Raw genomic sequence first — 41548 nt, forward strand, 5'->3', positions numbered from 1 at the left:
CATTTCATCATAACGTACCAGGCTATGGGACTTGCTACCAGGATAGCTATCAGCACCGGTTTCAGGAACTCTTTTGACAGCAGCACCGTTACCTGCGCAATGCCGGCTCCCAGTACCTTGCGGATACCTATTTCCTTCTTTCTGCGGGCGGCAGCAAATACAGACAATCCTAACAGACCAAGACAACTGATGATAATAGCCAGCGTTGCAAATACGTTGATCAATGCTCCCAGTACCTGTTCGTAGGCGTATTTACGTTTGTATGTCTCGTCAACGAACGTATATTCAAATGGATAGTCTGGATTAAAAGAGTGGTATACCTTTTCTATCCGCTGCAGACATTCACTTACAGACAACTGCGGATTGAGCTTCATGGTGATACTACCTCTCCATGAGGGATTGAATGGAATAACAACAGGTGATGCCGGCATATAGGATTTCATCCATACAAAGTCTTTTACGATACCTACAATAGTTCTATCTTGTCCATTTATGCGTACCTGCTGTCCCAATACTGGCTCCTTAAGATGCATGGTCTTTACGGCGGTTTCATTCAGCATCAGCGACAGCGAATCGCCGGCAGAAAGGAAGTCGCGTCCTTCCTTTAAAGTAAGGCCAAACGTTGAGATGAAATGTTCTGTTGCTGTAACAACACCGAAATTGATATTCTCTTCACCAGCTAACTGACCTGGCCATTTCAGCGCCCACATACTGGCGCCGGCATTTGTGATGGGAGACATCAGCACACTCCCGTTCACAGCAGCACCAGACCTGATCGCTTCCTGCAGGAAGGCATCATAGTTTTCATAGACCTTTCCTTCCAGCTGTACATCTACCAGTCCTTTAGGATCATACCCTATCGGCTGGTTACGTATAAAGCTGATCTGCCTGTATATTACGATGGTTACAATGATTAATATAATAGCCAGGGTGAACTGGAACATCACCAACACCTGCCTTGGCCGGGAATTACCCCTGACCTCTACTAACCCTCCTTTCAATACCTTAATAGGTTTGAATGCAGACAATACAAAGGCGGGATAACTACCCGAGATGGCAGCGGTAAACAATGCCAGTATTATAATAGCCAGCCAGAAAGAGAGTGGCGCCTGTGATAACTTTAGCGAGCTTCCGGTAAGCGTATTAAATGTTGGCAGCATGCCCCACATCAGTAGCAACGCCAGTATGAGGGAGATCATTACGAGTAGCATCGACTCACTCATAAACTGCCCGATCAGCATTTTCCTGTTAGCCCCTACCGCCTTTCTCACACCTACTTCCCTGGCACGACGCTCACTCTGCGCTGTACTGAGATTCATAAAGTTCACACAGGCTATCAGCAGGATACCTAATCCCAGTAAAGCAAACAAACGTACAGATGCTATCTCTCCGCCGGTAATTTTACCTCCCTTTATCTCGCTATATAATCTCCATTTACTCATGCCATGCAGCAAAAGATAACTGGTAGCAGGAATAACTGCGCTCTGTTCGTGCAGTACATTCCTGATTTTGCGTTCAACTACTGCAGGATCGACCGCTGGCGGCAACTGTACAAATGTGTTAACACCAAAATTCCCCCATTCTTCGTTCCGCACCCATAACTCCATGCTTCTGAACAGGGCCCAGCTTGCTAAGTAGGAGAACTGAAAAGTAGAATTTCGGGGCGGGTCTTTTACCACTGCTGTAACAATCAACGGACGATGTATATCGACATTTACTATCTGGCCTACCGGCTCTGCATTGCCAAATAATTTCCGGGCGGTACTCTCCGTAAGAATAATGGAATTTTCTTCTGTCAGCTTTGCCTGTCCTTTTATAATCGGGAAGGTAAATACCTCCAGGAAGGTAGGATCGGCATAGAAACCTGACAGCTTTAAAGACTTGTCGCCCACTTTCAGCAAGTGAGGAGTCGGATAAGATGTGCGTATTACCTCTTTGATCTCCGGCGTACTCTTTTGCAGGAAAGGACCTAAAGGAACCGGCGTATTAGCGCCTCCATCATCCCCCACCTTCAGCTGATAGATATAGCGGTTATTTTTATGAAAGTCGTCATAACTGAACTGGAACAGAACGTACAGGATCAGCGTGAAACTTACGGCCATTCCAATGCCAAGGCCTGCCATATTAATGGAAGAGAACACGCGGTTCCTCCATAAATTCCTCCAGGCTATTTTCAGATAATTCTTTATCATAAAGTCGCTTTTTTTTAAGTAATTAAAAGCTATGGGCGGGTAGACACCTGCCCATGACACATTTCACTTGTCATATTTAAACGTAACTACTAAAGAAACTTTCTTACTCGGTGCGTAATGACTTCACCGGATTGGTCATTGCTGCCTTCATGGTTTGTATGCTGACCGTAGCCAGTGCGATAACCACCGCTACACAACCAGCTGCCAGGAATACCCACCACGGTACATCAATACGGTAGGCGAAATCCTTCAACCACTGGTACATCAGGTACCAGGCCAGTGGTGTGGCCACCAGCAGGGCAATGGCTATCAGCTTAATGAAATCAGTAGACAGCAACAACAGAATATTGTTAACGGAAGCCCCCAATACTTTCCGGATACCAATCTCTTTGGTGCGCTGTATTACGATATAAGAGATCAATCCCAACAATCCCAGTGTGGCAAGGAAAATAGCCAGGATGGCGAATGTCAGTACCAGCTGACCGAAACGGAAGTCGCCCCGGTACTGGCGGTCGAAATCATCATCCACAAAGAAATAATTAAACCGTCCTTCCGGTACATACCTGTTATATATAGCTTCTACACCGGCAATAACCTTTTTGGCATCTTTAGGACTAACAGTAATCGTCATGGGAACAAACGCTTCCGGCTCAATACGCAATGTCAGTGGAGACACAGCCTCTTTCAGGGAGCGGTAGTTAAAATTCTTAATCACGCCAATGATGGTTCCCTTTCTTCCCCACTGGTCGAATTTCTTTCCAATGATCTCTTCCGGTTTGCTATACCCCAGCGAGGATACAACCGCTTCATTTACAAGCATCGCCTGCGTACTGTCTGTCGCCATTTGAGGAGAGAATGCACGTCCGGCCAGCACTTTGATCTCGTATTGCTTGATGAAGTCATAGTCTATAAAGTACAGGTTAATGTTGCTGGCCTGCATTTCGCCATTCTTCATCTCGATATTACTATATGCAGAGTTCTGGAACCTGCCCGGTATGGCAGATGAGAACGTGGCGCCGGAGACACCCTGTACATTCAATACCTGTTGCCTGATATCAAACCATTTCTCTTTCATATTATCGACACCACCAAACTCCACTACCAGCTGTTGGTCTTTCTTAAATCCGAGATCGCGGCTCTGCAGGTATAATAACTGGTAATAAACGATCATTACGCCTGCTATCAATACAATCGTGATAACGAACTGGAACACCACCAATCCTCTTCTCAGGAACAGTCCTTTGTTACTGCTGCTGAAAGCGCCTTTCAGCACGACTACCGGTTTATAAGAAGACAATACGAGTGCAGGATAAATACCTGCCAGTAAGCCCACAGCTATCGCAATGAACAGAAACCATCCGATAGTGCCGGTAAGGAATATATTGTATGCTATTTCTTTTCCCGCCAGCAGGTTAAAAGGTGGCAGCAATAACTGGCTCAGGGCCACTGACAACACAAAAGCGAATAAGCTGAGCAACAAAGTCTCACACAGGAACTGGAAGGTGAGCTGTGACTCATAAGCCCCTACCGATTTCCGTACCCCTACTTCTCTTGCTCTCTCTGTTGCCCTGGCAGTAGCGAGGTTCACAAAGTTGATAACAGCTATCAGGAGGATGAAAACAGCCACGATGGAGAATATGTATATATTGGTAATACTTCCCTTTACAGCAGCAGGTCTTTTCGAAGTCATGTATACATCTTTCAGGCGTTCCAGGTGTAATGTGTAATACATGTTGTTCCTCTTCATCGTGCTTCCTATATGGCTTTCCATAAAGGCAGGCAGCTTCTTCTCCAGTTTGGCGGCATCAGCACCCGGTGCCAGCAGCAGGTATGTGAGCATACCAAAATTGCCCCATGATTCGGTAAGGTTCTGTCCCATTCTTTCGGCAGTAGCCATAGAGATCACCATGTCAAAAGGCAGATGGGAATTCTCAGGCACGTCCTTCATCAATCCTGTTACCTTGATGGTGACTTTTCCTCCATCCATCTGAAAAGTCTTACCCATAGGATCTGCTGATCCGAAATATTTCTTTGCCTTGCTTTCTGTCAATACAGCGGTAAAAGGCTCTGCCAATGCATTCTTTGCGGTGCCTCTTATCAGCTGGAATGAGAATATATCAAATAAGGTAGAATCAGCCATCGCCACTCTATCCTCATCGTACTTATTACTGCCGATGGTGACCAGTGCATTTTGCAGGTTTATCCTGACAGATGAAACTACTTCTGGGAAATCTGCCTTGATATTAGGTCCCATGGGCGCAGAGGTGATGTCTGCTTCTATCAGTTCAGTCGGTGTCTTTACATCTGTCACCACCCTGTAGATCCTGTCTTTATTCTTGTGGAACGAGTCATAGCTTAACTCAAAACGCACGTACATAAATATCAGGAAGCAGCAGGTCATACCTATTGTCAGCCCCAGTATATTGATGAAGGAGTAGAATTTCTGTTTTCGAATATTCCTCCAGGCAATCTTCAGATAATTCTTGATCATACAGTTCTTTTTACGGTTGGCTATTCAGTTCTTAAAGATCGTACGGGATTAGCCAATGCAGCTTTCACCGCCTGGAAAATTACTGTCAGCAGTGCTACCATGATAGCCAGGCCGCCGGCCATTATAAATACGCCCCAGTTGATAGTGATGCGGTATGCATAGTCTTCCAGCCACTTGTTCATGATATACCAGGCAAGCGGCACAGATAATGCTATTGATATCATGACGATCTTCAGGAAATCGCTGGTTAATAGTGTTATGATGTTGGTGACAGAAGCACCCAGTACTTTCCTTACACCTATTTCCTTCACCCTTTGTCCGGTGGCAAACGTAGCCAATCCGAAGAGACCCAGGCAGCTGATAAAGATGGCGATGCCTGCGAAATAGTTAAACAGTTTACCGGTACGTCTGTCCAGTTTGTATATCTTGTCCAGATTATCGTCGAGGAAGTTATACCTGAAAGGAAAGCCAGGATTGTAGCGTTTATAGAGCCGCTCTGCGGATGCCACTGCCTTGTCCATTTCTCCCGCTTTTGTCTTTACATATACCATAAAACTAACAGGACTGTAATGGATCACCAGCGGACCAATTTTCTCGTGGAGGGAGGCATAATGGAAGTCTTTGATGACACCAATGATAATACCGTCCTTATCCCATAGTTTGAATTTCTTTCCCACAGGGTCTTTCATTCTCATCATTTTTGCAGCCGTTTCATTGATGATGAAATGTGCAGAATCAGCCTTTGAATTGGTAAAGTTTTGTCCCCCGACAAATCTGAATTTCATCATTTGCACGAAGTTCTTATCTGCAGAGAATGCATGTACAATCAGCGATTCGTTCTTTTCTTTACCGTCCCAATAGGTATCGCCGGTACTGGCATCAATGCCGGTCATACTTTGATTGGCCGTTGCCGCTGCTGCAATACCGGGAGAGCCTGATAACTCTTGAGTAGCAGCTTCCAGGTGGTCGTACATCTGACCGGAATAAAAGGAAAAGATATTCTCCTTGTCGTAACCGAGCGCTTTTGATTTTATATACCGCAGCTGCTGGCCCACTACCAGTGTACTGACAATCAGCACGGTGGCAATGAGGAACTGCACGACTACCAGGACACGACGGAAGGACACGTTACCGCCGGAAAGGGTCAGTCCTCCCTTTAATGTTTTCAGGGGGTTAAACGAGGATAAAATAACTGCAGGATAAATACCCGCTACTATCAGGGTTACCAGCATGGACAGACCGATGGCAAATATCATTTGCAGGTTCTTCAGACCGAACGAAAGATGTTTGTCAGTAAGATTATTATAGAAAGGGATCAGTAAGAGGATCATAATCACAGCCAGTACCAATGCCAGTGCAAATACCAGCACAGATTCCCATATAAACTGGATAAACAGCTGTCTCCTGCTGGCGCCTACTATTTTACGAACGCCCACTTCAGCAGCTCTTTGCATAGCCCTGGCGGTAGACAGGTTTACATAGTTCACACAAGCAATCAATAGTATCACTATGGCAATGATCAGAAATATCCGCACTATTTTGATACTGCCTTCACTCAGATCGGGGTTATACAGGTGCACATCATACAGCGGCTGTACGTTATATTTTATGGCTGCCTCCTGCTGACCGTCCGGACGCAATCTGGCCAGTCCGGCAGACACTTTTTCGATGGATGTATGGGGCGCCAGTTGCAGATAGGTAGTGAAAAAGAAGTCGCCCCAGTCATCATCCAGTGTGGTCCAGGATCCATTCCCTCCAAATTTTGCCTGGAGTATACTGAACGGCAGCATGAACTCATACCGGATGCTGGACTGCTCCGGAAAATCTTCCATTAGTCCGGTTACAACATAATTCTTTCCATCTCCTGCGATGACCTTTCCCATTACATCCGTAGTGCCGAAGTATTTCAGGGCAGCGCTGCGTGTTACAACGAGAGAAGTGTTATCAAGGAAAGGATGTTGTACATCCCCTTTCAGCAGTGGGAATGTGAACAATGTGAAAAAGGACGGTTCAACAAAGCCTGTCTTAATATCAAAGAAGTCGTTATTGTTGTACGAGAACTTTGAGATATCCCCCCAGTTATCCCTGGTGCGTACAGCCTTCTGTACGCCGGGAATCTCTTTCACAGCGTGTACTGCTATAGGTCCCGGCATGCCTTCCCAGGTCTGTACGTCAGTACCGGAAGTAAAGCTGACGGTCAGCTTATAGAGATTGTCTCCCTTCTCATGGAATCTGTCATAACTTAACTCATCCTGCACCCATACAAGTATCAGGATACCTACTGCGAGGCCGATAGCCAGGCCGCCTATATTAATACTACTGTACATTTTATAGCGGCGCAGGTTCCGCCAGCCAATCCGCAGATAGTTGTTAAGCATATGGGTAAGTTTATATGATGATTGATGTATCTATACCAGGTGATCAGACATGGAATTGTTCTTTGATATTCTCTGTCACAACACGACCATCGAACAGGTTAACCACACGGTGAGCAAAACCCGCATCGTAAGGGCTATGTGTTACCATCACCATGGTGGTGCCGGCTTCATTCAGCTCCTGCAACAGCTTCATTACTTCTTCCCCATTGGTGGAGTCCAGGTTACCCGTAGGCTCATCCGCCAGGATCATTTTAGGGTTCGCTACTACAGCGCGGGCAATAGCCACACGTTGCTGCTGACCACCGGACAATTGTTGTGGGAAGTGGTTACGGCGGTGCATGATGTTCATACGTTCCAGTACTTTTTCCACTTTGTCTTTCCTTTCGCTGGCAGGTACTTTCAGGTATAACAGCGGCAGCTCCACATTTTCGAATACAGTCAGCTCGTCTATCAGGTTAAAACTCTGGAATACGAAACCAATAGAACCTTTTCTGAGCTGTGCACGCTGACGCTCACTCATTCTGGCCACTTCATGATCCCAGAAATGATATTCTCCACCGCTGGGATTATCCAGCAGCCCCAGGATATTCAGTAAGGTAGATTTACCGCAACCTGAAGGGCCCATAATGGCCACAAACTCTCCTTCTTTCACTTCCATATTGATCCCATTCAGGGCAGAAGTTTCTATTTCTTCTGTTGTAAAGATCTTTTGCAGATTGACTGTACGTATCATCGACTTCGGTTTAATAATTTTTAAATTGAACGTATATTATTCACTTCTCAACAGCCCTGTAGGGTTTGCACTGGCAGTTCGGAAGCATTGTAAAGCAATCAGAATATAGGTTAAACTGAAGGTAACGGCACCCGCAATGATGAATGGCGTTACACTCATGCTGGTGCGGTAAGCATAATCATCCAGCCAGTGATCGGCTATGATATAGGCTACTGGCCATGCAATGAGATTGGCGATTAATATGACTGATGTGTATTCTTTCAGGAACAGGTAAATAATATTACGGGTATTAGCCCCCAGCACTTTTCTTACACCGATCTCTTTGGTGCGGCGGGTGAGACTGAAGGCTACCACACCGGCAGCGCCCAGCAATATAATGATAAAGTTCAGTGCAGAGGCTACATTAGCCGCTTGTTTCAGACGGGTTTCAGTGGTGTACATTGACTGAAACTTATCATCCATAAAGAAGTATTCAAACGGAGCATCCGGGAAGCGGGCCTTCCACACAGATTCAATACCTGCTACGGCCTTCCTGGCATCAGCAGTTTGCAGTTTGATACTGAGGAAGCGATACTGAATGCCTGTATTCTGGGATAAGAACATCATAGGCGAAATCTTCTGCTGCATAGTGGTGAAGTGAAAATCCTTCACGATACCCTTTACCCTGAACGTTCCTCCCTGAGGTCCCTGAGTCACCAGCTGCTCTCCTACTCCTGTTTTCAGGTGTAAAGCCTTTACAGCAGATTCATTGAGCACCACATCCGCAGGATTATCCTGGTCTGTAAAGAAAGCGCCTGCCAACATCTTCAACCCGAAAGTAGCTGCGTAATTCCCATCGGTTATCAGGGTTCCCACATTCACGGGCGCATCGCTGGTACCACCCCGGGGCATGATGGAAACACCTCCGCCATTCATGCCATCAGGCACTTCATAGGAAATAGTCGCGCTCTTTACCCCGGCATTTCTCATCATTTCGTCCCTTACCTGCTCTATACGTTTCAACCCTTCAGCATCCCACTGGCGCGGCACAGAAGCGATGACCAACAGCTGTTCCTTGCTGTATCCCAGTTCTTTTTTGAAGAAGTAATCTATCTGCCGGGAGATGTACAAGGTGCATACGAATACCAGCACCGCCAGGGAGAACTGTATGACCAGTGAGCCCTTTCTGAACAATAGCTCCCCTTTACCTACGGAGATCTTTCCTTTCAGTACTTTCAGCAGATGGCTGGCCGTCAGCACGAAAGCAGGGTAAATACCAGCAATCAATCCTACGACAGCCACCAGCAATACATAAAACAACACCATCATTCCTGAGAATGACCATACATGAGGCAAGGTTTTGTTCAGCACCTGTCCGAACAGTGGGCGTAACAGCTCAAAGAAAGCAATGGAAAGAAAGGCCGCTATAGCAGTCAGTACAAGTGATTCTGCCAGAAATTGTGTGATCAGTTCCTGGCGTTTGCCACCAAAAACTTTCCGCAAACCGATCTCTTTTAACCTGTATACAGAGGTACCTATACTGATATTCACATAATTGATCACAGCCATCAGCAGGACGAAGAAAGCAATGACTGCCAGGATGTAACACATCTTTCTTACCAGGCCGTTATTTGTATCCAGGTAGAATGTATCCATCCCTACCAGCTGAATACTCATGTTATCTTTCAGCTGCTGGTTGCAGTTCATCGTCACGAGCTTTCTGATGGGCGCAGCCAGTTGTTCCGGCTTCACCCCTGGTTGCAGTGTTATATAGGAAGCCATGCTCACACTGTTCCAATCCTTGTCAGCGTCTGGTGTAAGGAAGTATGCAACGTTTTGCATAGGCAGGAAAACGTCAGTCTTAAATCCATTAATGGTCGTCACAGTATTGAGACGTGTTTCACGTTTCAGTACACCCGTCACAGCATAGTTCTTTTTGCCATCCCGGCGCGTATCAATAGTCAGCACTTCATCCAGTACATCTGTTCTGCCGAAAAATTTCATCGCCGTTTCTTCGGTGATCACAATAGAATTATTATCCCGGAAAGGATGGGCAGGGTCTCCCTGTAAGAGGGATAGTCCGAAAGCGCCTATCGCTGTCGTATCGCCAGGTTGTAATGACATCCGGAAATGGCGATCCTTATAAGACATGTTCGCACTACAGGGAAAAGTTCTGTAATAATTGGCCACCAGGGAAGGATATTGATCCTTCAATGTTTTGGCCAGCGGGGCTGGTGTAATGAGGGGCATGAACATATTGTCTTCCTTCCAGGCAGATTGCAGGTAATACTGCTGGGGCAGATCTTTCAGGTTATGGTTCACCTGTTTCTCTTCCCAGATGTATACAGCTATCAGCAATGAGAAAGTAATGCCAATGGCAAGCCCCGCGATGTTGATAAAGGAAAACAGCTTACGCTTGGCCAGGTGCCTCAATGCGATAGTGATGTACATGCCTGTCATGCTGTATATGATTTTCAGGTGAGCGTTCATGGCGCCTCCCCTGCCTGCTTGCAGAGGATGGCACCGGAACTAAAACAACTGTAACTGCCGGATTAAAATACTAAAACCTCTTTGTCTCCGAAATTCTCATACGATGAGGTAATCACCTGCTCGCCCTCCTGCAAACCCTCCAACACTTCGAAATACTGTGGGTTTTTCTGTCCGAGGGAAATATTACGTTTTACCGCCCTCTTACCACTCTTATCCACCACATACACCCAGTTACCACCGGTATCAGAGAAGAAGCCGCCTACGGGCAATAAGATAGCCGAAGAAGACTTACCCAGCTCCAGACGGATAGGAGAAGATTGTCCGCGACGTATACCTTCCGGTGTTTCTCCTTCAAACCGCATATCCACATTAAAACGCGAGTTCTTTATTTCGGGATATACTTTGATGATGGTCAAAGGGTAACTTTTATTATTGAAATCAAAAGTAGCTTTCAGTCCGGGGAATACCCTGGCAACATAGTGCTCATCTACTTCAGCGCGCATCTTAAAACCATTCAGGTCATCTATCTGACCGATGTTCTGACCGGCAGTGATACTACCTCCTACTTCTGCATCTACAGAAGACAGCTGTCCGTCAATAGGCGCTCTCAATACCAGGTTAGCAAGATTATCTTTCATCATCTGCAGGTTACGCTGGGTGCGTGAGATGGTAGATTCCAGGCGGTCTATCTGAATCAGGGCATTTTCTTCCTGGAAACGCTGGCTTTCTATCTCTATCTGGCGTTTTTTCACAAGACGCTCATAGTCAATCTTATTCTTATTGAATTCCTGGCGGGATACGATCTTGTCGTCTACCAGCTGTTTGGTACGGTCGTACAGGTCTTTGGCCTGTTCTATCTGGTAATCCAGGTCGGCCACCGTCTGCTGCATGGTGTAACGGTTCTGTTTCAGGGACTGACGGGTATTCTGTAACTCGTTGATCAGACGATAGATCTCTGTTTCATGGTTCACGAAGTCCATCATCAGGTTCTGGTTTTCCAGGCGCAGGATGCTGTCTCCTCTTTTGACCATACTACCTCCTTCGAGGTATTTCTGACTCACATATCCACCTACGATGGCATCCAGGCGGATGGTCTTCAGCGGTAATACAACAGCTGTTACAGCTATATATTGATCAAAGGTCCCTTTTGTAACGGTAGACACGGTGATTTTATCCTTCTCGACATTTAGTTTCGAGCGGTGATCAGCGAATATCAGATTATAAAGAAGCAACATCGCGACAACGGCTCCCCCGCTGATAAGGGTAATCCTCTTTTTTGACCAGTACTTCTTTTCTATTTTTCTGTCCATAGGTTATACTAAATTCCTGTTCCAGATAAGACAACCGGCATGCCAAAGCGGGAAACTCAATACCACAGAGGGATTCCGGCAGGGACATATATTTTTATCGTCCTGTAACGCACACGGGACGTCCATTTCCGGACAATTTCCCTGAAGTCCGCCCGGGGCCTCAGGAAAACCGAAATCTTTTTATAATATTGCCAGTGGCCACATCCGCCAGGGCTGTCATTTCACTCCTCCTGTCAGGAACACTGTTTGCGGATCATTTGCAGAAACTAATAGATAAGATCTTATTTATGACTACACCGTTGCCCGGTAAAATCCTTATTGTAGATGATGACATGGACGTGCTCAGAGCCGCCCGGCTATTATTGAAACGTCACTTCGAGCAGGTCGACTTTGAACGCAATCCACAGAAGATACCCTACCTGGTATCCAATTTCGAGTACGATGTGATCCTGCTGGACATGAACTTTACCCGCGACCTGAGTAGCGGCAAGGAAGGATTTGAGTGGCTTGATCGCATCCTGGATATCCGTCCGGATGTGGCGGTAGTGCTTTTCACGGCCTATGGCGATGTGGAAATGGCGGTAAGGGCTATCAAGGCAGGTGCGGTAGACTTTGTGCTGAAACCCTGGGAGAATGAGAAGCTGCTGGCCACCATGCAGGGCGCCTATAATAAGAAACATAGTAACAAGGATAAGATCAATGCAGCACCGGCAGCTCCGCAGTCGGACGTACATATTATCGGCAACAGCCCTGCTATGCTGCAGGTGCTGGATACCGTAAACAGGGTAGCGGCTACAGATGCCAACGTGCTGATACTTGGAGAGAACGGTACGGGAAAGGACCTGCTGGCCCGGCATATCCACCAGCTATCCCTGCGGAATAAAAAGCCCTTCGTGAGCGTGGATCTGGGCGCTATCAGCGAAACATTATTTGAGAGTGAGTTATTCGGTCATGTAAAAGGAGCTTTTACAGACGCCCGGGAAGACCGGAGCGGCCGTTTTGAAGAAGCAAACGGAGGTACTATTTTCCTGGATGAGCTGGGGAATATCTCCCTGCCCCTGCAGGCTAAACTGCTCACCGTATTGCAGAACAGGGCCGTTACCAAGGTAGGGAGCAACAAGACCATACCGATAGATGTACGTCTGATTACCGCCACCAACAGGAATATACAACGCATGGCGGCGGAGTATCAATTCCGACAGGACTTACTTTATCGTATCAATACTATTGAAATTCAACTACCTGCGTTAAGGGAACGTCAGGAAGATATTGTTCCGCTGGCGGAATACTTTCTTCAGTTATATGCCACGAAGTATAAACGCTCAGTAAACGCCCTGCATGAATCGCTGGTGCAGCAACTGCGCCAGTATGAGTGGCCGGGCAACATCCGTGAGTTGCAACATGCTATGGAAAGAGCCGTCATCCTTTCACAGGGTAAGACGCTCATGCCCAAAGATGTATTTGTGAAGAATCCGGTACAGGACCAATCCCTTAATACCGGCTACAACCTGGAGGAAATGGAACGCAATATCATCACTCAGGCCATGAGGAAATGTAATGGCAATATCACTGAAGCGGCCAGGGAATTAGGTTTAAGCAGGGCGGCCCTTTACAGGAGACTGGAAAAGTATAACATCTAATATTACAAATGAACAGGTTCAGTGTCAATATATTACTGCGTATCATTTTACTTACGCTCAGCACTATCACCAGTGTATGGGTATGGACTGCCCTTGGCGCCTTTCCGGGTGTAGCCATGGGCATCCTTATCAGTATGCAGATATATGGCATGTACTATTACATCAACCGCGTAAACAGGAAGCTGACCTTATTCCTGGAATCTATCCGGTATGAAGATTTTTCTATCCGCTTCAGCGCTGACAATAAGCTGGGGAAAAGCTTCCAGGCACTGAACCATCAGTTCAATGAAGTGCTGGAAGCCTTCCGACAAACCAGGGCTGAGAAGGAGGCGAACCTGAAGTACATAGACACCATCGTACAGCATATCAGTATCGGGGTACTGTCGTTTGATGCCGAAGGCCGCATAGAGCTGATCAATCCAGCTGCCTTCCGTTTGCTGGGCATCTACCGGCTACGCAATATATCTGAACTGAAAAATAGCCATCCGGCCCTGCCGGAATACCTGCTGGAAATACGGTCGGGCAATAAACTCTTATACCGTACCCGGCAGGAACAGCAGCTATCTATCCATGCCGCCAGCGTACGCCTGCAGGGGCGCCTGGTGAAGCTCATCTCCATCCAGAACATCCATGCAGAGCTGCAACAAAAAGAGCTGGAAGCCTGGCAGAATCTTACCAAGATACTCCGCCATGAGATCATGAACTCTGTTACGCCTATCGTGTCCCTGATCGGCACCATGCAGGATATCGTGGAACAGGACATCTCGCCGGAAGCTGCGCAGAAAGAAGCTATTGCCGATCTGCAGGAAGCCCTGGAAACTATCAAGAGCCGTAGTAAGGGAATCATGAATTTTGTGAACGCCTATCGCGACTATACCACCCTTCCCAAACCGCAGTTTACGCATGTGAACATCAAAGAACTGCTAACGGGGGTAAGCAGCCTGCTGCTACCGGAAATGAAACAGGCGGGTATTTATTATCACTATGAGATAGAATCCGTAAGTACAGAAATACATGCAGACGTGGCACAGCTGCAGATGGTACTGATCAATCTTATCAAGAACGCCATGGATGCACTGGAACAGACCCAGACGCCATCCATACAGGTAAAGGCCAGCATGAACACGCCCAACCAGGTACATATCGAGATCACTGATAATGGTCCGGGTATAGATGCTGATGCCATGAATAAGATCTTTATCCCATTCTATACCACCAAGAAAAAAGGCAGTGGCATCGGATTAAGTCTTTCGCAGCAGATTATACAATCCCATGGAGGTCAATTGAAAGTGAGCCGCTCCGGCCATAATGGTACGACCTTTTCTGTTTTATTGCCCGTAGCCTGAAACCATTCAGAGAAAGAAATCGTACTTTAAGTACATTAATGCAAGTATATGCGTAAAGCAAGTTCTTTTCATCTCTTGTATGCCATCACGTTATTAGTTCACCTGTGTGCCATCCTTTTCCATCTGGATATTCTCCGCTACGTTTCCAAGTTCCTGTTACCGTTCATCTTAGCCGCTTATTTCATTACCGGAACGGAGGGTATTCCTGCTATTTTCCGTGTATCATTGCTGGCAGCTTTATTCTTTTCCGGCTTTGGCGACATGTTCCTGTTGTTCTATGAACAAAGTCCGCTCTTCTTTACTTGTGGGCTGGTCACCTTTGTGTTTTCATTGCTCGCCTATATTGCGTTTTTCCTGAAGATCAGGTACACCAATTATCCCCTTCCTCTATGCAACTGGCCCTTCATACTGGGAATGGCAGCCGGCATCATTGCGTTCATTTTCTTCATGCTGCCTTATCTGGGGCGGATGACGCTGCTGGTACTTATTTTTGCTGTTATCGCCTACATCATGGTGCAGTCTGTGATGCATGCCTTCAGACTTAAAGATCAGCCGTCGGGCTGGTATTCACTGGCAGGTGCCTGTATCTATATCCTCTCCTGCGTGATCATCGCCATTCATTATTTCTACCACCACCTGGAGATGGGTGCTTTCTATCTCATGCTGACTTACGGGATTGCACAATGGGGAATGGTGACCGGCGGGCTCCGTTACCTGCAGATGCGCCGGGGCTATGCCACTCCTCAGCGAATGGGAACAAATTAAACCGTACATTTGGTGCTCGCTTATGAACTTATGCAACAGACAGATTTCTTAGTGATTGGTTCTGGTATTGCGGGACTTACTTATGCCCTTAAAGTGGCAGCAGCATGTCCTGATAAAAAAATTACCATCATCACGAAAACACGTGAAGACGAGACCAATACAAAATACGCACAGGGTGGAGTAGCCGTAGTGAATGATCTTGAGAATGACAGCTTTGAAAAGCATATTGAAGACACACTGATTGCCGGCGATGGCCTCTGCAATGAGCAGATCGTAGAGATTGTAGTGAAGGAAGGACCGGAACGTGTGAATGAGATCATAGAATGGGGCGCCAACTTTGACAAGAATGCCGCGGGCGACTTCTCCCTTGGTAAAGAAGGAGGCCATTCCGAGTTCAGGGTGATCCACTACAAAGACGTCACCGGTAAGGAAATAGAGCGCGCCCTGCTGGATGCCATACATAAAAACCCGAATATAGAGCTGGTCACCCACTGCTTCGTGGTAGACCTTATTACCCAACACCATTTAGGTTACCTTGTTACCAAGGCAATGCCTGATATAGAGTGTTACGGTGTATATGTACTGAACCTCATCACCAATAAGATCGAAAAGATCCTCAGCCGCATTACCGTACTGGCAACAGGCGGGAATGGCCAGGTATACCGCAGTACCACCAATCCGACCATTGCTACCGGCGATGGTGTGGCCATGGTGTACCGCGCCAAGGGAAGGATTGAGAATATGGAATTCATCCAGTTCCATCCTACGGCTTTGTATCAGCCAGGCGTGAACAATGCCTTCCTGATCACAGAAGCGGTACGTGGCGACGGAGGTATTCTCCGTAATATCCATGGAGAAGACTTCATGCATAAATATGACCCGCGTCTTTCTCTCGCTCCACGCGATATTGTGGCAAGGGCAATAGACAGTGAGATGAAGATCACCGGTACGGAGTATGTGTACCTCGACTGCCGGCATATGGACCAGGAGAAGTTTGTGCATCATTTTCCAAACATCTATGAGAAGTGCCTTTCCATTGGCATTGATGTGAAGAAAGATATGATACCGGTAGCGCCGGCTGCGCATTACAGCTGTGGTGGTATTAAGGTCAATGAATTTGGTCGTACTTCCATCAATAACCTGTACGCCTGCGGCGAATGCTCCAGCACTGGTCTGCATGGCGCCAACAGGCTTGCCTCTAACTCTCTGCTGGAAGCGATGGTATTTGCACACCGTTGCTACATTGATGGCGTAAACAAAATTGACATGACGTCCCATAAGCTCAATGTACCAGACTGGAATGCAGCAGGTACTACTGCGCCGAAAGAGATGATCCTCATTACCCAGAGCCTTAAGGAGCTGAAACAGATCATGAGTGATTACCTGGGCATTGTGCGTACCAATGAGCGTATGCAACGCGCCAGCCGCAGGCTGGACATCCTGCACGAAGAAACTGAATCATTATACGAAAGAACAGAGGTATCGCCGCAATTGTGTGAATTGAGAAACCTGATCACTGTTGGCTACCTTATAGTAAAAGGCGCTTCTTTCCGTAAGGAAAGCCGCGGCTTACATTTTAATACTGACTATCCTGAAAAGAGCACCCTGGTACAGAATATTGTGTTATAGAAATTGATGACATGTATTATTTGTTACTGGTATTTATGTACGGCATGTCGATACTGCCGTTATGGTTACTATATCGCGTAAGTGATGTTTTATACCTGATCATTTATCACATTGTTGGTTACCGCAAATCAGTAGTATTTGAGAACCTGCGCCAGGCGTTTCCGGAAAAGACACCTGAAGAGATCACCCGGCTGGCGAAGAAATACTATCTCAACCTGACAGATATGATGGTGGAAACCGTCAAACTGCTGACCATGCGCCCAAAAGAACTGCAGCGTCGTTTTACCTGCGACCTCACCGTACTGCATGAGCTATATGCTAAAGGCAAAAGTTGCCAGATGCACCTTGGTCATAACTTCAACTGGGAATGGGCGAACCTGTTTTGCATGCAAGGCGTTCAATATCCTTTTCTTGTAGTCTATATGCCGCTGACTAATAAAGCGGGCGACCGTATGTTCAGGCATTTTCGCGAGAAGTCTGGCAGTATACTGCTGCCAGCCAACGACATCAAGGAAAGCATGCAGCCCTGGATCAATAAGCAATATCTGATAGCATTGGTAGCAGATCAGAACCCCGGCAATCCACGTCGCAGCTACTGGTTTCCTTTTCTGAACAGGATGACGGCTTTTTATAAGGGGCCGGAAATGACAGCGAGAAGAAGTGATATACCTGTTGTATTTGTGGACATCCGGAAGACAAGGAGAGGATATTATCATGCTACGCTAAAACTGGCATTTGAGGAACCATCAGCGGTGCCGGAAGGAACTATTACTGAATCATTTGTAAAATACCTGGAGAATAACATACGTGAACAACCGGAAGTATGGGTATGGAGCCACAGAAGGTGGAAACATGTGTACAACGGGGAATAAATAAGGCTGAATTGATCAGAATCGCCTCAGCGGTTCACTGATCAATTCAGCCTGTTGAATCTATTTCATTGCAGCGCTGTCTTTCGGCATTGTAGTATCAGCAGCCGCTGGTGGGGGCGGTGGAGGTACTGCAGCCTGCACCATAATATTATTCGTAACGGCTTTTACGCCATTAACGCCTTTAACGGCATCTTCTGCAGCCATTTTAGCCGCTTCGTCAGGTACTTCACCACTCAGGGTCACAACTCCTTCTTTCACTTCAGCACTTACTCCGGGAGTGGCTGTCAGTTTTTCATTTACTGACTGCTGAACATTACTGTCGCTAGGCTGACAGGAAAATAAGCAAACGGCCAGGAACATTGTTCCAGCCATCAGGAATGTTTTACATTTCATGGTTAAAAGTTTAACAATTTAAAACAAATAACATGCTAAACTGCGGGATTGTTCTATCACAAACAACTGTTAATCAGCCATTATCTGCAAAACCGGGATATAGGGTCATTCCTCCATCCACAAAAAGGGTGGTTCCTGTTACATAATCACTCTCGTCACTGGCCAGCCACACCGCCGCTTTAGCTACATCTTCGGGTACTCCTACCCTGCCGTATGGGATCAGTTCCAGTAGTTTTTTCTCATCCTCGGGTGTATCCCAGGCATCTTCATTGATACGTGTTTTTATAGCACCCGGGGCAAGGCTGTTGACCCTTATCTTATACGGTGCCAGTTCCTGTGCCATCGACTGCATCAGGAGCTTTACCCCACCCTTGCTGGCAGCATAGTTTACATGTCCGGACCAGGGTATCACTTCATGAACACTGCTCATGCAGATAATCTTCCCTGCAGCTCTTGAGCGGCCTTCCACAACACCCCTGCGTTTAAATTCCCGGGCGGCCTCCCTTGCACAAAGAAACTGGCCGGTAAGGTTCGTGCTGATCACTTTATTCCATTGCTCCAATGTCATGTCAAGCAAGGACGCATCCTGCTGAATGCCGGCATTGGCAACTACGATATCTACTGTACCATAGCGGGAAAATATTTCCGCAAACATGGCCCTGACCTCTTCCTCTTTACTGATATCACATTGCCTGATAAAGCCGTCGCTACCCGCTGCTTTGATCTTTTCCAGCACTTCTTCAGCGCCATTCAGACTCTTGTCGCTATGATGATTCACTACCACTTTAGCCCCGGCTTCCCCCAGTGCTATGGCTATGGCAGCGCCTATACCACTGCTGCTGCCGGTAACAAGTGCAATTTGTCCGTCTAAAAGTTTTCCCATTGCAAGGTTTTCTTCTAAGGGGTCAAAAAGTATACCTGCAAAGAAAAAGGCCCCATGGTGTAACCACGGAGCCTTCATTTCATGTATCCTTAACCTTAGTTTAATACGTTCTTTTCCTTTACGACCTTGAGGCCTTTCTGTTCTTTCATGGCATTGTAACCGCCTTCCACGTTACGCAGGTTGTGAATACCTTCCCGCTTCATGATAGAACATGCGATGATGCTACGGTAACCGCCCTGACAGTGCACATACAGATTGTGGTTATCGTCAAAATCAGCCAGATTTCCGGGGTCTGTCATATCGCTGAGGGTAATGTTCATAGCCCCTTCGATATGACCGTCTGCATACTCCGCAGGCTTACGTACATCCACAATTACGAGGTTGTTATCGTGCGGCAGGTCCATTGCAAGTTCATCGGCTTCTACAGTGATGATGAGATCACGTTCTTCACCAGCGGCAACCCAGGCTTCATAACCACCTTCCAGGTAACCGGCTACATGGTCAAAGCCAACACGGGCAAGACGTACGATGGTTTCTTCTTCTTTTCCGGGACTGGTTACCAGTATGATCTCTTCGCCGAATGGCAGCAGACTGCCTGCCCATTCAGCAAAACGTCCTTCCAGGCCAATGCTGAGTGAACCGGGTACAAATCCTTCAGCAAATTCACTGGCAGGACGTGTATCCAGGATCAGGACTTCCTCTTTCATTTTCTGCTTGAACTCAGCTACAGATAAAGGGCGGTTGCTTTTTTCCATTACGGCCTGCAACGCATCATATCCTTCTTTGTTGATACGCGCATTGATAGGGAAGTAAGAGGGCGGTGTGTTAAGGCCGGAAGTAACTTCTTTGATAAACTCTTCTTTATTCTCAGCCTTCAGTGCATAGTTCGTGCTCTTCTCATCACCCAGTGTACTGTAGGTATGAGGTCCCAGGTTTTTACCACAGGATGAGCCGGGACCATGCGCCGGATATACGATCACATTATCAGGCAGTATCTTGATCTTGCTGTTGAGAGAATCATACAGATAGCCAGCCAGTTCTTCCTTGGTGAGGTTGCCGCTGAACAGATCAGGGCGTCCTACATCTCCTACAAAGAGGGTGTCGCCGGTGAAGAGACTATGCGGCTGTCCTGCTTCATCGCTCAACAGGTAACAGGTAGATTCCAATGTGTGACCAGGTGTATGTAATACTTCAAGTGTCAGTTTGCCGATAGTAAATTTCTCTCTGTCTTTAGCGAGATATATCGGGAAGTTGGTAACTGCTTCAGGACCGTATACAATCGGAGCGTTGGTGGCAGCAGCGAGGTCAAGATGACCAGACACAAAGTCTGCATGGAAGTGTGTCTCAAAAATATACTTAATGGTGGCGTTGCGTTCTTTAGCAAGGTCAAGGTAAGCGTCTATATCCCTCAGGGGATCTATCACAACAGCTTCTCCTCCGGACTCAATAAAGTAGGCAGCTTCTGATAAGCAATTGGTATAAAGTTGCTTGACGAACATGGTTTTTGATTTCTGCAAAATTACGGATTTATCCGCAGGAGGGAACGTCTGACAAATGGCCATATATATGCCATGTTAAAATATCTCTGTTACCCGTTATGTTGCATAACCAGCAGTCAGGTTGAAAAATTAAAGGAATAGGTTGCGTAGATGCATGTTTATATCCCCGAGGAATTAACCCGGAGTCAACGCGCGCAGATATCTATGTACGTTCGGTTAACGTGCACACCAATTACATCCTGAAAAATTAGAGCCTAACTAAAAGTTCCATTAGTATACTCTTAGTTAGGCCCGAATATTTTTTTTGTACTCTGTTTTTTGACCAGTACTCTAAAACCAGATTAGCCTACCAGCTCCTCTACGAATTTGGCAACTTCTGCTATACGCTGTTTGTTGATCGTATAGTGGATGAATTTACCATCTCTTTCTGTAATCACAATGCCGGCACGGCGCAGAATAGCCAGGTGCTGTGAGGCCACTGACTGCTCGAGACGCAGCTTAACGTAGATTTCAGTTACTGTCATTTTTTTGTGATCTTCCAGCAACTTAATCATTTGCTGGCGCAGCTTATGGTTTATTGCACGCAAAACCATAGCAGCCTTCTTAACGGCAATGTAATCCAATTTTATTTGGTCTTTTTCATTGGTACCTCTAGAAATAATAAGAGTATTAGAAGAGGTCGTTAATAATGTTTTTTCCATCGCATAATAGTTTTAAAAAATGATGAAATGAAAGGGATCAACGGACAGTAAACCCATAACTTGTTAGAAAACAATAACCGGGTATCGATTTATACAAAAATATAATATTAGTCGTAATAAAAAAAACTTCTATACCTTATTTTTTAATATATGCAGGGCGTTTACTTGCCAAATAAACATAATTTGACAGTTTCATGACACAAATTGACGTAAGTGTAGGGATTACGCTTCTTAATAAGACGTAAAAAGCCTGTTATCATGGTAATGAAGGTCATTTCCGGCCTTACAAACGACCTATTTTTTCATTGTAGAGTGGAAAGGCTTGAGGTAAAAAGGGCTGAAATAAGCTACATCTTCGAATGCTTTACGTTCATAAGCAGCTGTAGCCAGCGGCACCATATCCGCAGCGTTTAATATATATGGAACGAATAAGGCGTTGGAATTGGATGGCATCAATTGTTGCCACTTATCGCTGCCATTGCCGAAAAAGTAGGTTTTCTTCGTTGCTACCTGTTCGCTGAATGCTTCAGGCGTGAGTATTAATGCGTGCGGCGCTACGACGATATTCAGGGAAGCATCATATACTGCAGTATATACTTCCATTCTTCGTGCATCCAGCATAGGACAATATAAGGCATCTGTGTCTTGTAAGCGGGACTGTACGCCCTGCGCCATCATCTGTAAGGTAGATACACCTATCAATGGTTTCTCCCAGGTATAACACAGGCCCTTTGCAGTAGCCACGCCCACACGTAATCCTGTATAGGAACCTGGTCCTGCGCTAACAGCGATAGCATCGAGGTCCTGGGGCTTTACCTGTTGCTCGCGCATAATCTCCTGTACAAACAATACCATACTGGCGGCATGGTCCTGTTGTTTATCATTCACCAATGTCTGTAAAGGTTGTCCGTCTTTCGACAGACAAACAGATCCGATCGTGGTAGCAGTGTCGATATGCAATATCAGAGACAATATATACAGTTTAATTATTTCACACAGCGGTCATATTCATGCCTGCTTCCTGTGCAAGCAGCGCACTAATTTTATACCGTTCATTTCCAGTAGCCTTGTATACAGCGTCCAGCACGCTATATACCTGTCTTACACCAATTTCTTCACACCATTCAAATGGCCCCTTCGGATAGTTGGTACCCAGCCGCATCGCAATGTTAATATCTTCGCGTGATGCTGTTCCTTCTTCTGCGGCCATATATGCTTCGTTGATGATCATACACACAACTCTCGGTGTGACCAATCCCACGCTATCTTCTACTATTTCATACTCCCAGCCTAACTCCTGCATCAGCTGTGCCACAAGAGGCTTTTGTTCATCTTCCATCACGGATACCTCCGTAACAGGCATCGCCACAAATCCTGGTAGCCAGTTACAACCTATGAGGTTAAATCCCTGTTCAAACGCATAATTATTCATAACGTCTGCGAGAGAAGTCCTCACAATAGCTGCCAGTACGGGTACCTGCGGATACTTTGCATAAATGCGGGCCCTTTCTGTATGTTCATCAAAATCCAGGTCTATTACCAGCCCGTAATCTTCCAGCGACGCTATGCGTTCTGCTGTCGTAACCTGCTGCACCCGGTGCCCACTTAAACCACCCTTTTGAAGGAAAGCAGCATAATGTTGCTCTTCTCCTATAACGAGGATATTCATGTGCAAAATTTTCGCAAACCTATTAATTAATAACTAATAATAAGACCCTATTTTTACGGTCATGGAAAAACAAATCATCAATACAAAGAACGCACCTGCTCCTATCGGCCCGTACAACCAGGCCATATTTTCAGGTAACCTGCTGTTTGTATCCGGACAAATAGCGCTGAATCCGGACAACAACCAACTGGTGCTGGATGATATCAAAACCGAAACCCACCAGGTAATGAAGAACCTGAAAGGTATCCTTTCCGAGGCGGGTCTGGACTTCGACAATGTTCTGAAGACGACCATCTTCATTATGAATATGAATGACTTCGTACAGATCAACGAAGTATACGGTTCCTATTTCTCCGGCGACTATCCTGCCCGTGAAACCGTTCAGGTGGCTGCGCTGCCTAAGGGCGTGAATGTGGAGATCTCCGTGATTGCCAGCAAATAATTTAAAAACAGATGGCCGGTAACAGCCATCTGTTTTCTCATATCATATCAGGCGACTATTTGGCACCAAATAAAGTAGCCGCCAGTCTGGCGTCATGCCCATATACATCGTCCCGGAAATTCAGCCTACCATCACTGTCTACGAAGGCAGTGAAATAGCCAATATATACCGGCACCTTCTCTTTCAGTGTGATAAACTTCTCCTTATCCCCGTTCATCGCCGCCACGATCTTTTTTTCTGTCCAGGAGGAATCTTTCCGCAGAAGCCACTCGGCCAGATGCTGCGGTTCTGAGACACGTATACAGCCATGGCTGAAAGTACGTTTGTTCTCTCCGAATAGTCCCTTTGAGGGCGTATCATGCAGATAAATGTTGTACTCGTTCGGGAACAGGAACTTGACCTTACCCAATGCATTTTTCCCTCCAGGCTTCTGACGGATGATGTAAGGGAAGTTACCACCTGAATATTTAGCCCAGTTCAATGAACCGGGATTGACAGGACTCCCGCTGCCCGTCACCACTTCCATATTCTGGCGGGCAAGGTAACCGGCATTCCTTTTCATGGCCGGTAATACTTCGTGTACCAGGATGCCGGGAGGCACATTCCAGTAGGGACTGAACACTACATACTTCATTTCATTACTGAAGATAACCGTGTTCGTGCCCGGCTTCCCTACCACTACATTACAGCTCCAGTCCAGTTTATTATTGTCGTAAACATAGAGTTTAAATGCGGGAATATTTACCAGCAGGTATTCAGCCGGTGTCTCTGCCGGCATCCAGCGGATACGTTCCATATTGATCAGGATCTGTTGTATGCGCTTCCGGGGAGTCACATTCAATGCATTCAGCAGCGCGGGCTGAATAGTACCATCCGTTTTCAGGCCCATACGTTCCTGGAAGTTGCGTATAGCCGTATCGAGCACCGGTGTAAAGAGCTGGGAGGTATCTGCGGTTGCGAGGTCGCCCAGTATATGCAGGCGCTGTTTCACCACTGCAACGATGGTATCGCGTTCACCTCGTTTATACAATTTGCGGGATGCTTTCAGTGAATCCCAGGGAGCTTTCTCTAGTACCGCCAGTTTCTTCAGCTGGTCCCGCAGCAGTTTATATTGTTTGTTCACAGGCTCTTCAAAAGCGCTGGCCGGCCTGTTGACCATAGAGTCCAGCAGGCTTTGCATATTGATTTTCTTGCGGGGAATGAACCACTCGAGTGATTTAGCGCTGTCAGAGGTCAATCCGCTCCATACTTTATTGCCATAGGCAAAAAACTGTGCGGTGAGCAATAGCTCAGCCCTGGGCATGGCCTTATCGCCTTTGCGGAATTTATCTCCTTCCATAAGCAGCGTATCGTACAATTCACGCAGCGGTTTACTAATGATGGTGCTGTCGTTCAGACCATAATCAGCATCGGCTTTCATCATATTGATAAAGTTACCTGCCTGTTCTGTGAGCTGGCCGTCGTTACCAATCCAGGCATAGTGGAATTCCCTTTGCCGGTAGAAGTCACGGATATATTCTGCGTAGGCGGTATCATGTTGCAGGAAGCTGTTTACCTGGTTACTGTCCAGTTTACGATCAATATATTCCTGTTGGGTGTAATGGCTGGTATCCCTGTCGTGTCCTTTCCTTCTTTTGCGACCTTCGCCACAGGCAGCAAGCAGCACGGTAGTTAACAACAAAAAATGACACATGTAACGTAAAGACATAAACGCAACGGAGTTTTAGTAATAAGTCTGATTGTCCCTTGCGGGCAGCATGTTTTGTAGAACAACAGCTATCCCGGCAATAATGTTTGAAGGCACAAATGTAAAACGCTTAACACGATATTGTGTTAAGCGTTTTAGATAAAGCTTTAGGCTGGAATTATAATTTGATCTCTTCTTCGTTGGCGTCAAAGAAACGATATTCAGTGAGATGGTAGTTAGAGTCAGCTTTGACTTTGACCCATTTCTTATACTGGAAGTACCACTTCCACTGGCGGGAGGTCAGGAAGCCTTTGGCCAGGTAAGCATAAAATATCGGATGTACCCGGAGGGTAAGTCCCTTATGCTGGTGATTAATCAGGTATTGCAGGTTCTTTTCGACTTCGTCGATGATCAGAACGGAGGCGCCGATCTTGCCTGTACCGTGACAGGTAGGGCAATCTTCCGCCACTGAAATGGTCACTTCGGGTTTCACGCGCTGGCGGGTGATCTGCATCAGGCCGAATTTGGAGATAGGCAGGATGGTATGTTTGGCCCTGTCCTGTGCCATGAATTTCTCCATGGCTTCGTAGACTACCTTTTTATTCTCCGGCAACTTCATATCAATGAAGTCGATGATGATGATACCTCCCAGGTCGCGAAGCCTTAGTTGGCGGGCTATTTCTGCAGCAGCTTCCAGGTTGGATGCGAGGGCATTCTGTTCCTGGTTATTGCTGGAGCTTTTATAGCCGCTGTTGACGTCAATAACATGCAATGCTTCTGTGGCTTCTATGATCAGGTATACGCCGCTGTCCAGGTTGACGGTCTTCCCAAAGGAAGCTTTTACCTGGCGGGTCACGCCATAGTGATCAAAGATAGGAGCGCCGTTATGATAATGCTGAACAATGTCCTGCTTTTCGGGGGCTATCTTCTGGATATAGGCCCTCGTATCAGTGAACATGTTCCTGTCATTGATAACGATCTTGTTGAAGCTCTCGTTAAGAAGGTCACGCAGAATGCTGGTTGTTTTAGCCTGTTCACTCAGTATTTTCTGCGGGGGTTGTGCCGCGCGCAGGTTAGCCTGTATATTTTTCCAGGTTTCCACGAGTGTGGTCAGGTCCTCATGCAGTTCTGCCGTTTTCTTTCCTTCAGCCGCCGTACGGACAATCACACCGAAATTGGGTGTTTTGATGGCCTCTACGATTTTTTGCAACCTCTTTCTCTCTTCGGAAGAATGTATCTTTTTAGATACAGCAACAATGTCATTAAAGGGTGTTAACACGATAAATCTTCCGGGTAGAGAAATTTCGCAACTAAGACGGGGACCTTTAGAAGAAATAGGCTCTTTTAGTATCTGCACCAGGATGTTGGGCTTACCGCCCAGCACATCTGTGATCTTGCCGGTTTTTACGATTTCCGGCTCATTCTTAAACTTTGTAAAATCAAACCCCTCGGGGGTTTTATCTGAAATAGCCTGCTGGGTAAATTTTAGTATAGAACGTATATATGGGCTAAGATCAGTGTAATGTAAGAAGGCATCTTTTTCAAATCCTACATCGACAAAAGCCGCATTAAGGCCCGGGATCAACTTTTTCACCCGCCCCAGGTATAAATCCCCTACAGAAAAGTTGGGATTGCCGCTTTCGTGATGCAATTCCACCAATTTCTTATCTTCCAGCAACGCTATTTCCACACCAGTAGGTGCCGCATTTATAATAAGTTCCTTGTTCAAGCGTCCAAAATTTTAACCATTATAACTTCACCTTGAGTTATGCACGGCTATTTAACAACAGCTTACTGCATACCAGATTATAGCCGGCGAAACGCCAGCATACGTAGATGATGGATTGCTTAAGGGTTTAGCGATCAGCAGGTAATATCCGGAATTCTAAGCGGGATTTGTGGAAAAACCTGCATGACTTTAGCAATTTAACAATAATCGCCAAAATCATGCAGGATATATAAAAATTTTTGTCCGATCACCGCGCCGCAAATAAAACCTGATTAGTATAAATGGCGGGAAACAGGAGAAAATTATTTCTTATTCTTCTTATGCCGGTTCTTTCTCAGTCTTTTTTTACGTTTGTGAGTAGCAATCTTATGTCTTTTTCTTTTCTTACCGCAAGGCATACGCTAATAAGTTTTTAAATGTTTAAAAAATGAATATTATTTAATACTCTTGATATAATCATCCAATTGGGCTTTCAGTGAAGGATCCTTCACCAGCGCCTTACATTTCTCCGCCAGTTCAATTGCTTTTTTGAAATCGCCTTTGCCTTTATAGGCTTCTGCCAATACAAATAGTGCTTTAGCCTCTTCAGGATGTTTCTGAGTGAACGACTCCATCCTCTCTATGGCTTTATCAAACTGGTTTGACTGAATAGCAAGACTTGCCAATGTGATCTGAGCTTCTGCATTGTCAGGATTGGCTGCAACCACATCTCTGAGTTTCTGGACACCTACCATAGGCTCTGTATTCATATACAGAAGCGCCTGTTTTATTTTAAGGGAATCATTACCCGGATTAAGCGCTAACGCTTTATCCATCAGGCCAATGGCCTGTTTGGTCTCCCAGTTCATTACAGCAGGGTCCTCTGCGTGTTCCAGATGTTCTAAAAATAAATTGGCTGCAAAGGTGAGGCTTTTTTCGGAATTTTCCAACTTGGCGGATTCGCCAAGGTAATACGCAGCTATGGGAAGTTGGTTAAGGCTATCCCAGGAGGCATATAATTGTTTGTAAGCGGCTATCTGCTGGTTCTTAACATCACCCCGGACAATGTTCTCCAGGCGGGCAATAGAAATTAATTTGTCAGCTGGGACCTTTTGCTTGGCGGAAGCAAGCAAATCGTCGATGGCAATAGATTTCACCTCCTGACCCTCATGTAAATGAGCGGCAGTTGGCATCGCTTTTTTATCCGAATGAGGTACGGTGCGGCCAAACGCTACCAATACGACAAGTACTGTAGCTGCGGCACCGACCAGGAGAATTTGTGATTTTTGCACGCCTTAATTATTAGGCTGCAAAATTACGAACTTTTAAGCTTCTTTACTTCTGCAACGAATTCTTTAGAAGGCTTAAAGGCTGGAATGAAATGCTCCGGAATCTCAACGGCAACGTTTTTCTTAATGTTGCGGCCAATTTTAGCAGCTCTCTTTTTTGTAATGAAGCTACCAAAGCCCCTTATATAGATATGCTCGCCATTAGCCAACGCTTCCTTGACCTCCTTAAACATGGCCTCTAGTGTTACTAACACATCTACTTTAGGTATGCCGGTTTTTTCAGCAATATTGTTAATTAAGTCAGCTTTTCTCATAATTGAAGCGAAGGATTACTTGTCCCAAAATTATTTATTTTTTTTAATTGCTGAATTTTAAGCAAATAAATTTAATCTTTTTTTCTTATACCAAGGTTTTGTATAATATATCTAACTGTAAATCACCTAGTAAGATCTCTAACTCTGATAACGGGTAACCGGAAAAAGCGGGGAAGTCCATGCTCTAAACCAGTACAAGTACACTTCCATTAGGGTAATCACAATATTTCACTAAACCACTCATTAACGAATATACAAAAAATAATATTCATTTAGTCTTTTTTTTCTTCACTTAACGAAAAAAGAGTCGTCGGGATCAGGCACTAACAAATAAAAGGTCTTTGCCTATTATAACGCATTTTCCGGCATATTCGTCTATCGATCAACAAGTTCTGCTAAACATCGCTGCAAAATTATTACAGCTGAATATTATCAAAAATAAATCTAATGCAATCCCGCATTTTTTCCAATAGTGTTGTTACCACAATTTTCCCCTCCCGGATACTCATAAAAATGTATTACAACTGCGCATTTCATTGATCCCTTTATATTTGCAGAAATGAAGCAGTTTTTTACGAACACCTTGCTGGAGTGGAACAAACATGAGAACACCCGCTCTATGCCATGGAAAGGTGAGAAAGACCCCTACCGGATATGGCTGTCTGAAATTATTCTCCAACAAACGCGTGTAGAACAGGGATGGGCTTATTATGAGCGGTTCATACTGAACTACCCGACAGTACAGGAACTGGCGGCCGCGCCGGAAGAAGCGGTATTCCGCCTGTGGCAGGGACTCGGTTACTATGCCCGCTGTAAAAATATGCTGGCTGCTGCCAGACAGATCGTATCGGCGTACCACGGTCACTTTCCCAATACATATGAAAGCATACAATCGCTCAAAGGTATTGGCCCTTATACGGCTGCGGCCATTGCTTCCTTTGCGTATAATCTGCCCCATGCTGTTCTGGACGGTAACGTATTCCGTGTACTGTCCCGCTTCTTTGATATAGATACACCAATAGACAGTACCGCAGGTAAAAAACAATTCGCCGAACTGGCTCAGGAGTTACTGCCTCACGGACAGTCGGCTTCGTATAACCAGTCCATTATGGACTTTGGTGCTGTAGTATGTAAGCCTCAGCAACCTGCCTGCAGTACCTGTCCCCTGGCCGGCAAATGCAAAGCCTTCCAGCTGGGACTTACCGGATTACTGCCTGTTAAGACAAAGAAGCTGGTTATTAAAAAGCGTTTCTTCTATTACATTGTGTTACAGTATAAAGACCAGGTTTACATTCGCAAACGCATAGAAAACGATATCTGGCAGAACCTTCACGAGTTCATTCTCATAGAAACTCCCGGTCCGGAAGACGTAACAGCGTTACAGTCTTCAGCTGCTTTTAAAGACGTTATGAAAGATATACGTTACAACATGGATGCGGTTTCCGGGACATTTAAACAGCAGCTTACACACCAGACAATCCATAGCCAATTCCTCATGCTATCAGTCAACAAAAGGCCTGAAATGCCCGGCTACATGGCCATTCCACGGAATCAACTGGATCATTACGCCTTTCCAAAAACCATCACTGACTTCCTCAGTAACAGGGAACTTACCCTATTCTGATACGAAAACTGACTGTTTACCAACAGCGCCCAACTTGCTGCGGCAAGGTATTTGAGCTAAACTATACGTTAAATTTTTCACTGTCGATTTGAAAAAAACATTAACTTTAGAAAGGTTGTTCATTTAAAAGAAGCGTATATTTTCAATAGTTTAAAATCAATAGATTAAAACCTGCAACAATGAGAGGTGTTAATAAAGTAATCCTGATTGGCAACTTGGGTAGAGATCCAGACGTACAGTTCTTAGAAGGTAATATTGCTGTAGCCAAATTCTCTCTGGCAACGACAGAAACATTCAAAGACCGGGCTGGCAAGCTAATATCCCAAACAGAATGGCATACGGTAGTATTATGGCGCGGACTGGCTGAACTGGCCCAAAAGTACCTGCACAAAGGAAGTCTCGTTTATATAGAAGGACGCCTCCGTACCCGCAGCTGGGAAGACAAAGAGGGTAATAAGAAATTTGCCACTGAGGTGGTGGGCGATAATCTGGTTATGCTGGACAAACGTATGGACCTGAACAACTCTGAACACGCCATACATCATAGCAATACAGGTAGTAACACTGGTGACAATTTCCCCAATATGGAAATCCCCCCCCAATTAAACGATACAGCGGACGATCTTCCTTTTTAACTATCCGATAAAAAATATTAATTCTTTTTTGCTTGATAATCCCTTTATGGGACATTACTTATATTTGCATATAGGGAAAGCGATTCAATTTAAGACCTGAATTACTTTCCCATTTTTTTGGAACTTACTTTGCTATACGCAGGGAGTTCTAATATTTATCACTCAAAGTTGAACAATTTGTACACCTATCCGGCAAGCATTCTATCTGGTAAGCTTACCCTGTTGCAAGCAGCGGCGCCAATCGCCACTCCGAACGTGGTTATTTATCTGCTTGTGATATTCATACTCCTACTCATGGCGTTCATTGTTTCCGGTGCTGAAGTGGCGTTCTTTTCCCTGAACTATAAAGATCTGAATGCCCTGAAAACGAGACAGAATACCAGTGGTAAGCTGATTACCAAACTCCTGGAAAAGCCCCGCTCCCTGCTGGCCTCCCTCCAGATAGCTGGCATCCTCCTATCCCTGGCGTTTATTATGGTTACCAGCTACCTCATCACCCAGATGGAAGATCTTCAGACCTTCCCTGTAGTGTCTCTGGTAGTACGTATAGCCATTATCATTTTTGTGCTGCTCTTCTTTGGCCAGGTGCTTCCCCGCGTATGGGCAGCCCAGAACAATATCCGTTTCGCTACCTACTTTGCCTGGTTTGTTAGCATTGTACATGCTACCCTGGAACCGGTAAGCGATTTCTATGTAAGCCTCAGCGAAAGCATAGAAGCCCGCTTCTTTCACAGAGGCAGCGGCGCGGTGAACTACCAGGAGATAGACGAGGCCATTGAAATGAGCGTAGATCCTACCGCTTCCCAGGAAGAAAAGAATATTCTGAAAGGCATCCTCAAATTTGGCAATATCACCGTTAAACAGATCATGCATACCCGCCTGGATGTATCAGGTATTGAGTATGAAGATCCCTTTGACATTGTCGTAAAAAGGGTGGCTGACCTCCATTATTCCCGTCTTCCGGTATACAAAGGCAACCTCGATAACATCGTGGGTGTAATCCATACCAAAGACCTCCTGCCCCACCTCGATAAAGGCAAAAACTTTGACTGGCATACCGTTATGCGGCAGCCTTTCTTTGTACATGGCCATAAACTGATCGAAGACCTGCTGTCTGAATTCCAGACCCGGCGTATGCATTTTGCGGTTGTCGTGGACGAATTCGGGGGTACCTCCGGTATTGTTACCCTGGAGGATATCGTGGAAGAGGTGATCGGCGATATCAAAGACGAATTTGACGAAGAAGAATTCAACTACAGTAAAGTAGACAACTATACCTACGTATTTGAAGGCAAGACCATGCTCAATGACGTCTGCCGTATTATGAATATCGCTCCGGATACCTTCGAGGTAGTAAAGGGCGAAAGCGACTCTATCGGAGGCCTGATCCTGGAACTGGCAGGTAAATTCCCTGAGGAGAACAGCGTAATATCCCACGACGACTACGATTTCACCGTACTGGAAGTAAGCAAGATGCGTATCCAGAAGGTACAGGTGACGATCAGGCAGAATGTGGAAGACGAGAACTAGTGCAGGACTTTTAATTACAAGAAGCTACTATGAAATTAACCGGGAATACTCTTTGTCTGCTGTTGCTGCTGGCCTTTTCCGCCTGTCAGCAAAACTATACACCCAAGCCGCGCGGCTACTTCCAGATCAACTTTCCTAAGCGGGAATACCGCCTGTTTGACGTTCCCGGCTATCCATACACCTTCGAGTATCCTGTCTATGCCTCTGTCGTGAAAGACAGTCTCTTTTTCGGCGAGAAAACCGAAAATCCCTACTGGATCAATGTGGAGTTTCCATCCCTGAATGGCAAGATCTATATGAGCTATAAAGAGATTGGCAAAGGCGGAAAGAACGATTTCCAGCAGCTGGTGAACGACGCCTTCAAAATGACCTATAAACACACCTATAAGGCTGAATATATCGAAGAAAAGGCTATCAACACCCCTTTCCACGTAACGGGCCAGTTCTACGACGTAGGCGGTAATGCTGCCTCTGCCAAGCAATTCTACGCTACCGACTCCACCAAACACTTCCTCAGGGGCGCCCTTTACTTTGATGCCACCCCCAATGCTGACTCCCTTGCTCCGGTACAGCAGTTCCTGCAGCAGGACATGTGGCACATGGTGGAAACATTGAAGTGGAGGTAGGCCATTTACAATTTTTGTACCTTTGCGCCTTTAAAGGAGTACCGGCCAGGGATGCTCATGCCAACACATCCGGCTGCCGGCCATGGTTTTTATATGATCATCATTGACGACAAGTACATCAGCGACGAATTAATTGAGGAAAAGTTCGTCTGCAACCTCGGAGCCTGTAAAGGCGCCTGTTGCGTTGCAGGTGATTGCGGGGCGCCGCTGGATAAGGAGGAAGTAAAGATCCTGAAGAAGATATATCCGAAGATCAAGTCTTACCTGCGTCCCGATGGCATCGCTGAAATAGAGCAAACAGGCACAAATACCATAGACGATGAATATGGTTACGTTACGCCTATTGTAAATAAAGGCATCTGCGCCTACGCCACTATCGACTCCCACGGTATTGTGGGCTGCGGCATTGAAAAGGCATTTAACGATGGTGTAATTGACTACAAGAAGCCCATCTCCTGCCACCTCTACCCTATCAGGGTAAAGAAATACGAGTCTTTTGAGGCATTGAACTACGACCGCTGGGATGTGTGCAAACCCGCCTGTAAGAACGGTAGAAGCCTGCGTGTGCCGGTATACCGCTTCCTGCGTGATGCACTGATCCGGAAGTACGGAGAGGAATTCTACCAGGTGCTGGACAAGATCGCCACAAAACAGTATAAGGCGGAATGACAGTCCCTGCTGATGCTATGCCTTCATTTCCCTATCTTTACCACTACTAATTGTTGTTTAATCATACCGGGCTCCAGTAAACCGGTATGGGTTTTGTAATTCCGAATCAGCAATCCGACAACTTATGCATCAGAATGCCTCCACTTTTCTTGAAAATAGTGAGAAGAAAGCGACAAACCTCAGTCATCGCCAGACGATCAATTATAACATTGGTAAGTACAATACGGCTGTCAAGGCCGGGAAACAACAGTTTGCCGATCTGAATACTGCGCGTGAAAGAGCGAAGAACATCAAGTGGAGAGCACTGGAGAATCTGGATAAACACCTGGAAGAATTTGAGACCCACTTCACCCGCCGCGGCGGCAAAGTGATCTGGGCAGAGAATGCTCAACAGGTACTGGACGAGATCCTGGCTATCTGTGAGGCCAAACAGTGCAAAAGTATTGTGAAGAGCAAGTCTATGGCTACGGAAGAAGTACACCTGAACCACTTCCTGGCAGAACATAACATCGCATGCGTAGAAACGGATCTGGGCGAATATATCCAGCAGCTGGATAATGAGCCGCCCTATCATATCGTTACACCGGCCATGCATAAAAGCAAGGAGGATGTAGCCAGGCTGTTTGCCGACAAACTGGGCACTCCACCCAACCTCACTCCCCAGGAACTGACCATGGTAGCCCGTGAAAAGCTGCGGCAGCGATACCTGGAAGCGGAGATAGGTATTACAGGCGCCAACTTTATCATTGCAGATATTGGCGGTGTAGCAGTGACGGAGAATGAAGGTAACGCACGACTCAGCACAGCATTTCCTAAGACACATATCGTACTCGTAGGCATTGAAAAGATGCTGCCTTCCATCAATGATCTGGCGTTGTTCTGGCCACTACTGGCCACCTATGGCACTGGTCAGCAGGTAACGGTATATAATTCCATCTTCAGTGGCCCCCGCCAGGAAAATGAGATTGACGGTCCGGAAGAGATGTATGTGATCCTGATGGATAACGGCCGTACCAACATACTGGAAGACACGGAAGCCCGGGAAAGTCTCTATTGCATCCGCTGTGGCTCCTGCCTGAATGCCTGCCCTGTTTACAAAAATATAGGCGGCCATAGCTATGGCACTACTTACAGCGGCCCCATTGGCTCTGTTATCACCCCCCATTTGCAGGGAATGGACAACTTTATGCACCTCAGCTATGCCTCTTCTCTTTGCGGTAACTGTACAGAGGTATGTCCTGTAAGGATCAATATTCACGAATTACTGCTCCATAATCGCCATAAAGCTGTTGAGGAGAACTATACCTCAGGCGGCGAAAAAATGTCCTGGTTTGGCTGGAAACAGGCAAGTCTGAGCCGCAGGATGATGAACCTGGTGGGCGGCAACACCAAGAATCTTTTCATGAAGAAGTTCTTTGCCAAGGCATGGGGAGATAACAGGGAACTACCTGTCTTTGCGCCAAAATCATTCAACCAGCTATGGAAAGAGAGAAAAAAATAGTATCTTTTTAATATGACACTTATCGCTATACTGTTACCCTGGCTTTCTTTTATTCTCAGAGGAAGAATACTTACAGGGTTGCTATGCCTGCTATTACAAATCACGCTGATCGGCTGGATACCTGCAGCTATCTGGGCATGTATATCATTACAGAACGCCCGGGAAGACAGAAGGACAAAGCGATTGATCAGGGCGATGAAGGAAAGCAAATAATTATCTAGGGGCAAAGTGCACATCTATCTGCACGCGGGTAGCTCTTCCATCGGAAGCGGGTTTCCATTCCGGGCCTTCCTTTACAAGCCTCAATGCTTCTGCATCGCAGTCCGGCTGTAATCTTCTTGTTATTTTGATGTCTTCCAGTGTGCCATCAGGCATAACGCGGACGGACACTCTTACCCTTCCTGTTATATTTGCAGCAGCTGCTGATGCCGGATAATGTACATTTTTAGCCAGGTATTCCCTGTACTGCTCATAACCATTTACAGGTGTTGGAAGCTGATAGACGTTCTCTTGCTGATTCCTGTAAACGCCTTTTTTTCTGACACCGTAACCGCTTACAACCACATCTGCCAGTGCATTTTCCTGTTCTTTCAGTATGATATCAAGGTTATTATCCGACCGGCTTACGTCAAGCTTCTTTGAATTGAAGCCAACAGCAGCTACCAGCAGTTTTACATCTTTTGTAGTATCAGCTACGCGGATAGAAAAGTTTCCTTCATTATCTGTCAGCGCGCCTTTATCAGTGCCCTCAACTCTAACAGTGACGCCCGGCATTCCTTCATTATCTGAGGCTTTTACCTTTCCCTGGATCAGGCGGGTTGTCATTGCCGGCGCTGCGGGAGCAGGGGCTGCGGCAACCGGATTTCTGCCAGCCATTTCTTCAGCTGTTGCTTTATATGCAGGAGCCATGGCTACTCCCGCCATCCTTCCATCAAGGCTATCGGTAAGAGAAGGCGCTGCTGCCAATGGCGGCCTGATAGAGTCTTCCCTTTTCATTATATCAGCCATGGTTTGTTCAGCCGCAAGTGCGTTACCTGTTCTCATATCCTTGGCGGCCAGCAAAGCGGTATCCGACGGGATTGATATGGCAAGCGGCTTCTCGGGGGTAGGTTTTCCCCATGCTACCGGCTCTTCCCGGTTATAATACTGTAATGTATCTGTAATAGAACTATCAGAAACCATCGCACGCTGAGAAGCTACAAAACCGTCTTTTGCATCTCTGTTCTGTATAAACCAGAGTAAGCCGGTACCAATTACCAACAGCACTCCTGCAGCGGCCAGCAAGCGGTAATTGAGCACAAATACTCCTCCTTTCTTTTCTTCCTTACCCTGCACTCTTCTTTCAAGACGCCTGTTAAGATCAGCCAGATGAACTCTCTGGTCAGGTTTGCGTTCAGCAAAACCCTCCAACGCGTCAGCCAGGAACGGATCGTCCAGGGCCTGTTTCTCCAGGGCATGCATCGCCTTGTTATCCAGCTCTCCTGCCAGATATCGGCGGATCAGCTCCGGATCCACGTGATGGTTCATATGATTGTGCGCGTCAGGCATCTTGTTGTTCCATACAAATTTTCAGGTTTCGCTTACCGTTCTGAATATAGCTCTTCACTTTCTTCATATCATATCCTGTAATATCCGCTACTTCACGATAGCTTTTTTCCTTGAGGTAAAACAGGTCAACACTGCGCTTTTGCTCCTCAGGCAAAGTTTCCAGGCATTTTTCCATACCCTGCAGATGCATTTCTATGTTTACTCCGTTCTCATGATGTGCAAAAGAGTCGTTTTCCATAACGGGGAGTCCTTCGAGGGAAATTTCCCTTCCCTCCCTGTTTTTCATGGAACGCAATTTCATGAGACAATGATTCCTGGTGAGTACATGCAGCCAGCTCTTAAAGTTCTGAACCTCATGCTGATGCAATTTGACGATCAGCTCCTCGAAGATCTGCATCACAGCATCTTTACTTGCCTCTTCATCAAAGTAACGCAGACATACACCATATACCAGGTTCATGTAGCGTTGGTATAACGCCGCCAGATAATCCAGCTGACCGGAGCGTTTGAACTCCTGTATCAATACTGCATCATCCGCATCCTTCATGATATTCTGGTGTAAAAATGCCATAGCTTAGATGAACAATAGTAAAGAATTTTTAGCAAAAAAGCACTGGCGTGTTGCCAGTGCTTTTTAATATGCTTTATAGCCGGAAAGGCCTAGTGTCTGAAGTGACGGGTACCAGTCGTCACCATTACCATACCGTTCTGCTTACAGAATTCTATTGAATCATTATCCCTTACAGAACCACCTGGCTGGATCACAGATGTGATACCTTCCTCATGAGCAATACGCACACAGTCATCAAATGGGAAGAACGCGTCGGAAGCCATAGCAGCGCCTTTCAGATCAAAGCTGAACTGGGCGGCCTTAGCGATGGCATGACGTAAAGAGTCAATACGGGAAGTCTGACCACAACCTTTGCCAATGAGCTGTTTATCTTTCACCAAAGCAATAGCGTTGGATTTCAGATGTTTACATACCAGGTTAGCAAATTCAAGATCTGCCTTTTCAGCAGGAGTAGATGGTCTTGCACCTACTTCGTTCCATTCCTGGAAATTGCCCTTATCATTTTCCTGCAGCAGTACGCCGTTCAGGACATTTTTGTATACGTAAGGTGCCTTCACCGGTTGCAGTTGCTGCAACAGGATACGGTTCTTTTTCGCCTGCAGTACAGTCAGCGCATCAGCATCAAAGCCCGGCGCGATCAGTATTTCGAAGAAGATCTCGCTGATGGATTCAGCAGTAGCTTTATCAATTACTACATTGGTTACCAATACACCACCGAATGCGCTCTCCTTATCGCCGGCCAGTGCAGCATCCCATGCAGCCTTCAAGGTAGGGCGACTGGCGATACCACATACGTTGGTATGTTTGATCACAGCAAAAGTGGTTTCTGTAAATTCCTGGATCAGCTGGCAGGCAGCATCAACATCCACGAGGTTGTTGTAAGACAGTTCCTTACCGTGCAGTTTGTTGAAGATCTCAGACAGGTTACCGTAGAATACTCCTCTTTGATGAGGATTTTCTCCGTAACGCATTACCTGACCCTGCGGAGCAGATACCTGGAAGTATGCAGCAGGCTCATTGTTCAGGAAGTACTGTGAAATAGCTACGTCGTAGTTAGCGCATACTTCAAATGCCTTTGCCGCAAATGACCTGCGTTCTTCTATGCTGGTAGCGCCACCATTGTCGGTCAGCACTTTCTCAAGGTCAGCATACTGATCTTTGGAAGCAACGATCACTACATCTTTGTAGTTCTTGCCTGCCGCCCTGATCAGGGATACACCGCCGATGTCTATTTTTTCGATAATTGTTTGTTCTTCTTTGGTGCTCTTCACTGTTTCCTCAAACGGATACAGGTCTACAATCACCAGGTCCAGCTCAGGAATAGCATACTGTTGCAGTTGCTCAAGGTCCTGTGGATTCTCACGACGAGCCAGAATGCCTCCGAATATTTTAGGATGCAGGGTCTTTACACGTCCGCCCAGAATAGATGGATACGCTGTCAACTCTTCCACTGCTACACACTTCACTCCCAGGTCTTCAATGAATTTCTGGGTGCCGCCAGTTGAATAAATAGTTACTCCCTGTTCACCTAACTTTTTTACAATGTTCTCCAGGTTATCTTTATAGAAAACGGAGATCAATGCTGATTTAATTTGCTTTTGCATGTATGGAAATCATTAGAAATTTACAACATAGGCTCCCTGATCCGGAACCGAAAAGAAGCGCAAAGTTAGCATGTAACAATCACTTTTCCACTGTTGAATGTTCCGCAGCCTGCTGGAAGCATCAAAAATATAGCAGCCTACGTCAAACATCTGCTCCAATTGTCTGATATCCACCTGTGGATTATGTGATAGTAAAAGATAATCTGTCCGGAACTTTTTCTGCGGCATGATCCGGGGAAGAGCACTGTCTACGATCACCAGCCGTTTTTGCCCCAGCGAGAGGATCTGTAAGCCGGCAAATGCAGGACCGCTAATGCCACTGTCGATATTCAATTGCTGCTTTATCCCATACAGCACATGTGCGGGTCGTAAATAGCGATTGTATAATGAATCACTTCTCATCACATCTCTGTCGCCCGCAGTAGCTACCTGGTGTTTCTGAATAACCTCCACACATGTATGTCCCGGGATATTATAAACAACCATTTTATGCTGATACTGTTCATTTATGTGCGATAACATCAGGGATATACTCCAAAGAGCAAGACCTGTCAGCGCCACCAGCAGTCCCTGTCGCCATTGATGCAGCCACCAGATGAGCAGGCCGGCTATACAGCTATACAGGCAGATCATGCCGAGGGGATGCATATTGATATCTGTGATCAAAGCGCCGGGTAAATGCCCTATCCGGCTAACCACGCGGTTCATCCATTGCATCAGTATCTGCAAGGCATACCCGGTACCATTTGCCAGCACAGGCACGCCGCCTACTATCAGCAACAGGATCTCACCATAGAGTACAATGGTCGACAAAGGCACGGTCAGCATATTTGCAGGAAGAAAGAAAACGGGAAACTGATGGAAGTAATAGAGACAGACCGGCAAAGTCAGTACCTGTGCGGCTAATGTCAGCGCTGTCATATCCCACAACTTATCCAGCCATCTACGACTGCTCTGGAACAAATAATAGGTATGCCGGTAGCAGATCACGATACTTAATACTGCCAGATAAGATAGCTGAAACCCCACATCCATGAGCAATCGTGGTTCATAACACAGCAACAGAAAAGCCGACGCAGCCAGCGTGTTATATATGTTTGTATAGCGGTCCAGCATAAACTTTCCAACAGTAATGAAAGTAAACATCACGGTTGCACGTAGTACGGATGCTGCACCACCTGTCAATAAAGTAAACGCCCATAACAACAGGATGATAAGGCATCCTTTGAGCCCTTCTGAAAAGCGATGTTTAGGCCACCAGCATAGTATCCATAGTAGCCCGCCGTAAATCAGCGCCAGGTGCATTCCAGAAATAGCGATGATATGCACAATACCAGTGTTGGTGTAATCCTGTACCATTTCCCTGTCCAGGTCATAACGGTAGCCGATTAGTAAAGCGGCAGCCAGACCGGCTTCCCGGCCGCCTATATATTGTTGTAGTGTATGCAGGCAATATTGCCGGCATTGGAATATCACTTGCAGGATAGGATTTTCCTCTTTTCCCGGCAGCCGTCTCCACCCACCTGATCGCAGGAATGCCTGCCTGTATATCTGCTGATTTGAACAATAGCGGCGGTAGTCAAATGCCCCGGGATTACCGCTGTGCTGCACGGGTGTCGTCTGCGAGGGTATCAGTAAGCGGTCGCCCTCCTGCAAAGTTCCAGCCGCGCTGTCTTTACTTAGGTATACTAACAATCTGCCACTTGCCCGTATGCTCCTATTATCACGTATGATATGACGCACGTTAACAACTGTTTTATACGACCGTGCTTTCTGCTGGATAGGCTCCCCTACTGTTGCTATCAGCAGGTCTGTGGGTCTTAGCAGGGTATCAAAATAACTGCTGCTCCGGCGGATATCTGACTGATATACCAGCAAACTTCCACTGCAAACAATCAGCAGTTGCAGTACGATACCACGCAGCCAATCGTACTGAAAGCGGAAACGAAAAGGCAGTTTTTGGAAGACAAATAAGGTCACTCCCAGCAAACCCGCTGCAGTAAAAACTATCAGCGGATTAAACGGCATATATAACTGTACTGATATACCGGCGGATAAGGATAAAATCAGGCGCAGAAATGGCGCACGTTTAAGAAAGGCTACAAACATGACAACTAAATATGGTTAACTAATTCAAGTAATGAAAGTAAGCTTTTCACACATGAAATATGTTTTTAAGGTATGATAAATATCCACCCGCTTGATAAGTTTATGGGGCAAAAAATATTTTTAAAATAGGACGCATTTTACATATTCATAAAATCTGATAATTATTAAATAATTGTTTTTCAATATAGTTGCAAATTACACATTTCCACATCTGTTATTGATTAGTTAACATCTTTTTAATATTTAATATTTATAGTAAACTGCATTACCGGTCACGCTATTTATACACATAAATAGTCGTGTCTTTAATGGTTATTTTGAGGGAAAAGAAAGAGCCTGATCTTCATCAGGCTCTGATTATTTTAAGACCTTCCAATACTTCTTCAAGGCAATTATCTACTCAGGCTAAGAGCTCCCAGGATTTAGATTCTGCCGTTTTCAATTGCAACAACGCATGTCGGATATATACCGGACGTATTTTTCCGGGGGATGTTTGATATATTAATTCCCGGGGTTGCCTCGACGTTTCCGTCCACGAGGTTGCACCCCGCGTTTTTCGTCCCCGGAGTTGCACCCCGGGCTACAAACAATGGGACTCCTACCGGAGTCCTATTATAGTTTGTTGATGACGTTTGACGTAAAGATTCGGTGCGACTATACTACACCTATAATGCATTTCTATAACGTTTCCCGTTCCCGGGGTTGCCACCCCGCGTTTTTC

The 41548-nt window shown here is 46.0% G+C and carries 33 protein-coding genes (1 of these 33 only partly in view); 13 read left to right on the top strand and 20 right to left on the bottom strand.

From position 1 onward, the window contains the following. The 6 genes from BLR32_RS20060 to BLR32_RS20085 form a co-directional block, all read right to left on the bottom strand. On the bottom strand, positions 1–2192 hold the 5' portion of the coding sequence (locus tag BLR32_RS20060; protein ID WP_089834622.1) for an ABC transporter permease. It extends 151 nt beyond the left edge of the window; only the first 2192 of its 2343 coding nucleotides appear in the window; the start codon lies at positions 2190–2192; the stop codon falls past the left edge of the window. Positions 2193–2295: 103 nt separating this feature from the next. Next, positions 2296–4683, bottom strand: a complete 2388-nt coding sequence (locus BLR32_RS20065; protein ID WP_089834623.1) for an ABC transporter permease — start codon at positions 4681–4683, stop codon at positions 2296–2298. A 20-nt stretch (positions 4684–4703) separates the two neighbouring features. Continuing rightward, positions 4704–7061, bottom strand: coding sequence for an ABC transporter permease (locus BLR32_RS20070; RefSeq protein ID WP_089834624.1), 2358 nt, complete (start codon positions 7059–7061; stop codon positions 4704–4706). A 43-nt stretch (positions 7062–7104) separates the two neighbouring features. Continuing rightward, entirely contained in the window at positions 7105–7794 is a 690-nt protein-coding gene (locus BLR32_RS20075; RefSeq protein WP_089834625.1) for an ABC transporter ATP-binding protein, read from the bottom strand. Between the two features lie 36 nt (positions 7795–7830). Further along, on the bottom strand, positions 7831–10233 hold the full coding sequence (locus BLR32_RS20080) for an ABC transporter permease (protein WP_176842359.1): 2403 nt from the start codon (positions 10231–10233) through the stop codon (positions 7831–7833). Positions 10234–10325: 92 nt separating this feature from the next. Further along, on the bottom strand, positions 10326–11573 hold the full coding sequence (locus BLR32_RS20085; RefSeq protein ID WP_089834627.1) for an efflux RND transporter periplasmic adaptor subunit: 1248 nt from the start codon (positions 11571–11573) through the stop codon (positions 10326–10328). A 287-nt stretch (positions 11574–11860) separates the two neighbouring features. On the opposite strand from BLR32_RS20085, the gene BLR32_RS20090 reads away from it, so the two are divergent. The 5 genes from BLR32_RS20090 to BLR32_RS20110 are packed head-to-tail and all read left to right on the top strand — an operon-like array spanning position 11861 to position 17825. After that, a complete protein-coding gene (locus BLR32_RS20090; RefSeq protein WP_089834674.1) occupies positions 11861–13213 on the top strand; it encodes a sigma-54-dependent transcriptional regulator in 1353 nt (450 codons plus the stop codon). A gap of 8 nt (positions 13214–13221) precedes the next feature. Beyond that, complete coding sequence (locus BLR32_RS20095) at positions 13222–14559, top strand: sensor histidine kinase (RefSeq protein WP_089834628.1); 1338 nt, start codon at positions 13222–13224, stop codon at positions 14557–14559. A 48-nt stretch (positions 14560–14607) separates the two neighbouring features. After that, positions 14608–15324 carry a lysoplasmalogenase gene (locus BLR32_RS20100; protein WP_089834629.1) on the top strand — a complete coding sequence of 239 codons (717 nt, stop codon included), beginning with the start codon at positions 14608–14610 and terminating at the stop codon, positions 15322–15324. Between the two features lie 30 nt (positions 15325–15354). Then, on the top strand, positions 15355–16953 hold the full coding sequence (gene nadB / locus BLR32_RS20105) for an L-aspartate oxidase (RefSeq protein WP_089834630.1): 1599 nt from the start codon (positions 15355–15357) through the stop codon (positions 16951–16953). Positions 16954–16964: 11 nt separating this feature from the next. Beyond that, entirely contained in the window at positions 16965–17825 is an 861-nt protein-coding gene (locus tag BLR32_RS20110) for a lysophospholipid acyltransferase family protein (protein ID WP_089834631.1), read from the top strand. Positions 17826–17885: 60 nt separating this feature from the next. Here BLR32_RS20110 and BLR32_RS20115 read toward each other — a convergent pair whose 3' ends face one another. The 6 genes from BLR32_RS20115 to BLR32_RS20140 all read right to left on the bottom strand — a co-directional run bounded on the left by BLR32_RS20115 (position 17886) and on the right by BLR32_RS20140 (position 22970). Continuing rightward, a complete protein-coding gene (locus tag BLR32_RS20115) occupies positions 17886–18218 on the bottom strand; it encodes a BON domain-containing protein (protein ID WP_089834632.1) in 333 nt (110 codons plus the stop codon). 73 nt (positions 18219–18291) lie between these two features. Beyond that, positions 18292–19101, bottom strand: coding sequence for an SDR family oxidoreductase (locus BLR32_RS20120; protein ID WP_089834675.1), 810 nt, complete (start codon positions 19099–19101; stop codon positions 18292–18294). 95 nt (positions 19102–19196) lie between these two features. Beyond that, positions 19197–20618 carry an MBL fold metallo-hydrolase gene (locus BLR32_RS20125; protein WP_317042841.1) on the bottom strand — a complete coding sequence of 474 codons (1422 nt, stop codon included), beginning with the start codon at positions 20616–20618 and terminating at the stop codon, positions 19197–19199. A 323-nt stretch (positions 20619–20941) separates the two neighbouring features. Then, entirely contained in the window at positions 20942–21301 is a 360-nt protein-coding gene (locus tag BLR32_RS20130) for an ArsR/SmtB family transcription factor (RefSeq protein WP_012788619.1), read from the bottom strand. 294 nt (positions 21302–21595) lie between these two features. After that, positions 21596–22273: a tRNA (adenosine(37)-N6)-threonylcarbamoyltransferase complex dimerization subunit type 1 TsaB gene (tsaB, locus tag BLR32_RS20135; RefSeq protein WP_176842360.1), complete on the bottom strand. Its 678-nt coding sequence runs from the start codon at positions 22271–22273 to the stop codon at positions 21596–21598. A gap of 19 nt (positions 22274–22292) precedes the next feature. Beyond that, the gene (locus BLR32_RS20140) at positions 22293–22970 is read right to left on the bottom strand and encodes a 3-hydroxyacyl-CoA dehydrogenase family protein (RefSeq protein WP_089834635.1); all 678 of its coding nucleotides are present in this window, start codon (positions 22968–22970) and stop codon (positions 22293–22295) included. Positions 22971–23031: 61 nt separating this feature from the next. Between BLR32_RS20140 and BLR32_RS20145 the strand changes: the two genes are divergently transcribed. After that, a complete protein-coding gene (locus BLR32_RS20145) occupies positions 23032–23412 on the top strand; it encodes a RidA family protein (RefSeq protein WP_089834636.1) in 381 nt (126 codons plus the stop codon). A 55-nt stretch (positions 23413–23467) separates the two neighbouring features. Here the strand turns inward: BLR32_RS20145 and BLR32_RS20150 are convergent, their stop codons facing one another. From BLR32_RS20150 to BLR32_RS20165, 4 genes are all read right to left on the bottom strand, one after another. Beyond that, positions 23468–25120 (bottom strand): L,D-transpeptidase family protein, encoded by a 1653-nt coding sequence (locus BLR32_RS20150; protein ID WP_089834637.1) that lies wholly within the window; start codon positions 25118–25120, stop codon positions 23468–23470. Positions 25121–25277: 157 nt separating this feature from the next. Next, the gene (locus tag BLR32_RS20155) at positions 25278–26828 is read right to left on the bottom strand and encodes an Rne/Rng family ribonuclease (RefSeq protein ID WP_089834638.1); all 1551 of its coding nucleotides are present in this window, start codon (positions 26826–26828) and stop codon (positions 25278–25280) included. A gap of 434 nt (positions 26829–27262) precedes the next feature. Then, positions 27263–28099 (bottom strand): tetratricopeptide repeat protein, encoded by an 837-nt coding sequence (locus BLR32_RS20160; protein WP_089834639.1) that lies wholly within the window; start codon positions 28097–28099, stop codon positions 27263–27265. A gap of 23 nt (positions 28100–28122) precedes the next feature. Further along, the gene (locus BLR32_RS20165) at positions 28123–28410 is read right to left on the bottom strand and encodes an HU family DNA-binding protein (protein ID WP_073084475.1); all 288 of its coding nucleotides are present in this window, start codon (positions 28408–28410) and stop codon (positions 28123–28125) included. A 559-nt stretch (positions 28411–28969) separates the two neighbouring features. Between BLR32_RS20165 and mutY the strand changes: the two genes are divergently transcribed. From mutY to BLR32_RS20200, 7 genes are all read left to right on the top strand, one after another. Further along, complete coding sequence (gene mutY, locus BLR32_RS20170) at positions 28970–30034, top strand: A/G-specific adenine glycosylase (protein ID WP_089834640.1); 1065 nt, start codon at positions 28970–28972, stop codon at positions 30032–30034. 179 nt (positions 30035–30213) lie between these two features. After that, entirely contained in the window at positions 30214–30669 is a 456-nt protein-coding gene (locus tag BLR32_RS20175) for a single-stranded DNA-binding protein (protein WP_089834641.1), read from the top strand. 168 nt (positions 30670–30837) lie between these two features. Next, entirely contained in the window at positions 30838–32199 is a 1362-nt protein-coding gene (gldE, locus tag BLR32_RS20180; RefSeq protein WP_143011529.1) for a gliding motility-associated protein GldE, read from the top strand. 29 nt (positions 32200–32228) lie between these two features. Further along, positions 32229–32825, top strand: coding sequence for a gliding motility lipoprotein GldD (gldD, locus tag BLR32_RS20185; protein ID WP_089834643.1), 597 nt, complete (start codon positions 32229–32231; stop codon positions 32823–32825). A gap of 57 nt (positions 32826–32882) precedes the next feature. Next, complete coding sequence (locus BLR32_RS20190; RefSeq protein WP_245705473.1) at positions 32883–33494, top strand: DUF3109 family protein; 612 nt, start codon at positions 32883–32885, stop codon at positions 33492–33494. Between the two features lie 124 nt (positions 33495–33618). Then, a complete protein-coding gene (locus tag BLR32_RS20195) occupies positions 33619–34995 on the top strand; it encodes a LutB/LldF family L-lactate oxidation iron-sulfur protein (RefSeq protein ID WP_089834644.1) in 1377 nt (458 codons plus the stop codon). 12 nt (positions 34996–35007) lie between these two features. Further along, on the top strand, positions 35008–35208 hold the full coding sequence (locus BLR32_RS20200) for a YqaE/Pmp3 family membrane protein (RefSeq protein WP_089834645.1): 201 nt from the start codon (positions 35008–35010) through the stop codon (positions 35206–35208). Here BLR32_RS20200 and BLR32_RS34635 read toward each other — a convergent pair whose 3' ends face one another. The 4 genes from BLR32_RS34635 to BLR32_RS20220 all read right to left on the bottom strand — a co-directional run bounded on the left by BLR32_RS34635 (position 35209) and on the right by BLR32_RS20220 (position 40827). Beyond that, complete coding sequence (locus BLR32_RS34635; RefSeq protein WP_394331202.1) at positions 35209–36003, bottom strand: energy transducer TonB; 795 nt, start codon at positions 36001–36003, stop codon at positions 35209–35211. Positions 36004–36535: 532 nt separating this feature from the next. Continuing rightward, entirely contained in the window at positions 36536–37114 is a 579-nt protein-coding gene (locus tag BLR32_RS20210) for an RNA polymerase sigma factor (RefSeq protein ID WP_089834647.1), read from the bottom strand. A gap of 89 nt (positions 37115–37203) precedes the next feature. Beyond that, positions 37204–38718, bottom strand: coding sequence for a bifunctional phosphoribosylaminoimidazolecarboxamide formyltransferase/IMP cyclohydrolase (gene purH / locus BLR32_RS20215; protein ID WP_089834648.1), 1515 nt, complete (start codon positions 38716–38718; stop codon positions 37204–37206). A 12-nt stretch (positions 38719–38730) separates the two neighbouring features. Then, positions 38731–40827 (bottom strand): ComEC/Rec2 family competence protein, encoded by a 2097-nt coding sequence (locus BLR32_RS20220; RefSeq protein ID WP_089834649.1) that lies wholly within the window; start codon positions 40825–40827, stop codon positions 38731–38733. Positions 40828–41548: the final 721 nt, after the last annotated feature.

This window comes from Chitinophaga filiformis, from assembly GCF_900102545.1.
Classification (GTDB): Bacteria; Bacteroidota; Bacteroidia; order Chitinophagales; family Chitinophagaceae; genus Chitinophaga; species Chitinophaga filiformis.

Bases quoted from the DNA above. Each gene is read 5' to 3' on its own strand.
- BLR32_RS20065 (WP_089834623.1), bottom strand. From the start codon at position 4,683: ATGATCAAGAATTATCTGAAGATTGCCTGGAGGAATATTCGAAAACAG.
- BLR32_RS20070 (WP_089834624.1), bottom strand. From the start codon at position 7,061: ATGCTTAACAACTATCTGCGGATTGGCTGGCGGAACCTGCGCCGCTAT.
- BLR32_RS20075 (WP_089834625.1), bottom strand. From the start codon at position 7,794: ATGATACGTACAGTCAATCTGCAAAAGATCTTTACAACAGAAGAAATA.
- BLR32_RS20080 (WP_176842359.1), bottom strand. From the start codon at position 10,233: ATGACAGGCATGTACATCACTATCGCATTGAGGCACCTGGCCAAGCGT.
- BLR32_RS20085 (WP_089834627.1), bottom strand. From the start codon at position 11,573: ATGGACAGAAAAATAGAAAAGAAGTACTGGTCAAAAAAGAGGATTACC.
- BLR32_RS20090 (WP_089834674.1), top strand. From the start codon at position 11,861: ATGACTACACCGTTGCCCGGTAAAATCCTTATTGTAGATGATGACATG.
- BLR32_RS20095 (WP_089834628.1), top strand. From the start codon at position 13,222: ATGAACAGGTTCAGTGTCAATATATTACTGCGTATCATTTTACTTACG.
- BLR32_RS20100 (WP_089834629.1), top strand. From the start codon at position 14,608: ATGCGTAAAGCAAGTTCTTTTCATCTCTTGTATGCCATCACGTTATTA.
- nadB (WP_089834630.1), top strand. From the start codon at position 15,355: ATGCAACAGACAGATTTCTTAGTGATTGGTTCTGGTATTGCGGGACTT.
- BLR32_RS20110 (WP_089834631.1), top strand. From the start codon at position 16,965: ATGTATTATTTGTTACTGGTATTTATGTACGGCATGTCGATACTGCCG.
- BLR32_RS20115 (WP_089834632.1), bottom strand. From the start codon at position 18,218: ATGAAATGTAAAACATTCCTGATGGCTGGAACAATGTTCCTGGCCGTT.
- BLR32_RS20120 (WP_089834675.1), bottom strand. From the start codon at position 19,101: ATGGGAAAACTTTTAGACGGACAAATTGCACTTGTTACCGGCAGCAGC.
- BLR32_RS20130 (WP_012788619.1), bottom strand. From the start codon at position 21,301: ATGGAAAAAACATTATTAACGACCTCTTCTAATACTCTTATTATTTCT.
- BLR32_RS20140 (WP_089834635.1), bottom strand. From the start codon at position 22,970: ATGAATATCCTCGTTATAGGAGAAGAGCAACATTATGCTGCTTTCCTT.
- BLR32_RS20145 (WP_089834636.1), top strand. From the start codon at position 23,032: ATGGAAAAACAAATCATCAATACAAAGAACGCACCTGCTCCTATCGGC.
- BLR32_RS20150 (WP_089834637.1), bottom strand. From the start codon at position 25,120: ATGTCTTTACGTTACATGTGTCATTTTTTGTTGTTAACTACCGTGCTG.
- BLR32_RS20165 (WP_073084475.1), bottom strand. From the start codon at position 28,410: ATGAGAAAAGCTGACTTAATTAACAATATTGCTGAAAAAACCGGCATA.
- mutY (WP_089834640.1), top strand. From the start codon at position 28,970: ATGAAGCAGTTTTTTACGAACACCTTGCTGGAGTGGAACAAACATGAG.
- BLR32_RS20175 (WP_089834641.1), top strand. From the start codon at position 30,214: ATGAGAGGTGTTAATAAAGTAATCCTGATTGGCAACTTGGGTAGAGAT.
- gldD (WP_089834643.1), top strand. From the start codon at position 32,229: ATGAAATTAACCGGGAATACTCTTTGTCTGCTGTTGCTGCTGGCCTTT.
- BLR32_RS20190 (WP_245705473.1), top strand. From the start codon at position 32,883: ATGCCAACACATCCGGCTGCCGGCCATGGTTTTTATATGATCATCATT.
- BLR32_RS20195 (WP_089834644.1), top strand. From the start codon at position 33,619: ATGCATCAGAATGCCTCCACTTTTCTTGAAAATAGTGAGAAGAAAGCG.
- BLR32_RS20200 (WP_089834645.1), top strand. From the start codon at position 35,008: ATGACACTTATCGCTATACTGTTACCCTGGCTTTCTTTTATTCTCAGA.
- BLR32_RS34635 (WP_394331202.1), bottom strand. From the start codon at position 36,003: ATGGCTGATATAATGAAAAGGGAAGACTCTATCAGGCCGCCATTGGCA.
- BLR32_RS20210 (WP_089834647.1), bottom strand. From the start codon at position 37,114: ATGGCATTTTTACACCAGAATATCATGAAGGATGCGGATGATGCAGTA.
- purH (WP_089834648.1), bottom strand. From the start codon at position 38,718: ATGCAAAAGCAAATTAAATCAGCATTGATCTCCGTTTTCTATAAAGAT.
- BLR32_RS20220 (WP_089834649.1), bottom strand. From the start codon at position 40,827: ATGTTTGTAGCCTTTCTTAAACGTGCGCCATTTCTGCGCCTGATTTTA.